Below are 55,393 nucleotides of genomic sequence, written 5' to 3'. Positions count from 1 at the left end.
TCTTGTCGAATTTGTTACAGGCCTCGGAAAATTCGTCCGTCAGCCGACGAACAAGCTGCGCTGTGGGAAGGATGTCATGCACCGCGCCCGCGCCCTGGCCGGCCGACCAGACCGTTTTCCAGGCCTTCGCCTCGTCGCCCATGTCCAGCTTGTGCTCGGGCAGGGATTTCGGATCGATCCCGTTGGCGATCAGGGACGGCGTCAGGAAATTGGCCGGAATGCCCGAGACGGCGGGGGTGTAGGTGATGTCCGACGCGCCGGCGTCGACGATCATCTGCTTGTACTCGGGCTGCGCACCGGATTCGTTCGTCGAGATGAAGCGGGTGCCCATATAGGCGAAGTCGGCGCCCATCATGAGGGCCGCGGCGACATCCGATCCCGTGGACAGGCAACCGGACAGGATGATGGTCCCGTCGAAGAACGACCGGACCTCGTCCACGAGGGCGAACGGATTGACGATCCCGGCGTGGCCGCCGGCGCCGTTCGCGACCAGGATCAGACCGTCGACCCCGGCCTGCGCCGCCTTGCGGGCGTGGCGGACGTTGGCGATGTCGTGGAAGACCACGCCGCCGTAGCCGTGCACGGCCTCGACCACGTCGCGCACGGCGCCGAGCGAGGTTATGACCAGCGGGACCTTCTCCTCGACCGAAACCATCATGTCGGCCATCAGCCGGGGATTGGTCGGGTGGACGATGTGGTTCACGCCGAACGCAGCGGCGTCGGGCGCCAGCCGGCTCTTGATCTCGTGGATCCAGTCCCGATAGCCCTCGGTGGTGCGCTGGTTCAGGGAGGGGAAGGTCCCGATGACGCCGGCGTTGCAGGCCTCGACCACCAGATCCGGTCCGGAGACCAGGAACATCGGCGCGGCGATGACCGGCAGCTTCAGGCCTTTTTGCAGCGACGCCGGAATGGCCATGCGGAGCTCCCCGAGTTGTCTTTCGCTACGGATAGCGGGGTGTCGCGGGGGAAGGCAAATGGTGAGAGTGGCTAGTGGCTAGTGATTGTCGCACGACCGTCGGCGGAAGGGCGACGCCGATCGCGCCTCCGCACAAGCGGTGGCCAGCCACTAGCCACCAGCCACGCATCGCCGCCACCAGATGACGCCGCGAACCGAACCGGCTACATCCCCGCAATGACCACCGACACATCCGGCCTGCACCAGCTGGGCCAGCAAACCGTTCAGCCGACCAGTCCGGAAACCGCCGAGCTGGAGCGCGTGCCCAATCCCCACGCCGGGACCCTGTATCTGACGCGGTTCACGGCGCCGGAGTTCACCAGCCTGTGTCCGGTGACGGGCCAGCCGGACTTCGCCCACATCGTCATCGACTATGCGCCGGGCGACTGGCTGGTCGAGTCGAAGTCGCTGAAGCTGTACCTGACCAGTTTCCGCAACCACGGCGCCTTCCACGAGGACTGCACCGTGGCCATCGGCAAGAAGATCGCCGACCTGCTGCAGCCGACATGGCTGAGGATCGGCGGCTACTGGTATCCGCGCGGCGGCATCCCGATCGACGTCTTCTGGCAGACGGGCGCGGCGCCCGAAGGGCTGTGGCTGCCGGACCAGGGCGTGCCGACGTATCGCGGCCGGGGTTGATTTCACGCGCCGCGTGAAATGCTCACATTCCGCTCATGCCCCGGCGAACGGATGCGGTCAGGGTGACGCCCATGACCGAACCGCGCCGCCTTCCGCTCGAAACCTGGGGCCGTCACTGGCTGGGCCGTCTCCAGCACTGGGCCGACCGGCGGGCGTGGAGCCGGTACGGTTTCGAATTCCTCATGTTCGGGATCAAGCAGGGCTGGGCCTGTCTGTTCGGCGGGGCGATGCTGGCCCTGCTGCTGGCGACGCATCTGTGGTGGCCTGATGCGGCGCCGGTCAGCCGCTACGACTTCCTCGTCGTCGGCGCCCTGTTCATCCAGGCGGCCATGCTGGCGCTGAAGCTGGAGAGCTGGGAGGAGGCGAGGGTGATCTTCGTCTTCCACGTGGTCGGCACGATCATGGAGCTGTTCAAGACCCAGGCCGGCTCGTGGATCTATCCGGAGGACAGCGTCCTGCGCATCGGCATGGTGCCGCTGTTCTCGGGTTTCATGTATGCGGCGGTCGGCAGCTACATCGCGCGCATCCAGCGCATCTTCGACATCCGTTTCCGCCACTATCCGCCGCTGTGGACGACCTGGGCCCTGGCGGCGGCGATCTACGTCAACTTCTTCGCCCATCACTGGCTGCCGGACATCCGGCTGGGCCTGTTCGCGGCGACGGCGGTTCTGTTCGGGCGCGGCTGGTTCTATTTCACCCCGGACCGGACGCGGCGGAGGATGCCCTTCCTGCTCGGCTTCTTCCTGGTCGCGGTCTTCATCTGGCTGGCCGAGAACCTCGGCACATACGCCAACGCCTGGATCTATCCGTCACAGAGCGGCGGCTGGCATCCGGTGTCGCTGGCCAAGCTGGGCAGCTGGTTCCTGCTGATGATGATCAGCGTGGTTCTGGTGTCGCTGGTGCGCCGGCCGGAGGAGGAGTCCCGGCCGGCGACGGCGGACTGACGGGCCTCAGCCCCAGTTGGTCGTGTTGACCGGTTCGGGGGCGAAGGCGAAATCGCCGTCGGTCGAGACGGACAGGTCGCGCCAGGCGTCGAGCTCGGCCTGCATGCCGGCGAGCTTGCCGGACACCATGGCGACCGCGTCCGAGCCGGCGGCCCAGCGCACGGGCGGCTCGGGGGTTTCGGCGAGGGTCACCAGCGCCCGGGCCAGTTTGGCGGGGTCGCCGGCCTGGTTCTGGTTGCGACCGTCGTAGAAGGTCTTCAGCGCGGCGGTGACCTCGGCGTAGTCGGCGACAGGGTGCGAGCCGTGGCGCACCGAGGTGGAGTCCAGGAAGTCGGTCCGGAAGAAGCCCGGTTCGACGACGGTCACATGGACGCCGAAGCGGCGGACCTCGGCGGCCAGCGACTCCGAGAAGCCCTCGACCGCGAATTTCGAGGTGCAGTACAGGGTTCCGCTCTCGCCGCCGACGACGCCGCCCACCGAGGAGATGTTGAAGATGCGGCCCGAGCGCCGGGCGCGCATGGCCGGCAGGACGGCGCGTGTGACATGCATCAGGCCGAAGACATTGGTGTCGAACTGGGCCTGGACGTCGGCCGCGGTCGATTCCTCGAACACGGACAGATGGCCGTAGCCGGCGTTGTTCACCAGCACGTCGATCCGGCCGAAGCGGGCGAGGGCGGCGTCGACGGCGGCGCGGACAGCGTCGGGGCGAGTGACGTCGAGGGCGACGGACAACAGGCTGTCGGTGTCGGGACCGAAGGTCCCGACCAGGGCTTCGCGGCGGCGCGCGGTGGCGACGACGCGGTCCCCGGCGTCGAGGGCGGCGCGCACGATGGCCGCGCCGAGGCCGCGCGAGGCGCCGGTGACGAACCAGATTTTCGGGGCGGGAGAGGTCATGGGAAGGCTCCTTTGATCGGAGCCCCGATATGGCCCCGGGGCGGTTCAGGGCCGTAGATCGATCACGCCAGATTCTTGCACGATCCTGCCATCTGGACGAAACAGCTGCCTGGTCGCTTGTATTCCCGGACCGTGAGAGCTTGAGTGCCGCCATGAGCCGATTGCACGAACTTGCCGCGCTGGTGCGCCGGCATCTCGGAGAGACCTGGCCCGGCGGCGCGGGGCCGTTGCTCTCGCCGGGTCTGCAGCTGATCGCCAGCACAGCCGTCACCGAAGCGCAGAAACTGGTCTATGAGCCGATGCTGTGCGTGATCCTGGAGGGCGCGAAGAACACGACGCTGGGGGCCGAGACCCATCCCTATCGCGCCGGGCAGTATCTGGTGGTGTCCGCCGATCTGCCGGTCAGCGGGCAGGTGATCGAGGCGCCCTATGTGGCCATCGGCGTGCCGCTGGATCCGGCGACGATCGCCGAACTGCTGATCGAGACCGAAGGCGCCATCCCGGAAGCGGCGCCGGTGCGTGCGCTGGCGGTCAGCGACATGGACGACGACCTGATCGATACGGTCACACGGCTGGTGCGGCTGCTGGACCGGCCGCGCGAGGCGGCGGTGCTGGCGCCGATGATCCGGCGCGAGCTGATGTGGCGGCTGCTGGCCGGCGAGCGCGCCGACATGATGCGCCAGATCGGATCGGCGGGCGGCCGGCTGGACCAGGTGCGCAAGGCGATCCGCTGGCTGCGCGAACACTATGCCGAGCCGATGCGGATCGAGCGGCTGGCCGAGGTGGCGGGGATGAGCGAGACCTCGCTGCACCGCCATTTCAAGGCGGTCACGGCGATGAGCCCGCTGCAGTACCAGAAGCAGATCCGGTTGCAGGAGGCGCGCAACCTGCTGCTCAGCCAGGGCCGCGACGTGGCCGGGATCGGTTTCGCAGTGGGCTACGACAGCCCTTCGCAGTTCAGCCGGGAGTACAGCCGCCTGTTCGGCCAGCCGCCGGGGCGTGATCTTGAACGCCTGCGGGCCGATCCGTCCCTGGCCGTGGCGGTCTAGCCCTCCGGTTTGCGGGAGGGCGGGTCCAGCCGGTAGAGGTGGGGCCGGGAGATTCCATGACCGCCACCATCACCGACGTCGTCATCCTCGGCGGGGGCCACAACGGCCTCGTCTGCGCCTTCTATCTGGCGAAGGCCGGGCTCAAGGTCACGGTGCTGGAGCGGCGGCATGTCGTCGGCGGGGCGGCGGTGACGGAGGAATTCCATCCCGGTTTCCGCAACTCGACCGCCAGCTACACCGTCAGCCTGCTGAACCCGAAGATCATCGCCGATCTGGAGCTGGCGCGGCACGGCCTGCGGGTGGTCGAGCGCAAGGTGTCCAACTTCCTGCCCTTCGACGACGGCCGGTATTTCCTCGCGGGCGAGGGGCGGACGCAGGGCGAGCTGGCCAAATTCTCGGCGCGGGATGCGGAGCGGCTGCCGGAATACGAGCGGCGGCTGGAGGTCGTGGCCTCGGTGCTGCGCGACTGGATCCTGAAGGCCCCGCCCAACATGGTCGAGGGCGGCTGGATGGCCATGCTGCCCGAGCTGCTGAAGGGCGCCTCGCTGGGGAAGCAGGCGGCGGGTCTGGACGTCACGGGCCGGCGCGACCTGCTGGACCTGTTCGCCAAGTCGGCGGGCGACTGGCTGGACGGCTGGTTCGAAAGCGACCCGATCAAGGCCCTGTTCGGCTTCGACAGCGTCGTGGGCAACTACGCCAGCCCCTATACGCCCGGCTCGGCCTATGTGCTGCTGCACCACGTCTTCGGGGAGGTGAACGGACGCAAGGGGATCTGGGGCCACGCCATCGGCGGCATGGGCGCGATCACCCAGGCGATGGCCGCGGCCTGCGCCGAGGCCGGGGTCGACGTGCGGCTGGAGACGCCGATCGCCGCCGTCCTGACCGAAAAAGGGCGGGCGGTCGGGGCGGTGACCGAGGCGGGAGACGTGGTGCGGGCGCGGGCCGTGGTCTCGAACCTGCATCCGCGCCTGTTGTTCGAACGGTTCGTCGACGACGCGATCGTGCCGGCGGATTTCCGCGAACGGATCGGGAATTACCAGTCGGGCTCGGGCACCTTCCGGATGAATGTGGCGCTGTCGGAACTGCCGAACTTCACCAGCCTGCCGGGTCAGGGCGATCACCTGACGGCCGGCGTCATCATCGCCCCGTCGCTGGCCTATATGGACCGGGCGCACGCCGAGGCGCGGCTGAACGGCTGGTCTTCAAAACCGATCGTCGAAATGCTGATCCCCTCGACGCTGGACGACACCCTCGCCCCGCCGGGACAGCATGTGGCCAGCCTGTTCTGTCAGCACGTCTCGCCCGATCTGGCCGACGAGCACCGCGATACGGTGGCCGATCTGATGATCGACACGGTCGACGCCCATGCGCCGGGCTTCAAGGCCTCGGTGGTCGGGCGGCTGGCGCTGGGGCCGCGCGACCTGGAACGGCGCTTCGGCCTGGTCGGCGGCGACATCTTCCACGGCCGGCTGTCGCTGGACCAGCTGTTCAGCGCCCGTCCGGTGCTGGGGAACGCCGACCACCGGATGCCGGTGCCCGGCCTCTATCTGTGCGGATCAGGCGCCCATCCGGGCGGCGGCGTCACGGGCGCGCCGGGCCACAATGCGGCGCGGGCCGTGCTGAAGGACCTGGGGCGGTAGCGTCAGACGTTCTCGACGCCCATCGCCTTCATCAGCGCGTCGCGGACGGCGGCCTCGGTGAAGGGCTTCTGGATCGTGGCCTGACCGCGCCATTCGTCGGGCAGGCCTCCCTCGCCATAGCCGGTGGAGAAGACGAACGGCACGCCGCGCGCCTTCAGCGCCTCGGCGATCGGGAAGACCTGTTTTCCGGCGACGTTGACGTCCAGCAGGGCGGCGTCGAGCTGTTCGTCGGTCGCCATCGTCAGGCCGGCGTCGACGGTGGACGCGGGTCCCACCGGGGTGCAGCCCATGTCTTCCAGAATGGTCTCGAGCAGCATGGCGACGAGGGATTCGTCCTCGACCACGAGGACCCGTCGGCCAGTCAAAGGTGCGCTCATGAATCTGTCCCGCGATCGAGCGGAATCGAAAAATCCGCACTGAAACCGTCGTTTGCGTAGTCCAGTTTGACCTCTCCCGCCAGATCATGCCGCACGTTTCGCTCGATCAGCCGGCTGCCGAAGCCGCGGCGTTCCGGGGGCGTGACACGGGGACCGTCCAGCTCCCGCCAGCTCAGATGAAGAATGGGGCGGGTCTGGTTCGAGACGGACCAGTCGACCAGCACCCGGCCCTCCGGGGCTGACAGAGCTCCATATTTGGCGGCGTTGGTGGCCAGTTCGTGGAAAATCATCCCCAGCGACAGGGCCGCGGCGGGTCCCAGCGCCACCGGCAGGCCGTTCCGCGTGACGCGATGGGGGCCATGGGCCTGGGTCTCATGTTCCAGCACGGCGGCGAGGTCCGCGCCCTCCCAGTGGCTGCGGGTCAGCAGGTCGTGTGTGTGCGACAGCGCCAGCAGCCGGGCCTGAAAGCCTTCGGCGAACGTTTTGGGGTCTGCGTGGGACCGGGCGGTCTGCACGGCGATCGACTGGACAGTCGCGAGGGTGTTCTTCACCCGGTGGTTCAACTCGTCGATCATCAATTTCTGGCGCTCGGCCGCCCGAACGCCCTCGGTGACGTCGTGGCCCTGCACGAAGACGCCGATGATGGCCCCGTCGGCGTCGCGGATCGGTTGGTAGTAGAAGTCGACGTAGGCGTCTTCCGGTTCCTCACCGGGGGCCCGCCGCAGCTGGACCAGACTGGCCTGCCCCTGCACCGGTTCGCCGGTTTCGAACACGCCGTCCAGCATGTCGACGTAGCCTTGGCCGACGACCTCGGGCAGGGCCTCGGCGATGGGCAGTCCATCGACCTCGCGGTAGCCGATCAGGCGGCGATAGGCGTCATTGCAGAAATCGACGATGTGGTCCGGCCCCGCCAGAACGGCGACGAAGCCCGGCGACTGCATGAACATGTCCTGCAGACGATTGCGTTCCTCCGCAAGACGCCGGTTGTCTTCCTGCACCTGCCGCGCCCGGGCCAGCACGCCCCCGCCCACGACAGCGTCCAGGGTCCGGGCGCTCCCCTTCCGGGCGCGCGTGGTCTGGCGCAGCTGCGCCAGCTCCGTGATGTCGGTGGTGTGCTGCAGCAGCCAGACGACCTCGCCCCGGTCGTTCAGGATCGGCGTGTGGGTGGCGCTCCAGAAGCGCTCCTCGAAGACCGGGCCCGGGCCGTCCGATTCTGCGGGCACGGAGAAGCGCACCATGGCCAGGTGATCACGCTGACGGGTGTCCCGCGCCTTTTCCAACGACGCCTTTACCTGACGCACGTTCTCGGGCGCTTCCTCCCCCGGACCCGAATCGAAGGCGGCGAACAGGGGGCGGCCGATGATCATCTCACGAACGCTGCGGGTGACATCCAGATAGGCCTGGTTGGCGCCGGCGATACGCAGGTCGGGAGTGAGCAGGACGTACGGGTTTGGCGACGCGTCGAACGCGTCGGCCAGATCGACCGCAAGGTCGCCCGATTTCGCCAGATGCTTCAATACACCCCCACCCCAATCCGGCCCATAACGCCTTGACCTGCAATCGGTTCACGCGGTCGCGGCGCCGTCACAGATGGTTATTTGAGACATCGCGCCCCGGCGCGCTAGTGTCCGTCCATGTCCCTGGTGTTTTTCCTCGCGGCGGCGCTGATGATGACCTCTGGCGGGACCACGCCGACCCATCCCCGAGCCGTGGTCGAACAGGGCGTGCTGGTCGGTCGGGCCGATGAAGGCGTGAGCAGTTTCAAGGGCGTGCCCTACGCCTCGCCGCCCGCGGGGTCCTTGCGCTGGCGGGCTCCGCAACGGGCGGCGGCGTGGAATGGCGAGCGAGACGCCGGACACGTCGGGGCCATCTGCATCCAGCCTCCGTCGGGCGGCGATCCGGGTGTGGGTCCGCTGCCGATGAGCGAGGACTGTCTGACGCTGAACGTCTGGGCTCCGGCGGAGCGGGGAGAAGCGCTCCCGGTGATGGTGTGGATTCACGGCGGCGGCTTCAACAACGGGTCCGGCACGGCGGCGCTGTACGACGGGACGAATCTGGCGAGGCGCGGCGCGGTCGTGGTGACGGTGAACTACCGGCTCGGGCGGCTGGGCTTCTTTGATCATCCGGCGCTGGCGGCGGAGCGTGCTCCGGGCGAGCCGGGCGGCAACTACGGCATGATGGACATCGTCGCGGCGCTGGAGTGGGTGCGCGACAACGCGGCGGCGTTTGGCGGGGACGCCGGCAACGTCACCGTCTTCGGCGAGTCGGCCGGCGGGGCGGCGGTGACCCGGCTGATGATCTCCCCGGGCGCGCGCGGGCTGTTCCACAAGGCGGTCGTGCAGTCGGGTCTGGGACGGGATTCCGGCGTTCCATTGGCCGCGCCCTCGGCGATCGGCGGGCCGTCGCTGCAGGACCGGGGTCTCGCCTATGCGCGGACCGTCGGGGCGACGACGGCGGCGGATCTGCGCGCCATCCCCGCAGAGGCGCTGCTGAGGCCCGCGCCGAACTTCTACGGCGGCGACAATCTGGTCATCGACGGCCGGCTGGTGACCGAGGAGGTCGAGGCCGCCTTCGCCGCGGGGCGCGAGGCACCCGTGCCGCTTGTCATCGGCACGAACAGCGCCGAATTCTGGTGGATACGGCCTTCGGAGATCAGCCCCTATGGTGCGATCGACGACGCCCTGACGTCGCGGGAACGGGTCGATCTGTACGCGGCCTATGGCGGGGAGGACGGCTATCGCGCCCATGTGGTCAGCGACCTGGCCTTCAATGAACCGGCCCGGCATCTGGCGCGGCTGCACGCCCGCAACCGACATCCGACCTGGCTGTACCGTTTCGACGTGGTTCCGGACTCCAATCCGGAGCCGAGCGGCGGGGCCACCCACGCGTCCGAGCGGCCCTATGTATTCGACAATCTCCACACGGTCGGACGCCCCTTGGGCGAAAGGGACGACAGGGCGGCGAAGGCCATGGCGGACTACTGGGTGGGGTTCGCGGCGGCGGGCGACCCGAACGGGGAGGGGCGACCCGCCTGGCCCGAGTTCGGCGGGGAACGCGACCACCTGCTGGAGTTCACCAACGACGGACCGGTGGCGAAGCCGATCCCGTTCGCGGAGCGGCTGGACCTGATCGAGGCCTATTACGACCGGGTGCGCTGAGGCTCAGTCCGTGTGTTCGACGTCGTCGCCCAGCACCACGGTCCACGGATGTCTGCGCTTTTCCCAGACCGAGAACTCCGGGGGCGGAAAGGCGGGATCGGCGAAGGCGCCCAGCGGGATGGCGATTACGTCGGGAAAGTTGCCGCCCGTGTAGTGGACGGTCGAGCCGCAGGCCGGACAGAAGCTGTAGTCGATGGCATGGCCGCTGTCGGCGATGCGGGTCCAGACCCGGGCCTCCCCGGTGACGGTCACCCGGTCTGCCGGGAACCGGGCCTGGGCGGCGAAGGCGCTGCCGGTGCGCTGCTGACAGGCCAGGCAGTGGCAGACCGACACGCGGACCGGCTCGCCCTCGCAGACGGCCCGCAGGCGGCCGCAACGGCAGCTGGCCTCGCGCCGGATGGTCACAGGGCGGCGAGCACCGCGCCGTGGCTCTTGATGACCTCGGCGTAGAGCAGGCCGGAATCCTTGATGGTCCGCTCCTGCGTCAGGAAGTTCACGTGGGTGATGCCGAACCGCTTCGAATAGCCAAGCGACCATTCCAGATTGTCGAGCAGGGACCACGCCATATAGCCGCGGACGTCGACACCCTTGCCGATGGCGTCGTGCAGGGCCTTGAGGTGGTTCTTCAGATATTCGACGCGCATCGGATCGTGGATGCGGCCGTCGATGGCGTGGGGCGGATCGTACCAGGCCGAGCCGTTCTCGGTGACCATCAGGGGCAGTTTCCCCCCGGTCTGTTCGTGCAGCCAGACAAGGGTGTCGGTCAGGGCGGGAGGATAGACTTCCCAGCCGGTCTCGGTGTGGGCGTGCTGGATCTGCTTCACCGGGCGGGCGCGGACCGGCCAGACGTCCGGCGCGTTCTCTGGCACCGAACGGGTGTACCAGTTGAGGCCCATCCAGTCGGTCGGCTGGGCGATCAGGTCGAAGTCTTCCTGCGGGAATTCGCGCCAGGCCTCGCCGTAGACATCCTTCAGTTCTTCCGGGTAGCCGCGGCCCATCAGCGGGTCCAGGAACCAGCGGTTCATCTGGGCCTCGGCGCGTCTGCGCGCGGCCTCGTCCTCAGGCTTGTCCGACGCGCTGTATTTGGGCTCGATGTTGAGGACGATGCCGATCCGGCCCTCGCCGGCCTGGCGGAACCGCTTCACCGCCGCGCCGTGGGCGCGCAGGACGTTGTGACCGGCGATCATGGCCTCGAAGGCCGACCTGTGGCCGGGGGCCAGGGCGCCGTGCAGATAGCCGCCGTCGACGATCACCCACGGCTCGTTGATCGTGCCCCAGGTCTTCACCCGGCCCTTGAATTTCTCGAACAGGACCTGGCCGTAATCGGCGAACCAGTCCGCGATGTCCGGATTCAGCCAGCCGCCGCGGTCGTCCAGCGCCGCCGGCAGGTCCCAGTGATACAGGGTGCACAGCGGCTCGATGCCCTTCTCGAGCAGGCCGTCGACCAGCCGGTCGTAGAAGTCCAGACCCTTCTGGTTGATGGCCCCGCGGCCCTCCGGAATCACCCGGCTCCAGCTCACCGAGAACCGGTAGGCCTGGAGGTTCAGCCGGGTCATCAGATCGATGTCCTCACGCCAGCGGTTGTAGTGGTCGCAGGCCACGTCGCCGGTGTCGCCGTTCAGCATCATGCCCGGAGTGTGGCTGAAGCGATCCCAGATGGACTCCCCCGCGCCGTCGGCCATGGACGAGCCTTCAATCTGATAGGCGGCCGTCGCGGCGCCCCACAGAAAACCTTCGGGAAACCGATAGTTGCCTGTGTTTTTTGATGTCATTTGAAGGGGCCTCGAAAAGCTGGGACGCGAACTGGTGAGGTGGAATGGCCGTGGTCGGTACGCGTGTACCCCCGTCGACACAACCTCGATGTGACCAAACTAGGGCACTTGCGGGCGGCCTGACTAGTGTGTCATGTAATCGGTTACGTAACCGATTACATTCTTGCAATCGGTCAAATGGTTTTTCCGGACGGACCCGCGCCAAGCGGGCCGGGGCTGGAAATGCCGAGGGAGGATGATGTCTTGACGCTGACAGCGACCCGGCAAACCTGCGCGACGGCGGCGGCGTGAAGGCCGCCACGATCCGCGATGTCGCCCAGCGGGCTGATGTGTCCGTGGCCTCGGTTTCGCGCGTCCTGAACGGGGCGGGCCCCGTCACCGAAGCGACCCGCGCCAAGGTGCTCGAGGCCGCCGACGCCCTTCAGTATGTGCCCCACTCGGGGGCCCGCAGCCTGTCGACCAGCAGGACCCAGACGATCGGCGTCATCCTGCCGGACCTGTACGGCGAGTTCTTCTCCGAGCTGATCCGCGGCATGGATATCGCCGCGCGTTCGGTCGGCTATCACCTGATCGTCTCCAGCTCGCACGACGATGCGGAAGAGGCCTCGGCCGCGATCCGGTCGATGCGCGGACGGGTGGACGGCCTCATCGTCCTGTCGCCACATCTGGACGCCGCCAACCTTGCCGCGGGCCTGGCTGGCCGGACGCCCATCCTGCTGATGAACGGCGGAGCCGACGCCAACCGGCCGTCGATCGTCGTCGACAACCACGGCGGAGCGGTCCAGGCGGTCGAGCACCTGATCGCGACGGGCCGCCGGCGCATCGCCCACATCTCCGGACCCACCGGCAACCTCGAGGCCGAGACCCGGCTGGCCGGCTATCTCGAGGCCATGGCCAGGGCGGGCCTGCCGACGACGGTGGTCGAGGGCTCCTTCACCCAGACGTCGGGCCACGACGCCGGCCTCGCCCTCGCCAGCGGCGACGTGAAGCCCGACGCGGTCTTCGCCGGCAACGACATCATGGCCGTCGGCGCCATGCTGGCGCTACAGGACGCCGGCTTCCGCGTGCCCGAGGACGTCGCGATCGTCGGCTTTGACGACGTGCCGATCGCCAGCCTGGTCCGGCCCGCCCTGACGACACTGAGAATCCAGATTGCAGAAACCGGACGCAGCGCCCTCGAGCGCGTCGTCCGCCTGATCAACGCAGCGGGCGAAGCCGTCGCCGACACCGCATGCGAGGTCGTCCGGCCCGAACTGGTCGTACGCCCGTCAAGCCAATCGGCGACATCCCAAACCAAACCATCCGGCGGGCGTCTTCGCGCCGACGCCGACACGGCATCTCTGAAGGGGGAGAATTCCTGATGACCCGCAAGTCCATTCAATACATGGGGGCCGCGTCCGCCCTCGCCCTGGCCGTCTCGCTGGCGTGCGCCGGCGGGGTTTCGGCCCAGGTCACGACGTCGACGATCCGCGGCTCGGTCACCGACGACGGTGTCGCCGAGGCCGGCGCCGCGATCGTGGCGCGCGACACCTCTTCGGGCTTCACCACCCGGACCGCCGCCAACGCCAACGGCGGCTATGTGCTGTCGGGCCTGCGCCCCGGCACCTATGAGGTCACTGTGACCACGGCGGACGGCGAAACCGCTTCGGACGTCGTCACCATCGGCGTCGGCCAGGTCGGCGATCTGGATCTGGCGGTCGGCGCGGTCGCCGCCGCGGACGCCGGCGCTTCCGATCTGGGCGAGGTGATCGTCACCGGCCGCCGTCTGGCCGAGGTGCGCACGCCCGAGAACGCGACCAATGTGACCACGCAGCAGATCAACACCCTGCCGCAGATCAACCGCAACTTCCTGAATTTCGCGGCCCTGGCACCCGGCGTCCGGCTGTCGCTGAACGAGAATGAGCAGACCATCACCGCCGGCGGTCAGCGCGCGGAATCGGTCAACGCCTTCATCGACGGCGCCAGCCTGAAGTCCAACGTCATCGCCGGCGGCATCATCGGCCAGGACGACAGCCGCGGTAACCCCTTCCCCCAGGCCGGCGTCCAGGAGTTCCGCGTCGTCAGTCAGAACTTCAAGGCTGAGTACGAACAGGCCTCGTCGGCGATCATCACCGCCGTCACCCGTTCCGGAACCAACGAGTTCCACGGCGAGATCTTCGGCACCTACCGCGATCAGGAATTCATCGCCCAGGACACCTTCGCGGAGCAACGGGGCGATCCCAAGGCCGACCTCGAGGTGCAGCAGTACGGCTTCGCCCTGGGCGGGCCGATCATCCAGGACACGCTGCATTTCTTCGGCACCTACGAACACAAGCAGGAAAACCGCGCCCGCGTGGTCAACCTGGGCCGTCAGGACCCGCGCTTTGTCAGCCAGTTCGGCCAGTACATCGGCACCTTCGCGGCGCCGTTCGAGGAAGACCTGATGTTCGGCAAGCTCAGCTGGCAGCCGGCTGAGGGCCATCTGATCGACTGGAGCGTAACCTACCGGGACGAGTCAGACCTGCGCGACTTCGGCGGTGCGGATTCCTTCGAACGCGCCAACAATCTTCAGCAGACCACGCTGACCAGCAACCTTCGCTACCAGTGGCAGACGGACTCGTTCCTGAACGAGTTCGCCGTCGACTACCGCGACTACAACTATAACCCGGGCGCCGCGAACTTCTCGGACGCGGGCGCGACCTACCGGCTGTTCGAGAACGACACCAATCCGGGCCTGCCAGGCTTCCAGCCCGACTATTTCGGCGGCGCGGCGATCATCAACCTGGGCGGTCGCGACAGCACCCAGGACATCCACGACAACGCGATCACCTTCCGCGACGACGTGACGTTCAACGATCTGGAACTCAACGGCTTCCACACCATCAAGCTGGGCGCCAAGGTGTCGCTGCAGAACTATGAGGTGAACAAGCAGTTCGGCCGGAATCCGAACTTCTACTACGACGTCGACGGCCGGCCCGAGCTGAGCGGCAGCACCACGGTGCCGTACCGCGTCGAACTTGGCCAAGCCTTCCCCGAGGTCGATCTGGATAACACCGTCATCGGCCTGTATGTCCAGGACGACTGGCGGATCACCGACCAGCTGGAGCTGAACCTCGGCATCCGCTGGGACTATGAGACCAACGCCAACAACAACGACTACGTGACCCCGGCCAGCGTCATCGCGGGTCTGGATCAGTGGATCGCCTCGACCGACGGCGGCAAGCCCGCGGGCTACGCCCCCAGCTGGTTCAACAGGGACGACTACATCTCGACCGGCAACAACCGGGATCCGTTCGCGGGCGCCTTCCAGCCCCGCATCGGCTTCTCGTACGATGTGTTCGGCGACCGCCGCACGGTCATCTTCGGTGGGGCCGGCCGGTACTACGACCGGGTCAACTTCAACTTCGCGTACGACGAACTGGTCAAGCCGTTCGACATCCGCAAGAACGCCTTCTTCAGCACCACGGGCCGGCCGGCCGGACAGGACCGCGATCCCGGTCCGGGCGTGGATTTGCCGGGCGACGCCGGCGACCCCATCCTGTGGCAGGCCTCGTACGGCACGGCGGCTGGTCTTGATCCGGTCCTGGCGGCCATCCCCGGCAAGGGCGAAGCCTTCCTGCTGGCGAACGACTTCGAACCGCCGATGACCGACCAGTTCAACCTGGGTCTTCGTCAGCGGTTCGGCGACTGGCAGAGCGAGTTCACCCTCGCCTACGGCAAGACCGAAAACGAGTTCACCTGGGCCTATCTGAACCGCTGCCGCGAACCCACACGCGGCAACGACGGCGGCGGCTTCGGCGACAATGGCGGCTTCTGCTCGCCGGGCGCCGCGAACCCCTACCGCACCTATCTGGTGTCGGACCACAACAAGGAGCGGACCTTCCGGGCGCTCTACGTCAAGCTGGACAAGAACTACACGGTCGACTCCGGCTGGGGCTTCAATCTCGCCTACACCTGGTCGCAGGCCGAACAGAACGGCGGCAACGACAATTTCTGCTTCGACTGCTTCAGCATCGAAAGTTCGCCCGTCCGTCCGACCTCCACTGACGAACGTCACCGCATCGTGGCGAACGGCATCGTGGACCTGCCCTTCGACTTCCAGCTGTCGGGCATACTGACGCTGGGTTCGGGCACGCCCTTCGACGTGTTCGACGGGCGCGGCCCCAACTTCGTCTACCGTCCGATGCACGGCCGGCCGCAGCAGTTCAACTTCATCATCCCGAACTCGTTCGCCTACCGGAACCTCGATCTCCGGCTGACGAAGGACTTCACGGTGTTCAGCGGTTCGGAACTGTCGGTCTATCTGGACGTCATCAACGTGTTCAACTTCGACAACTTCTCGGGCTTCGACGGCGGCACGGGCTCGCTCGCCAACCCCAACCCGAACTTCGAGAAGCCTTCGACCGTGCTGTTCCCGACCCGCACCTTCCAGCTGGGTATGCGTTACAGCTTCTGACCGTCTCCTGAGCCTGGCGGCCGCCCCCTGATTCCCCGGGGGGCGGCCCATTTTTTGACTGACCCGAGTTTGCGTAAGAGGATGAGATCATGGATCGCCGCCGGTTTCTGATGGGCTCCACGGTCGCGGGCGTAGCGGCCCTTTCGATCGGCGGGTGCGGCGGCGCCGGCCTCGACCATTTCAAACCCCGGGCGCCGCTGGTCGATCCCGAGGTCGACGAGCTTCAGCAACGTACCTTCAACTGGTTCACCCACGTCACCAGGCGCGACAACGGCCTGACGCCCGATCGCTGGCCGACCGAGTCGTTCTCGTCCGTGGCCGCCGTCGGCTTCGCCCTGACCTGCTGGCCCATCGGGGTCGAGCGGGGATGGATGAGCCGCGAGGAGGCGCGCGAGCGCACCCTGACCACCATCCGCTTCTTCCACGACCTGCCCCAGGGGCCGGAGGCGACCGGAGTCGGCGGCTACAAAGGTTTCTTCTACCACTTCCTCGACATGGAGACCGGCCACCGGTTCGGTCGCACCGAACTGTCGACCGTGGACACCACCCTGCTGGTCGCGGGCATGCTGTTCGCCGCGCGCTGGTTCGACGGCGACCATGCCGACGAGGCCGAGATCCGTCGTCTGGCCCAGGCGATCTATGAGCGGATCGAATGGGACTGGGCTGTGGTCCGTCCCAACCGCATCTCCATGGGTTGGCACCCGGAGACCGGCTTCATCCCGGCGGACTGGCACATCTACAACGAGGGCATGCTGGTGCTTCTGCTGGCCATCGGCAGCCCGACCCATCCTGTGCCCGCGGCCGTCTGGGACGAGTGGTGCAGCGTCTACGACCAGAGCTGGACCGACCGGTGGGGCCCGGCGTACCTGCATTTCGGTCCGATGCTGGGGCATCAGTACAGCCATATGTACGCCGACTTCCGCGGCATCCGCGACGCCTGGATGCGGGCCAAATCGGCCGAGATCGGCCCGTTCGACTATTTCCAGAACAGCGTCCGCGCGGTCGAGGTGCATCGCAAATACGCCGTCGACAACCCGATGGGCTGGGCCGGCTATTCGGCGGATGTCTGGGGGCTGATCGCCTGCGACGGGCCGGGCGACTTCAAACAGGTCATCGACGGGCGTGAACGCCAGTTCTTCAGCTATTCGGCGCGCGGCCCCGGCGACCGTGACGACGGCACGATCGCGCCGACGGCCTCCCTGGGCTGCTACCCCTTCGCCCCCGCCGAGGTCACGGCCTGCCTGAAGGCGATGAAGGCCCGCTACGGCGCCGCCATCTACACCGAGTTCGGCTTCCTCGATTCCTTCAATCCGACGCTGACCGAGCGGCAGGGACGGCTGCAGCACGGCCGGATCGTTCCAGGCGTGGGCTGGGTCGACGGCGACTATCTGGGCCTCGACCAGGGGCCGATCGTCATCCAGATCGAGAACGGCCGGTCCGACGCCGTCTGGAAGCGGATGCGCGGCGAGCCCAATCTGGTGCGCGGCCTGAAGCGGGCCGGCTTCACCGGCGGCTGGCTGGCCAACCTTGGCGAGTCCGGCGCATGACGGACCTGCGGCCGGACCGTCGGACGGCGCTCGGCCTTCTGGCCGGGGCCGCGACGGGCCTGGCCGGTTGCAGCCAGCGGAACGACGGGGTCACCCGGCTGCGCTTCTGGGCGATGGGCAATGAGGCGACCAACGTCCCGCAGATCCTGCCCGGGTTCGAACGGCTGAACCCCGGGATCAAGGTCGAGGTTCAGGCCCTGCCGTGGACGGCGGCCCATTCCAAGCTGTTGACGTCCTATGCCGGCAGTTCGCTGCCGGACCTCAGCCAGGTGGGCAACACCTGGGTGTCCGAGATGGCGGCCATCGGGGCGATCAGCGCCCTGCCGGATTTCGCCTCGGACCTGCTGACCGACCAGTTCCCGGCGGTGCTGGAGACCAATCGCATCGGCGGTCGGGTGGTCGGCGTGCCCTGGTACGTCGACACCCGGCTGATCTACTACCGCGCCGATCTGCTGGAGCGGGCCGGCTACTCCGACGGCGTCCCCCAGACCTGGGAGACGTGGAAGACAGCGATGCATGCGGTCAAGCGCGTGGCGGGGCCTGACAACTACGCCGTCCTGCTGCCGGTCAATGAGTTCGAACAACTGCTGACCTTCGGGCTGCAGGGGACCGAGCCGCTGCTGCGGGACCGGGATACGCGGGGCAATTTCTCCAGCGCCTCCTTCATCGCCGCCCTGGAATTCTACAAGAGCCTGTTCGACGAGGGGTTGGCTCCGGTCGCCTCATCGACGCAGATCTCGAACGTCTGGACCGAGTTCGAGCGCGGCTGGTTCAGCTTCTACTTCTCGGGACCGTGGACCATCGGCGACTTCAAGAACCGGCTGAAGCCGACGACCCGCTGGATGACCTCGGGCGTGCCGGGCCCGACCGGGCCGGGGGCCTCGGCGCCGGGCGGCTCCTCGCTGGTCGTCTATCGTCATTCGCCGCATCAGGACGCGGCGTGGAAGCTGGTCCGCTATCTCGCCGATCCGGCGGTGCAGGCGCGCTTCAACACCATCACGGGCGATCTTCCCGCGCGTGAAAGCGCATGGGCGACGCCGGCGGTCGCTGACGATCCCTATATCGCCGCCTTCAAGGGCCAGCTGTCGCGGGCGAAGGCGGTGCCCAAGGTGCCGGAGTGGGAAAGGGTGGTCTCCGAGATGCAGATCGTCGCCGAGCGGATGGTGCGGGGCGAGTTCACGCCGCGAGACGCCGCCGCCGAGATCGACCGCCGCGCCGACCGGCTGCTGGAAAAGCGCCGCTGGATGATCGAGCAGGGGAGGGCGATATGACCGATGTTCCGGCCTCGGCTGAAACCGTCATCGTCAAACCCGCGCCGCGTCCGGCGCGCAACGCCCGTAACCGCGAGCGGGCGGCCTGGGGGTTTGTGGCGCCGGCGCTGATCGCCATCGGCGTCTTCTTCGCCATTCCGGTCTTCTCGGCCCTGCTGCTCAGCCTGACCGATTTCGACATCTACGCCTTGGCCGACATCGGCAATGTGCGGTTCGTGGGCCTGCATAACTATGAGCGGCTGCTGGGCAATCCGCTGTTCTGGGGGGCGATGAAAAACACCGGCCTGTTCGCCCTGATCGGGGTGCCGCTTTCGATCGCGACTTCGCTGGCGGCGGCGGTGATCCTCAATGCGCGGGTGATCAAGTGGCGGCCGATCTGGCGGGTGATGTTCTTCGCTCCCTATGTCACCACCCTCGTCGCGACGGCGGTGCTCTGGAACTATCTGCTGCATACCCGGTACGGCGTCATCAACTGGGCCATCCAGAGCATCGGCTTGCCGCCCGTCGACTGGCTGGGCCAACCCTCGACCTCGATCCCCGCCATCCTGATGTTCGTCGTCTGGAAGATATTCGGCTACAACATGCTGATCTTCCTCGCAGTTCTTCAGACCGTGCCGGACGATCTGTATGAGGCCGCGCGCATCGACGGGGCCGGGCCGTGGAAGCAGTTCGTCCACGTCACCCTGCCGGCCATCGCCCCGACCCTGCTGCTTGTGTCGATCATCTCGGTCGCCGGCTTCTTCCAGCTGTTCGCCGAGCCCTATGTCATGACGCAAGGGGGACCCGCCCAGTCGACCGTGACGGTGCTCTACTTCATGTACGAAGAGGGCTTCAAATGGTGGAATCTGGGTTCCGCCAGCGCCGTGGCCTTCATCCTCTTCCTCTGCATCCTGACCGTGACCCTGGTTCAGCTGGCCGTGGCCAGGCGGATGGGAGCCTACGAATGAAGCCGCGCGCCCTCCTGCTGAATGTCGCCGTCGGCCTGATCGGCCTGATCGTGCTGTTCCCGCTGCTGTGGATGCTGTCCGTCAGCTTCATGACCGCCGGCGAGGCCGCGACCTTCCCGCCGCCGCTGCTGCCGAAGTCATGGACGCTGGATCACTATCGCGATCTGTTCGTCACCCAGGGCATGGGCCGCTATCTGTGGAACAGCTTCGCGCTCGCGTCGCTCGCGACCGGGCTCGCCCTGCTGTTCACCGTGCCGGCCGGCTACGCCTTCGCCAAACTGGCGTTCAAGGGCCGGGACCGGGTGTTCCAGATTCTGGTCGCCGCCCTGGTGGTGCCGGCCCAGATCGGCACCCTGCCGCTGTTCCTGATGCTGAAGGGGATGGGGCTGGTGAACACCTACGCCGGGGCGCTGGTGCCGTGGCTGGCCTCGATCTTCGGCCTGTTCCTGGTGCGCCAGTATGCGCTGAGCATTCCCGACGAGATGCTCGAGGCGGCCCGCATCGACGGCGCGTCCGAAGGGCAGATCTTCCGCCGCGTGGTCCTGCCGACCCTGCAGCCGATCATCGTGACCCTGGCCCTGTTCGTCTTCCTGGGCAGCTGGAACGACTTCCTTTGGCCACTGATCATCCTGACCGATCAGTCCAACTATACGCTGCCGGTGGCGCTGGCCGCCCTGTCGCGCGAGCACGTGCAGGACATCGAGCTGATGATGGCGGGCGCCGTCATTACCGTGGCCCCGGTGCTGATCCTCTTCCTGGCCCTGCAGCGCTACTACATCCGCGGCATGCTGGCGGGGAGCGTGAAGGGATGAGGCTGCTCGCCGCCCTCGCTGGCGCGCTCGCCCTGCTGGCGGGCGGCGCCGCCCACGCCCAGACGCCGCGCGTCCTCGACGGGTTCGAGACCCTGACGCCCTGGTCCGCCGACGCCTCCACCGACGTGTCCTCGGCCATCGCCAGCGTGCCCGGCCACGACGGCGAGGCCATGCGGCTGGAGTATGATTTCAACGGCCGCTCCGGCTACGCCTTCGCCGCCCGCGCCATCGATCTGGACGTCCCCGCCAACTATGAGATCAGCTTCTGGCTGCGCGGCGAGATGGCGCCCAATACGCTGGAGATAAAGTTCGTCGACGCCTCGGGCGACAACGTCCACTGGCGCCAGATCCGGGGGTTCAGGGCCAACGCGGAATGGACCCGCTACACCATCAAGGCGCGCCAGATCATCTGGGCCTGGGGCCCGAACCCCGACCGCACCTTCCGCGGCGCCGAGCGGATCGAGTTCGTTGTGACTGCGGGCGAGGGGGGGCGAGGCTGGATCGAGATCGACCAGCTGGAGCTGCGCGAACTTCCGCCCGAACCCTCCGTGCCGCCGCGCCCGCTGGCCGCCGCCAGCAGCGAGGATGGGCTGAACGTCGCCGCCCGCGCGGTCGACGACGACCTCGGCACCGGCTGGCGTACAGAAGGCGCGGGCGCCCAGAGCCTGACCCTGGACCTCGGCTATGAGCGCGAGTTCGGCGGCGTCACCCTGCGCTGGGCCGAGGGGCTGGCGGCGTCGCGCTACCGGCTGATGGCGTCCTCTGACCGTCAGAACTGGCGCGCGCTGGCGGCGGTGAGCGACGGCAACGGCGGCGTCGACTGGCTGCGCACGCCCGAGGCCTCGGCCCGCTGGCTGCGGCTGGACCTCGAGGCTCCGACCGGCGACGGCCCGGCCAATGCGACCCAGTCGGGCGCCGGCCAGATGCTGAACGCGCGCCGGGTCGAGGCCTACGCGCTGAACGCGCTGGAGATCGAACCCCTGTCGTTCGGCGAGACGGCGACGACCTTCATGCGCGCCGTGGCGGAGGAGAGCCGGCGCGGCCTCTATCCGCGCGGCTTCGTCGGCGAACAGCCCTACTGGACCTTGTTGGGCGTGGACGGCGGCGGCGAGAGCGCGCTGGTCGGCGAGGACGGCGCCATCGAACTGCGCCGCGGCGGGCCGTCGATCGAACCCTTCCTTCTGGACAACGGGCGTCTGGTCAGCTGGGCCGACGCCAAAATCACCCAGTTCTCGCACTCTTCCGGCGTGCCCATCCCGACGGTGAACTGGGACACGGGCACGGTGGAACTCAGCCAGACGGCGGTCGCCGCCGGCACGCCGGAACAGGCGCAGGTCTGGGTCCAGTACACCGTCCGCAACCTGGCCAACCGCCCGCGTCGCCTGACCCTCGCCCTGATGGCGCGGCCGTTCCAGGTCAACGGCCCGGTGCAGTTCCTGACGACGCCCGGCGGGGTGGGACCCATCGAGCAGATCGACTGGACCGGGGGCGAGCTGGTGCTGAACGACGCCATCCGCATCCGGCCCCTGACGACACCCGACACCGTCGCCGTGTCGACCTTCGACGCCGGCGCCGATCCCCAGAGCCTGCTGGCCGTCGCCGGTCGCCGCCGGGGCGCAGGAGACCGGCAGGTGGAGTCCGACCACACGGGCCTCATGGCCGGGAGCCTGCTCTACGACATGGAGCTGCGCAGCTTCGAGACCCGGACCGTCGTCGTCATGATTCCACTGTCGGGCGGCGCGCCGGAAATCGCCGGAACCCCTGAAGGGGCCTTTGAGGCCGTGAACAATCAGGTGGCGCAGGACTGGTACGACAAGCTGCACCGTTTCGACGTCACCCTGCCCGGCGAGGCGCAGGAGATCGGCAATGTGATGCGGTCGTCCCTGGCCCATATGCTGATGTCGCGTCAGGGACCGATACTTCAGCCGGGCACCCGCAGCTACAATCGCAGCTGGATCCGCGACGGGGCCATGATGGCCGAGGGGCTGAACCGGCTGGGGCATCAGGGGCTGTCGGCCGAATATCTGCGCTGGTTTGCGCCGCTGGTGTTCGACAACGGCAAGGTGCCTTGCTGCGCCGACAGTCGCGGGGCCGATCCGGTCCCCGAGAACGACAGCCACGGCGAGTTCGTCTTCCTCGCTGCCGAGACGTACCGCTACACGCGTGATGAGGCGCTGCTGCGCGAGGTCTGGCCGCAGGTGCAGGCGGCCGTCGGCTATATGGACAGTCTGCGCGCCTCGACGCGAACGGTGGAGTTCCAGGGGGCCGACAAGCGCCACCTGTTCGGCCTGCTGCCGCCGACGATCAGCCACGAAGGCTATTCGGACAAGATCGCCTACTCGTACTGGGACGACTTCTGGGGCCTGCGCGGCTATCGCGACGCTGTCTTCATCGCCGAAACCCTGGGTGACGCCGCCGCCGCCGCCCGCTTCCGGGCCTCGGAGGCAGAGTTCAGGGCCGACGTCATGGCCTCCATCGAGGCGACGGCGCGGGTGCATGGCATTGACTGGATCGCCGGGGCTGCGGACCGGGGGGATTTCGACGCCACCTCGACCACCATCGCCCTGTCGCCGGGCGGACTTCAGGGCGAGCTGCCGGCTGAACTCCTGAAGGGCACCTTCGACAAATGGTGGGAAAACTTCACCGCCCGCCAGGAGAACCGGCAGCAATGGAAGGACTACACCCCCTATGAACTGCGCAACGTCGGCGCCCTGGTCAGGCTGGGCCGCCGCGACGACGCGCTGCGGGCGCTCGACTTCTACCTCTCGGACATGAGGCCCCGCGCCTGGGGCGGCTGGGCCGAGGTGGTGGGTCGCGACGCGCGCGAGCCGCGCTTCATCGGCGACATGCCCCACGCCTGGATCAGTTCGGACTACATCCGATCGGCCATGGACCTGCTGGTCTACGAGCGCGACCGCGACCAGTCTCTGGTGCTGGCGGCCGGCATACCGACGGCCTGGCTGGAGGGCTGTGTCATGGGCAACCGCGTGTGCGGCGTCGACGGCGTGGGCGTCCGGGACGTCGGTACGGCCTGGGGCCCCCTGACCTACAGCTTCCTTCGCGAGGTCGACGGGGCGCGCCCGTATGTGCTGACCATTGAACCCGGCGCCAATCCGCCCGGCGGCTTCGTCATCCAGTGGCCGGCCGGCGAGACCCCGCCCGCGCGGATCACCATCGACGGGCGTACCGCGGCATGGGCCGGCAACGAACTGGCTATCCCGGCCGGCGCACGCCGGGTCGAGATGCGCTGATCGCGGACGCGATCAGTCGTAATTGTCGTACCTCTGGCCCTGCGCCAGATTCCCGAACTTGGTCGTATTGGCGTCGAAGCTCAGCTTGATGATGCCGATCGGGCCGTGCCGCTGCTTGCCGACGATGACCTCGGCCTGGTGCTCCAGCCGGTCCATGTCCTCCTGCCACTGCAGGTGTTCGGGCGAGCCCTCGCGCGGTTCGGCGCGACCCAGATAATAGCTCTCGCGGTAAACGAACATGACGCAGTCGGCGTCCTGCTCGATCGAGCCGGATTCGCGCAGATCGGACAGTTGTGGCCGCTTGTCCTCGCGCTGCTCGACCTGACGCGACAGCTGCGACAGGGCGATGATCGGCACCGACAGTTCCTTGGCCAGGGCCTTCAGGGCGCCGGTGATCTCCGACACCTCCTGAACCCGGTTCTTCTGGTTGTTGCCGTCGCCGACCGTGATGAGCTGCAGATAGTCGACGATGATCAGATCCAGCCCGTGCTCCATCCGCTTGAGCCGGCGCGCCCGGGCGGCCAGTTTGGAGATGGACAGGCCGCCGGTGGCGTCGATGAACAGCGGGCTCTCGCCGATCTCGACGGCGGCCTCGCGGATCCTGCCGAAGTCGGCGGCGTCGATCTCGCCCTTGCGCAGCTTGTCCGACGACACGCCCGAGGCGTCGGCCAGAATACGCATGGCCAGCTGTTCGGCGCTCATTTCGAGGCTGTAGAAGGCCACGACCCCGCCATTGACCGTTTTGCGGCCCTCGGGCGTCGGCTCCCAGCGGTAATTGCGGGCCACGTTGAAGGCGATGTTGGTCGCCAGCGCCGTCTTGCCCATCGACGGACGGCCGGCGAGGACCAGGAGGTCGGAGGGGTGCAAGCCGCCCAGCTTGGCGTCCAGATCGTCGAGATGGGTCGCCAGACCGGCCAGTTTGCCGTCGCGCTGATAGGCCTCGGCCGCCATCTGCACCGCGCCCGACAGCGCGCTGGAGAAGCTGACGAAACCCGACGACGGCTTGCCCGTCTCGGCAAGGGTGTAAAGCCGCTGTTCCGCCTGTTCGATCTGGTCGATGGCGGCGGTTTCGGGCTGGGGGGCCTCGCGCACGATCTCGCCGCCGATGCGGATCAGGTCGCGCCGCAGGGCCAGGTCGTAGACGACGCGGGCGTAGTCGGGGGCGTTGGCCGCCGGCGGGGCGCGGTCGACCAGGTCGGCGAGGTAGCGCAGGCCGCCGAACTCCTGGAAGGCGGGGTCCTGCTTGAACCGCTCCATCAGGATCGTCGGCTCGGCCAGCATGCCCTGGCGGATGTGGTCCTCGATCGCCTCGTAGAGCCGCTGGTGGAAGGGCTCGTAGAAATGACTGCCGCGCAGCCGGTCGCTGAGCCGTTCGAACACCGCATTGTCGAACATCAGCGAGCCGAGCAGGGCCTGCTCAGCCTCGAGGTTGTGGGGCATCGAGGGGATGGACCCCGAGTCTGCGGGACCCGGGAAGGCGAGCGGTGCGAAGGCGTTCATGGGGCTCATGTCTTACCCATGCGCGCGGGCTACGACACGTTTGGACGTAGCCTTCGACGGGGACAGATTCCAGCCGCTGTGGACGACGGCGAATTCCGTAACCGGATCAGTTAACGGCTCAGGCTCCGCACGGATATCGCGAGGCCATCCAGCTTCGGATGCCGTCGGTGACGGTCATGCGCTGGCGGCGCGCCTCCGGAATGCCGTTCAGAAACGTCAGCATCTGGCGGACGTTCAGATTGATCTGCGTGGGCGGACAGGCGGGCGGCGTCCGGCCCGCCGTGCGCGCGGCCTCGATCTCATTGCCGACCGTACGGAATGCGCGTTCGGCCTCGCCCTTCAGGCGGTGGGCGTCGGGGCGCAGCATGGCCGTCGGATTGAGCGGAATCCGGTTGGCGCGGGTGACGAAGGTGTCGAGCGTCATGGCCGGCTGGGCCAGGGCGGATCCGGCGGCCATGGTCAGCGCGAGGCCGGCGATCAGGATGATACGTGTCATGATAACCCCTCCGGGACCGCCAGATTGCGGCAATTCATGGCGAAACAACGACGTTCTGCGCCCGTGAAAAAGGGCGCGCCCCGCAGGACGCGCCCTCATTCAGATCAGCGATCCGCCCGGCTCAAGCAGCGCCGGCGCGGTAGCCACGGCAGGAAAGCTTCAGGCTTCCGAACCCAGGCCTTCCTGCTGGCCGGCGCCGCCGGCGACCATGTCCTTGGCCTGTTCGAGGGCCGCTTCGCGGTCCTCGTCATAGGCGGCCTTGATCACGTCCTCGCCCTTGGCCTGACGCTCGGCTTCATCGGCCGAACGCGCGACGTTGATCTTGACGGTGGCCGAGACCTCGGCGTGCAGGCGGACCAGCACTTCGTGGACGCCCAGCGTCTTGATCGGGATGTTGAGCACGACCTGCGAGCGCTCGACCTTGCCGCCTTCGGCCTGGACGGCCTCGGCGACGTCGCGGCCGGCGACCGATCCGTACAGCTGACCCGTTTCACCGGCCTGCCGGATCATGACGTAGGTCTGACCGTCGATCTTGTCGGCGATCGTCTGCGCGTCGGCCTTGTTCTTCTCGTTGCGGGCCTCGATGGCGGCGCGGTCGAGTTCGAAGGCCTTCAGGTTCGCCGACGTGGCCCGACGGGCCTTGTCGCGCGGCAGAAGGAAGTTACGGGCGAAGCCGTCCTTGACGGACACGACGTCGCCGATGGCGCCGAGATTCTCGACGCGTTCAAGCAGAACGACCTTCATCTTACTTCACCACATAGGGCAGGAGGGCCAGATAGCGGGCGCGCTTGATGGCCTTGGCCAGTTCGCGTTGCTTGATCTGGGAAACGGCCGTGATGCGCGAAGGGACGATCTTGCCGCGTTCGCTGATGTAGCGTTGCAGCAGCTTGACGTCCTTGTAGTCGATCTTCGGCGCTTGCGGGCCCGTGAACGGGCACACCTTGCGGCGGCGATAGAAGGGGCGGCGGGCCGGGCCGGAGCCGGCCGGCGCGCCCGGCGACGGGGCGGTGGTGTCGGTCATGTTCCGGTTCCCTTAGAAGGTTGCTTCGGCGGCGGCGTCGTCACGCGGCGTACGCTCGCGTTCACGTTCGCGCTCGCGCTCGCGGCGGGCCAGCAGCGGCGACAGTTCCAGGTCGAGTTCCTCGACGCGGACGGTCAGCCAGCGAAGGACGTCCTCGTTGATCGACAGCTGACGTTCCACCTCGGCCATGGCGGCGGGCGGGCAGTCGACGGCGAGCAGCGAATAGTGCGCCTTGCGGTTCTTTTTGACCCGGTAGGTCAGGTTGCGCAGACCCCAGTACTCGATCTTGGCGACGGTGCCGCCGCCGGCTTCGATCAAGCCCTTGATGGTGTCGTTCAGCGCTTCGGCCTGTTGCGCGCTGATATCCTGGCGCGACATGACCGTGTGCTCATAAAGAGCCATGCGGTATTCTCCCTTGTAGGACGTCGGCGCGAGGGGACCGGGTAAGTCCTCTCCCACGATGGATCCCGATGCGGCGGCCGGGATGACTTCCCGAACCCTTTGGAGTTCCGCGACCGGGACCGAAGTCCTGGAAAGGCGGCGCGTATAGGGGAAAAGGGCCCGGCGGGCAAGGCGGTTGCGGGCGGCGGGCGGTCAGGCCGCATGCGCCCCCCGCTTCGGCGGCAGCAGGGTCACCGTCTCGACCCGGTTGCGGCCCTTGTGCTTGGACCGGTACAGGGCGCCGTCCGCGCCGATCAGGAGCCCCGCGGGCATGGCGATGGTCAGGCCAACCGAGCCGGTCGCCGTGGCGGCGCCCAGGCTGGCTGTCAGGACGCCGCAGGCGCTGTCGGCGTGGGCGAGGCCCAGATCCAGAATGGCCAGACGCAGCGCGTCCGCGACCTTCGCGGCGCCCGAGGCCGGGGTGCCCGGCAGGATGACGGCGATCTCCTCGCCGCCGTAGCGCGCCGCCAGATCGCCAGGGCGGCGCACCACCTCCTGGACCGCGAGGGCCACGTCGCGAAGACAGGCGTCGCCCGCATGATGTCCATAGCGATCGTTGAACGCCTTGAAGTGATCGACATCCAGCAGGATCAGCGACAACTCCGTGTCGTTGCGCACGGCGCGGGCCCACTCCCGCTCGAGGGCCTCGTCGAACGCCCGGCGGTTGGCCAGACCGGTCAGACCGTCCGTCGTGGCCTCGAACTCCAGCCGGCGCTGTAGCGCCTGCCGCTCGGATACGTCGCGCATTACCAGAATGACCTCGACCAGGGCCCCCGTCTGCGGATCCCGCAGGGCCCGCGAGCTCGTCTCGACCCACGCCATGTCCCCGTCCGGCTTGAGCGTCCGCAGGACCAGGGGTTTGACGTCCTCGCCCTGGACCATGCGCTCGGCCGCAGCGGCGATGACGGGCCGGTCTTCCTCAAGGACGATGGACGAGGGCCGCTGGCCGATCATCTCGTCCGGCGGACGGCCCAGCACCGCCGTCGACGACGGCGAGCAGTAGCGGATCACAAAATCGGGGCCCAGCCGGCACAGGACGTCGCGGCTGTTCTCGACCAGGAGCTTCAGATCGGCGTCGGACGCCTTGTCGGCGCCTGCGGCGCCGCCGAACAGGCGGGCGAAAAGTCGACGGACGTACGACGGAGCCATTGCCGTCTCCACACCATCCCCCGGACCCGGAAGGGTGCGCCCGCCTGCTTAAGGGACGGCTTACGGCTATGGTGAATGGACGTCAGCCAGGATGGCGCGACAGCCGGTCGACAGTCCCCCCCATACGGGGGTCCGCCCCGGCCTAACCCTGGGGACGGACGACCATGCAGGTGACGCGGCGCTCGGCCAGGGCGGCGCAGGCGGCCTGGGCAGCCTGTTCGCTCATTCCGGTGAAGCGCGAGCGGTACCAGCCTTCGGCGTTCTGGACCGAGCGTTCGGCGGCGGTGAACTGGGTGCGGAAGCGGCGGTTGACCTCGGTCAGCCAGTTGCTGGCCACCGTTTCATCGCGGAATGCGCCGACCTGGACCGACCAGGCGCCGGCGGGCGTCCGGGCGGGCGGCCGGGCGGCGGGCCGGGCAGGGGGCGGCGCGGCGCGTGCGGGGGCGGAACCGCCGTTGAGCGCGGCGGTCAGGTCGCCCGTGGTGCGGACCTCGGCGCGCTGGATCGCAGCGGGCGGGCGGGCCTCCGACGGTGCGGGCGTGACCTGCAGAGGCTGGGGCTGGGCTGCGACCACGGCGGTATAGGCCACGCCCTCGCCGCCGACGTCGGGCCCGTCCTCATTGGCGGCCGACGCGTATTCGACGCCGCCCGGAAGCTCCTGGCCGATGCCGAAGCCGCGCTGTTCGAAGAAGGTCTGGGCGATCTGGATGGTCTCGCCTCGCGCGCGGGCGCGTTCGACGTCGAAGCCCGTGTCCATCAGGGCGGCGACATGGGCGTTGCGGCTGGCCGTCGAACGGCCGCCCAGCACGATGGTGATCAGGCGCTTGCCGTCCCGCACCGACGAGGCGGCCAGATTGTAGCCCGAGGCGTTGGTGTAGCCCGTCTTCATCCCGTCATAGCCGGCGCCGCCGCGCAGCAGGCCGTTGGTGTTGCGGTATTCACGGCCGTTGTAGGCCCAGTCGTGCAAGCCGAAATAGCGGTAGTACTGCGGATAATCGCGCATCACGGCGCGGGCCAGGACGGCCAGGTCGCGGGCCGTGGTAATCTGGCGGCTGTCGGGCAGGCCGTTGGCGTTGACGTACTGTGTCTGGGTCATGCCCAGCTCGCGCGCCTTCGCCGTCATGCGGGCGGCGAAGCGGGATTCCGAGCCGCCGACATGTTCCGCGATGGCCACGGCCATGTCGTTGGCGCTGCGCACCGCGGTCGCGCGCATGGCGTTGTCGAGACTGATCGTCTCACCAGCGCCGAGGCCCAGTTTGGATGGCGGCTGGCTGGCGGCGTGGGACGAAACGGTCAGGACGTCGTCCAGCTTCACCTTGCCCTCGCTGAGCGCCTCGAAGGTCAGATACAGCGTCATCACCTTGGTGATGGAGGCCGGGTAACGGCGATTGTCGGCATAGCGCGAGAACAGCACCTCGCCCGACTCGGCGTCGACGACGATGGCGGCGTAGCGCGCATTGTCCGAGGACTGGGCGACCAGGGGGGCGGTCGTCGGCGTCATGGCCAGGGCGGCCACCAGCAGCAACGACAACCATCCGCGGCGGATCAGGACGGAGAGCGACAAAGGCAGGCCTCACAAGACATTAGCGCGACGGCGGCCCCACCACGCGACGCTGACGAAAGGCTAACATGCGTCATCGGGGTTTCGTGAGGGTAAACAAGCCGTCAACGGATTTGTGAAGCGGCTTCGCCTGTCAGGCGCTGCAACGCTGATATGAAGTTATTGTGCAGCGCACAAAATCTCCTTGACCTTTCTTCGCACTTGCACCATATAGCCGACTGTCGCGATGGACGGGTTCCGTCGCGCAAACAATCAGGCGGTCCCCCGGCCGCGAAAAACGTTTCAGGAGATCATCATGGCTGACGCCACCGTCGAAACCGTCAAGAAGACCGTTGAAACCGCCGCCAACACCGTCAAGGCTTCGGCCGAGAAGGCCCAGGCCACGTTCCAGGCCAACGCCGAACAGGCCCAGGCCGCCGGCGCCAAGGCCTTCCGCGAAGTCGCCGACAAGTCGGCCGCGGGCATCAGCGAGCTGAACGCCCAGGGCAAGCAGAACCTCGAAGCGCTGGTGGCCTCGGCCGCCGCCGCCCAGAAGGGCGTCGAGACCCTGTCGGCGCAAGGCGTCGCCTTCACGAAGAAGTCCTGGGAAGACGGCGTCGCCGCCGCCCAGTCGATGTCGCAGGCCCGCTCGATCCAGGAGCTGCTCGAGCTGCAGACGACCTGGGCCAAGTCGGCGAGCGAAGCCTGGCTGGCTGAAGTCACCAAGGCGACGGACGTCGTGACCGCCTCGGTCAAGGACAGTTTCAAGCCGATCAACGAGCGCGTCACCGCCTCGGTCGAAAAGTTCCAGGCCGCCCGCTAAGCCTGAGAGTTCAGTAGGCGTACCGAAGAGCCCCCGGCGGAAACGCCGGGGGCTTTTTGCTGTGCGCTATTCGGCGGCCGGGCCGTGGTCGTAGCTGAACACCCGCGCCAGCTTCCAGCGGCCGTCTTCCAGCTTCCACATCTGGCTGAACCGGGCGCGTCCGGCGAGCGCCTCCGGGCCGTCGGCATGGCTCTCGTAGAACAGGTGCTCGCCCGTCTCGACGGCCCCGTAGTTGTTGATCGGATATATGCCCACGGTTTCCTGCACCAGTTCGCGGCGCGTCCGCCAGCCGCCGGGCGCGCGGCGCGCCTCGCACCGTGTCGCGTACTGGGCGACGAAGCCAGCGCCGTCCGTGGCGACGCGTCCGCCGCGGTCGTCGAAGAATTCGAAGTCGTCCGTCACCATCGTGGCCAGGTTCGCCGGATCGCAGCCCTCGAAAAACAGCTCGAAAAAGGCGGCGTCGGCGGCGGACACGGCCTCGGTCAGCGCCGCGCCCTGCGGAATCTGCACCGGCGGCGTCTGGAGCAGGGCGGCGAGGGCGAACGCGAGGGGCAGGGTCATGGGAAACTCCGCCGGAAAGCGCCCGGCCAAGGGCCATTATCACCGTCGCGCGGGCTCAGGTCCCGTGAATTCCCGGTCATCCTTGAGCCCTCCCGTCTCCTCCCGGTCGCCGAAGGCGATGGGAGGGGGGCGGGATATCGTGGCGTGGCTGCTGTCGCCCGCGCCGCGCCCGCCTGCCTGTCGTCATACCGGGGGCGCGCGAGAGCGCGGAGCTGTCGGGAGCGCGGCTGCGTCCGGCATCGCCTTCGGCGCCGCCGGGTCCCGGCCTTCGCCGGGATGACGACAGGCAGGGTGCGGATATAGTCGCATTGGCGGAAAAACATCCCGCCTTTCCAGCCACTTCTGCTTTTGAGACCTCCGTCTCCTGCGCACCCCCTCCCGGCGCCCGCATAATGGCTGCATCCCGTCGCGGGGGAGGGCGTCTGGCGCCAGGGCCAATCACGTGCGGCGGGGTGCGATCGAGCGGGAAACGTCGTCCCGGAATCGTCGCCCGGACCCTTGCGCGGCTCATACCTGCGGCTTGTGGAATAACGGGGGCGTGGGGGCGGCGGACTGCCCGGGGTGTCGAAACCCCGGGGCCCGGGAGGCCTGGAAGCCTTCCGCCCGTCGCGAGCGTACGACGGACAGGGATGAATGCGGCGAAAAGGCCGGGGTGGGAAAGTCCCGAAAGCCCCGCAGGCCGCCTTGATGAAGCCCGCCCCCGTCGGCTTGCGTGAACCGGTCGCGCGGAGCGAAGGCGGCGACGCCGAAAACATATCCCGGTCCCCGCAACGCGAAAGCAGGGGGCCATCATTCGGTTCCGGGCGAAGCCGCCCGCGCTCCGCCTCCTCCCCGCACTTTCCGGCGGCAACACTGAAAAGCGCTTCAGCCTGCGCCAGAACATAAAGCTGTGACTGGACGCATCTTCAATTCAGGCCATCATTCCCTATCTGATCCGTCTTCTCCCCAAACTGGACCACGAATGCCGCCGTCACGCAGGCCAGGTGAACAGAACGATGGAGGCCTCGGCGCCGCCACGGTCACCGAGACCAAGCCGAAACTTCAGAAGCCCTCGCTGTACCGGGTGCTGATCCTGAACGACGACTACACGCCGATGGAATTCGTCGTCTATGTGCTGGAGCGGTTCTTCCAGAAGGACCGCGAGGCCGCGACTCGCATCATGCTGCATGTGCATCAGCATGGGGTCGGGGTCTGCGGCGTCTTCACCTACGAGGTGGCCGAAACAAAGGTCGCACAGGTGATCGAGACCGCCCGCCGCCACCAGCACCCCCTGCAATGCACGATGGAAAAAGACTGAGAGGATCTGTCCATGCCCTCGTTTTCTCGTCCTCTCGAAGAGACCCTGCACCGCGCGGTGCACTACGCCAACGAGCGCCGGCATGAGTACGCCACGCTCGAGCACCTGCTGCTGGCCCTGATCGACGACCCCGACGCGGCCAATGTCATGACCGCCTGCAACGTCGACCTGACCAATCTGAAGGCGGCGCTGACCCTGTATGTCGACACCGACCTGGCGGCGCTCGCCACCAGCGACGGTGAGGACGCCAAACCCACCGCGGGCTTCCAGCGCGTGATCCAGCGCGCGGTGATTCACGTCCAGAGCTCGGGCCGCGAGGAGGTCACCGGCGCGAACGTGCTGGTCGCCATCTTCAGCGAGCGCGAAAGCCACGCCGCCTACTTCCTGCAGGAGCAGGACATGACGCGCTATGACGCGGTCAACTACATCGCCCACGGCATCGCCAAGAAGGCGGGCGGTTCCGGCGAGACGCGTCCGGCCAAGACCGGCTCTTCCCCCGAGGACGCCGACGACGCGGCCGCCGCCAAGACGGGCGGAGAAGCGCTGGAAGCCTATTGCGTCGACCTCAATGAGAAGTCGCGCAACGGCAGGATCGATCCCCTGATCGGTCGTCTCGGGGAGGTCGAGCGGGCGATCCAGATCCTGTGCCGCCGCACCAAGAACAACCCCCTGCTGGTCGGCGACCCCGGCGTCGGCAAGACCGCCATCGCCGAGGGCCTGGCCCGCAAGATCGTCAACCACGAGGTCCCGGAGGTGCTGGAAGGTGCCACCATCTACAGCCTCGACATGGGGGCGTTGCTGGCTGGCACCCGCTACCGCGGCGACTTCGAGGAGCGGCTGAAACAGGTCGTCAAGGAGCTGGAGACGCACGACAACGCCATCCTGTTCATCGACGAGATCCACACGGTGATCGGCGCCGGCGCGACGAGCGGCGGGGCCATGGACGCCTCCAACCTGCTCAAGCCGGCGCTGGCCTCGGGCAGCCTGCGCTGCATGGGCTCGACCACCTACAAGGAATATCGCCAGCATTTCGAGAAGGACCGGGCCCTGGCCCGCCGCTTCCAGAAGATCGACGTCAACGAGCCGACGGTCGAGGACACGATCAAGATCCTGAAGGGGCTGAAGACCTCCTACGAGGGCCACCACAAGGTCCGCTACACCGACGCGGCGCTGCGCACGGCGGTCGAGCTGTCGGCTCGCTACATGACCGACCGCAAACTGCCCGACAAGGCCATCGACGTCATCGACGAGGCGGGCGCCAGCCAGATGCTGCTGCCTGAGTCGAAGCGAAAGAAGGTCATCGGCCAGAAGGAGGTCGAGGTCGTCATCGCCCGCATGGCCCGCATTCCGGCCAAGTCGGTGTCCAAGTCCGACACCGAGGGCCTGCGCCAGCTCGAGACCGACCTGAACCGGGTGGTGTTCGGCCAGTCTTCGGCGATCGAACAGGTTTCGGCGGCGATGAAGCTGGCCCGCGCCGGCCTGCGCGATCCTCAGAAGCCCATCGGCGCCTTCCTGTTCAGCGGCCCGACGGGCGTGGGCAAGACCGAGGTGGCCAAACAGCTGGCCTCGACTCTCGGCATCGAGATGCTGCGCTTCGACATGTCGGAATATATGGAGCGGCACACCGTCAGCCGTCTGATCGGCGCGCCTCCGGGCTATGTCGGCCATGACCAGGGGGGCTTGCTCACCGACGCCGTCGACCAGCATCCGCACGCCGTGGTCCTGCTGGACGAGATCGAGAAGGCCCACCCGGACGTCTACAACATCCTGCTGCAGGTGATGGACAACGGCATGCTGACCGACGCGGTCGGCAAGAAGGTCGACTTCAGGAACACCATCCTGATCATGACCACCAACGCCGGGGCCGCCGACAACGCCCGCGCCTCCATCGGCTTCGGCCGGGGCAAGGTCGAGGGCGAGGACGAGAAGGCTATCCAGCGCCTGTTCGCGCCGGAGTTCCGCAACCGCCTCGACGCCATCGTCGCCTTCAAGGCGCTGGACGCCGAGACCATCAAGTCGGTGGTGACCAAATTCATCATCCAGCTGGAAGCCCAGCTGGCGGACCGGAACATCACCATCGAACTGACCGACGAGGCGGCCGACTGGCTGGCCAAGAACGGCTTCGACGAACTGTACGGCGCGCGGCCTCTGGCCCGGGTCATCCAGGAGCACATCAAGAAGCCGCTGGCCGACGACATCCTGTTCGGACGCCTGACCCGCGGCGGCCATGTGAAGGTGACCCTGACCGACGGCAAGATCGCCTTCGACATCGCCGGCCCCAACGCCGCCCAGGTCAAGGCGGTCGAGGCCCAGGCCGCCGACTGACACGAAGAAGGCCCGGACGTCGCCGCCCGGGCCTTTTTTGTTTGTCTGCCAGCGGAGTTAGCGGCGGCGGCCGACGCCGCCCAGCAGGATGGCCAGGCCGGCGACGATACCGGTGGTCAGCAGCGGCTTGCGGCGGGCGAAGTCCAGACCCTTGCGGGCGCTCTCGTGATACTGGGCCGGGGCCTTCTCGACCAGGCCGTCCAGCCCGTCGATGACGCGGCCATAGGCGTCCCGGGCCTTGCCCTTGTACTCGTTGAACTTGCCCTCGAACTGAAGCTTGCTGTCGCCGGTCATCCGGCCGAGGCCGGACTGGGCCTCGCCGGTCAGGGTGTCTGCGGCGCCTTCGATGCGTTGGTCGGTCATGGGGTAATCCTTGCTGCAAATGGGCGGGGAGGCCTGCACCGGTAGTGCATGTCGGGGGCGGCGGTTCCTGCGGCAAGGCGTCCCGCGGCCAATCTTTTGCGGGCTTGACGCGTCGGGCGGACGGGAGACGATGCGAAGACTGTCCGGAGGCCTGCCCATGACGAAGATCCTGCTCCAGACCACCATCCCGCCCGTCGAGGACGATTGGCACATCGGCCGCTTCAGCCGGCTGGCCGCCCACCTCGCTTCCCTGCCGGGCGTCGAGGTCACGGCCCGCGACCGCGCCGTCCCGGGCGGTGAGACCGATCCTGTGCTGGGCGGCCTGGCCGACAGCGACTTCGACCAGCTCTGGCTGTTCGCGGTCGACGTCGGCGACGGGCTCAACGGCGACGAATGCGCCGCCATCGGGGCCTTTCGGGCGCGTGGCGGCGGGCTGATGATCACCCGCGACCACATGGACCTCGGCTCGTCGGTCTGCACCCTGGGCGGGGTGGGGGACGCCCACTTCTTTCACAGCCGGAACCCCGATCCGGATCCTGGGCGCAACACCCGCGACGACACCGGCACGCCCGACATCGACTTCCCCAACTATCATTCCGGCGCCAACGGCGACTGGCAGGCGATCCGGCCCGTGGGCGAGGTCCACCCCCTGCTGAGGGACGCGGACGGCGGCGTTCTGAACCGGCTGCCGGCCCATCCGCACGAGGGCGGGATCGGCGTCCCGGCGTCCGAGCCCGACGCCCGGGTCGTGGCCAGCGGGACCAGCAGGGCGACGGGCCGGCCCTTCAACATCGCCGTGGCCTTCGCGGGCCAGCCGGACAAACCGGGCCGGGGCGTGGCCCAGAGCACCTTCCACCATTTCGCCGACTACAACTGGGACCCGCGCGACGGCTGCCCCAGCTTCGTCACCGAGGCCCCGGGCGACGCCATCATCCGCGATCCCGAGGCGATGCGGCAGACGAAACAGTATGTCGCCAACCTCGCGGCCTGGCTGAGTGGAGAAACGGCATGAAGAGCGGCGCGGTGCTGACCGAACGGCAGCAGAAATGGTTCGCCACGGTGCAGGCCAATTTCGAGAAGGCCACGGGCAGGCCCGTTGCGGCCTGGGTCGAGATCATGAAGGCCTGCCCCGAGACGGCGCCCCGGGCCCAGGCGGCCTGGCTGAAAGCGAACCATGGCGTCGGTCAGAACCATGCCGCGCAGATACTGGACGCCTGCCGGCCCTCCGACGGCCCGGGCTGGGACGAGCCCGAGGCTCTGCGGCAGGCGCTGTGGAAGGACCCCGGCTCGCTGGCCATCCTGGAGGCGATCGAGCGCCTGGCCGGTGGAGCCGACGGGGTCATCTCGGGCCAGCGCAAGGGCTACACCTCCTTCTCGCGGGCGGTGCAGTTCGCGGCGACGCGGCCGCTGAAGGGCGGGCGCGCCCTGCTGGGGCTGAAGCTGGATCCAGCGGTATCGGTACGGCTGACCCCGGCGTTGCGCAGGGAAAGCTGGTCGGAGCGGCTGAACGCGGTGGTCGAACTGGACGGACCGGAGCAGGTGGACGCGGAGATCGCGCGGCTGTTCGCAATGGCGGCGGAGAACGGCTGAGGCCTCAGGCGGCCATACGATCGCTTTGATCCACGATCCCAGTCCGTTCGGCGGGCACTTCCAGGATGAAGGTCGAGCCGAGGCCGGGCGTACTCATGGCGCGGACGGTCCCGCCCATGGCCTCGACGAGACCCCGCGCCAGGGTCAGGCCGACGCCGGCGCCCTGCCCGGTCCGGGTCGAGGAATCGTCGAGCTGGACGAATTTGCCGAACAGATCGGGCAGACGTTCCGGGGCGATGCCGATCCCCGTGTCGACGACGCGGAACTCAAGGCCTTGGGCGATGACATGCGCCTCGAGACGGATCGAACCCTCGGGGGTGTGACGGATTGCATTCTCCAGCAAATGGCCGAGGGCCTGCCGGACATAGACGCCGTCCAGCCGCCACAGCCCGTCCACGGCGCTGTCGACAAGGGTCTCCACCGTCAGCCCGATCCGTTTGGCCGAGCCCCGGTACTCGGTCCCGAGCGCCTCGATCAGGGAGGCGACATCCACCGCGGACGGTTCGGGCATCAGTTCGCCCTTCTCCAGCCGGGCCACGGTCAGGATCCGTTCGATCAAGGCCAGCAGGCTTTCCCCGGACTGTTTCAGCACGCCGAGCTGACTGCGCTGTTTCGCATCGAGGTTCCCGAAACCGAGCACATGGGCCATGCCGAGAACCCCGTTCAGCGGCGTGCGCAGCTCGTGGCTCATGACGGACAGGAACCGGCTCTTGGCGATATTGGCCGCCTCGGCGCGGTCGCGCGCCTCGGTCAGGTCGGCTTCGTTCTCTTCCAGGCGGCGGACGATGCGGCTGATGCGGAGGAAGAGGGCGACGACGGCGGCGGCCAGCAGAAGAATGACGGCCCCGATGACCGGCGCGGCGCCAAGGAGCACCGCCCGGCCGGGATCGGCGGGCGTCCACAGGACCTGACCCAGGGGCGCACCCTCCGGCCCGTTCAGGACGATCCCGCCGCGGTCGCCCCGGGCGGCGTCCGCATCCGCCAGCGCGGGGGCCTGAAGGGCCAGATCCTTCTCAAGCGAGGCCAGCAGCACGGAAACCGGCTTGGCGGACACGATGATCGGGTCGGTGGACAGGCGGGGCGTGGACATGTCTTCCGGCACGACCGTACCGAGGCCGACCAGATAGATGTCGGCGCCGGCGCGGACGATGGCCGTGCGGTTGACCGAGGCCTCGAAGGCCGCCCTGGGCCGGTCGCGTTTGGCGTCGGACTCGCGCCGCACCTGGGCCACCAGCGGCGTAACCGCGTCGATAAAGGCCTGTTCGCGGGCCAGCGCCACCGGTTCGCTGTCCCGCGAGGCGAGGATCAGGTCGCCGTGCCGGTCGTACACCAGGGTCACGGCGTGACCCATGAAGTCGGCGTAGTAGTCGCCGAAATTGATCTGCAGCCATTCGAGGTCCGGTTCGCCGGACAGGGTGATGACCGAGTCGTTCCAGATGGCCGAGGAATTGATGTTCTCGGTCAGGTCCTCGAGCATGCGCGCGACGCGGACCTCGGCCAACTGCTGCTCGCGGGCGGTCTGGACCCGGTCGACGCTGGCGGCGGCATAGGCCATCAGGCCGACCGCGCCGGCGATCACGATGGCGAGCGCCGCCAGGGTGATGGTGACGATCCGTTGGAGATCCTTGCGCTCTGAGGTTGCAACCTTCCCTGACATGAAGCGAGGCTGCGCCGCCGTCTGATAAAGTCCGGTGACGGAAGAAGGTTATTCTCTCGTTCACCACCTTCGCATTCGGGCGGTTAAGCCGCCGGTCCCAGGATGGACTCCGAAATGGGGAGTTCTTCCAATGCGATACGTCGTTCGAGCGGCCCTCGCTGTGGGTCTGAGCCTGTTCGGCGCGCCCGCCCTGGCGCAGTCGGCGGAGAATGCATGGACCCTCGAGGCGACGGCGGGCGTCGTGTCCGACTATCGCTGGCGTGGAACGTCCCTGTCGGGCGGCGATCCCGCCGTGCAGGCGGGGGCGACCGTGAGTCACGCGAGCGGATTCTACGTCGACGCGTATGCGTCCTCGATCGAGGAATACGGCCTGGGCGCGGATGGCGACGGGGCGGAGGTCGAGATCACCCTGACCGGAGGCTGGGCCGGGACGCTGGCGGGGTTCGACGTCGACGCCGCGGTGGCGGCCTACCAGTACCCGGACGGCTCGGACGTGGCCTATGTCGAGATCCCGGTTCAGGCCGGACGCACGGTCGGGCCCTGGACCTGGACGCTGGGCGCGGCCTTCGCCCCGGCGCAGTCGGCCCTCGGCGATGAGGACAACCGTTATGTCTGGGCCGGGGCGGCGCTGGCGCCGGAGGCCTGGCCGGTGGCGTTCGAGGCCACGGTGGGCCGGGAGGAGGGCGCCTGGGCGCCCGACGGCAAGACCGACTGGTCGCTGGGCGCGCGGGCGCCGCTCGGACCCGTGGAGATCGGCCTCGCCTGGGTCGACAGCGACGTGGACGAGGGCGCGGCCGTCGCGAGTCTGTTCGCCAGCTTCTGATATTTTACCCGGGTCATATTGACTGTTGGAGTTTGATCCGGGTAAAACCCGGTTCGATGCAGAACGGCGGTGAAAAACACCGTCCGGATGGTCCGGATAGTCCGGATCGCATCGACCCATCGCCTCCTCCTGCGCCTCCCCAGGCGACAGGATAGGGCGCCCCCACGTCAGAAGCGGTCGCAGGCGCGGCCGGTCCGGAGCCCGCCATGTCCGCGTCCATCGATCTGCCCGTCGTCGTCTTTTCGGCCCATCGCCTGATCGCCCGCGGACCGTTGGGAGATGTGCTGGCCGACGTCCGGTCGGCGGCCGCGGCGGACCCGGGCCTGCTGGTGTTCGACGCCGCGACGGGGCGGGTGGTCGATCTGGACCTGCGCGGGACCCTGGACGAGGCGAAGGCCCGACTGACGCCCGCGCCCGAGGCGGAGAAGCGCGGGCCGGGCCGGCCGAAACTGGGCGTGACGGCGCGCGAGGTGACCCTGCTGCCCCGCCACTGGGACTGGCTGTCCGCACAGCCCGGCGGCGCCTCCGTGGCCCTGCGCAAACTGGTCGAGGGCGCGCTACGCGAGGCCGAAGGGCCGGACCGGGCGCGCAAGGCGAAGGAGGCGACCTACCGCTTCATGACTGCCATCGCCGGGGACCTGCCGAACTATGAGGAGGCGACCCGCATGCTGTTCGCCGGCGACTGGACGGCGTTCGATGCGGCGGTGGAGGGGTGGCCGGAAGGGGTGCGGGAGACGGCGCGAGCGATGGCGGCGGGGGCTTGGCGGAATGGGGCGAGAACATGACGGCGGTAAACGACCGTTTTTGACGTATGCTTGATGCGAGGTGACGTGAGCGATCACGGATTCGGAGCAGCGCGTTGGAACAGACGACCCTGAAGCTGGTTCGGCTTTTGGCCCCGGGCTTCCTCTTGATGCTCTTGATCGAACCCTTAGTCGGGCGCTTGCCAACCGCCCTTACGGCCGACAACTTTCCGATCGAATTTGTGAAATTTCCGACCTATGTCGTTGTGTTTGTTTTTGTATATGCGGCGTTTGGTCTGAGGCGATTAAGCAATGGGTTGTTTGCTCGGCAGATCGACCAAAACATAAAAGATCGATTGTGGGAGATCGGGCGTCCATCGCAGAATCCATCACCCGATTGGACGTCAGGCAAGGCGATGCAGGTGTTTTACGGCTTCGTCGACTCTGACGAGTCCCTAAAACTGAAGGCTAGCAATATTCGGTTCAACGGCGCATTGTGGACCACAGCGGCAGATGGAAGGGCTGTAGCCCTCATTGTTCTATTAATTAGTTTAGCATATGGCGTTCTTATTGGATTTTACGAAGACATACTGGTCGCGATCGCGATAAACGGTATAGTTTTTGTATCATCGTTTTTTGTCTCTCTGCATCTGACAAATTACCATAAGAAATTGGGTGGAGAGCAAATCACGTACATACAGATGAATCTTAGAGATAAACTCTCTGAGAAGCTCACAGTAGCTGGTTTCTAGTGCAAGCCGTACTGGAGGCGTCTGGCCGGATCCAGAAAGAAGTTGTGGCCGGACGACGTTGGGTAGTTGCTTACAGCGGTGGAAAGGATTCTTCTCTCGTACTGAAAATGTTCTGGAGCTTGTCGCTGCGGGGGAAGCTCAGTGGCGCACAGTGGGAGGTCATCTACTGTGACACAGGTTCGGAAAATCCGATCGCCAATCGAACTGCGCGCCGTACGCTTGAGCGGCTTAAGCTTGAGGCCGCTCAATTTGGGTTGCCGGTCACGGTTTCAATACTTGAACCAGATCCGAGCAGGAAACTGTTGGTCAGGATCGCGGGGCGCGGTTACCCACCGCCGAACAATTTCTTCAGATGGTGTACGAAGGACATTCGCATTCGTCCTGTCGAGGAACACCTTCGGGAGCGCGCGCAGCCTACCGATGTAGTGGTCCTAGGTGTGCGCCGGGGCGAAAGTGCTCAGCGTGACCGAGTCTTTAGCGCTGGCGAAGACCGCTTCTGGAGCAAGCAGACCGAAGGCACTTCCGACCTAACTCTCTTTCTGCCGATTCTTGACCTTTCGGTCGAAGATGTTTGGGACGGGCTGTTCTGGATTGCTGAACCATCCGCCGTAGATGGACCCGAGCTATGGTCCCTCTACGAGAAGGCTAGCGGGGAGTGCCCGGTAATAAAATCACCGATTGATCCGCCTTGCGGCGGAGGGCGCTTCGGCTGTTGGCTCTGTACGGTGGTTCGGAAGGACAAATCGGCCGAGAATCTGATCAGCAATGGTCATGCCGAACTCCAGCCCTTGATGGATTTTCGGGCGTGGCTGTTGGACATCCGCAATGAGACCAGTCACCGATGCACTGTGCGGCGGAACGGTCGCGCGGCTCTTGGGCCATTCCGCCTCAGTGCCCGGAAAGAGATTCTTGAGCGCCTATTGGATGCCGAGCGCCTTTCAGGATTCGAGTTGGTAACCGGTCGCGACCATCTAGAAATCTCCCGGGAGTGGGATGCAGATCTCTGCTCCTCCACCTACCGGGAGGACTAACCCACCTTCACCCGCGTCGCCGCCTCGGGCAGGTCCTCCCCGAACGCCCGCTGGTAGAACTCCGCGATCGTCGGCCGTTCCAGCTCGTCGCATTTGTTCAGGAACGTCAGCCGGAAGGCCAGGCCCACGTCCCCCGCGAAGATGATCGCGTTCTGGGCCCAGGTGATGACCGTCCGCGGGCTCATGACCGTCGAGATGTCGCCGTTCATGAAGGCGTTTCTCGTCATGTCGGCGACGCGGACCATGGCCGCGATGCGGCGCTGGCCCTCGGCGTTGTTCCACTCAGGCACCTTGGCCGCCACGATCCCGGCCTCGACGTCGTGGTCGAGGTAGTTGAGCGTGGTGACGATGTTCCAGCGGTCCATCTGACCCTGATTGATCTGCTGGGTGCCGTGGTACAGGCCCGAGGTGTCGCCCAGGCCGATGGTGTTGGTGGTCGAGAACAGCCGGAACCACTTGTTCGGGCGGATGACGCGGTTCTGGTCCAGCAGGGTCAGGCGCCCCTGCGCCTCCAGCACGCGCTGGATGACGAACATCACATCGGGGCGGCCGGCGTCGTATTCGTCGAAGACGAGGGCGATCGGGCGCTGGATGGCCCAGGGCAGCATGCCCTCGCGGAATTCGGTGATCTGTTTCCCGTCCTTGAGGACGATGGCGTCCTTGCCGACCAGATCGATGCGGCTGACGTGGCTGTCCAGGTTCACCCGCACCATCGGCCAGTTCAGGCGGGCGGCGACCTGTTCGATATGGGTCGACTTTCCGGTGCCGTGATAGCCCTGGACCATGACGCGGCGGTCGAAGGCGAAGCCGGCGCAGATGGCGAGCGTCGTTTGCGGGTCGAAGCGGTAGGCGTCGTCGATCTCGGGCACGTGGCTGTCGCGCTCGGTGAAGACCGGCACGGTCATGTCCGAGTCGACGCCGAAGATCTCGCGCACCGTGGCGCGGCGGTGCGGTTCCAGCGTCAGCAGGGGATCGGGAGTGGCTTCGAGCGGGGAGGTCATGCGCTTCCATAGAAAAGCGCGGGGGCGGGGTCCAGCGCCGGGTGAGCGCAGGGTGAAAGAACGCCGCTTTACAGGCGCGCTCGCCCAGCGTAATAACTGACCGGTCAGTTAGCAGGGTGCGCCATGCTGCCTCCGGGCGAACCGAAATTCCGCCGCCGACCCGCCGACCGTCCGGCCGAAATTCTCGCGGCCGCGCTGGAAGTGTTCGCAGAGCGCGGCTTCCAGGCAGCGCGCCTCGAGGAGGTGGCGAAACGGGCGGGCGTGTCGAAGGGCGCGCTGTATCTGTATTTCGAAACCAAGGCCGACCTGTTCCGCGCGGTCGTCACCGACGCCATCTCGCCCAATCTGGAGCGGGTGAAGATGATGGCCGCCGCCGCCGTGCCGTTCGAGCAGGCGGTGCGGATGGGCGTGGGCATGCTGGCCCGCACGGTGGTCACGGACCGCCGCATCACCGGCGTGGTCAAACTGGTCATCGCCGAGAGCCGCAACCATCCCGAATTGGCGACCATCTGGCACGAGACAGTGGTCCAGCCCGGCATCACGCTGATGAGCGGCCTGATCGCGGCGGCGCAGGCGAGGGGAGAGGTGCGTCCGGGTGATCCGCGTCTGTTCGCCTTCGGGATCATGGGGCCGATGGTCCTGTCGATGGTCTGGCGCGAGACGTTCGAGCCGGTCGGGGCCGAACCGGTCGATGTGGCGAAGCTGGCCGACCAGCATCTGGATACGGTCCTGAGGGGGATGAGGCTATGACGCGTCCGAAGCTGAGCCTGCGGCCCGTACTGGCGCTGGGCGCGATTGTGGTCGTCGGCGCGCTGGTCTGGCTGTTGTTCCTGCGCGGGAGCGAGGCCCGGACCCTGACCGGTTATATCGAGGGCGAGAGGGTCTATCTGGCGGCGCCGGTCTCGGGGTCTGTCGCGGCCCTCTATGTGCGCGAGGGCCAGCGGGTGGCCGCGGGCGGGCGCACCTTCCTGATCGATCCCGGCATCCAGCGGGCCCAGGCCGAGGGCGCGGCCGCCGCCGTCGGCGCCGCCGAGGCGCGGGCCGAGGACCTGAGAAAGGGTCAGCGCGCCGAGGAGCTGTCGGTGTTCGACGCCGAACTTCAGGCGGCGCTGGCGGCCGAACGCGTCGCGGAGGCCGATTATTCCCGCATCGAGCCGCTGGTGCGGCGGGGAATCTACGCCCCGGCCCGGCTGGATCAGGTGCGGGCGGCGCGCGACGCGGCGCGGGCCCAGACGGCGGCGGTGCGCCGGCGCCGCGAGGTGGCGACGCTGGGCGCGCGTCAGGACGCCATCGCCGCCGCGGAACAGCAGGCGGCCCAGGCCGAGGGCGGGCTGAACGAGGCCAACGTGCGGCTGGGGCAACTGGCCCCGACGGCGCCGGGCGCGGCCCGGGTGGAGGAAATCTTCTATCGCCCCGGCGAATGGGCGGCGGCCAACGCTCCGATCCTGGCCCTGTTGCCGGACCGGGAGGTCAAGCTGGTCTTCTTCGTGCCCGAGGCCGAGATGGCGCGGTACCGGCCGGGCCGCACCGTGAGCTTCGCCTGCGACGGCTGCGCGGCGCGCGGCACGGCGAGGATCACCTGGGTCAGCGCCCGGCCCGAGTTCACCCCGCCGGTGCTGTACAACAAGGGCAGCCGCGACCGGCTGGTCTATCGCGTCGAGGCCCTGCCGGCGAACGCGGCGACGCTGAACCCGGGCCTGCCGGTGGATGTGACGCCGCTGGAGACGGAGGAATGAGCGACGCCACGCCGCGTCGGGCCGAGAAGGCGGACCCTTCTGACCGCGGCGCAGACGAAAAAGTCATCGACGTGCGGGGCCTGAACAAGTCGTTCGGGTCGCTGCATGCGGTGAAGGATTTCGGCATCACGGTGAACCGGGGACGCATCTGCGGTTTCCTGGGCCCCAACGGCGCGGGCAAGACCACGACGCTGCGGATGCTGTGCGGCCTGCTGACGCCTGACAGCGGCGAGGGGACGGTGCTCGGCTACGACGTGATGAAACAGTCGCGGCTGATCAAGCGGCGCGTCGGCTATATGACGCAGAAATTCTCGCTCTACGAAGACCTGTCGATCGAGCAGAACCTGACCTTCACGGCGCGGGTGCACGAGCTGGACCGGCGTCGGGAACGGGTCGAGGCGGCGCTGGAGCGGCTGGGCCTGATCGCGCGGCGTGCGCAGCTGGCCGGCAATCTGTCGGGCGGATGGAAGCAGCGGCTCGCCCTGGCGGCGGCGACCCTGCATTCGCCGGACCTGCTGCTGCTGGACGAGCCGACCGCGGGGGTGGATCCCGAGGCGCGCCGCACCTTCTGGGACGAGATCCATGCGCTGGCCGGCGAGGGCATGACGGTGCTGGTCTCGACCCACTACATGGACGAGGCCGAGCGCTGTCACGAGATCGCCTATATCGCCGGCGGCCGGACGCTGGCGCGCGGCACGGCGGACGAGGTGATCGCCGCGTCGGGTCTGATCACCTTCCACGCCGAGGGGCCGGGCGCCGATCGGCTGGCGGCCGAGCTGCGCGGCAAGCCGGGCGTGGAGATGGCGGCGCCGTTCGGGACGACGCTGCACGTGTCCGGCCGCGACCGCGCGGCGCTGGAGGCGGCGATCAACCCCTGGCGCAAGCCGCCGCTGGACTGGTCCGAAACGCGGCCGACGCTGGAGGACGTCTTCATCCAGTTGATCCATGACATCGAGGCGGAAAAGGCGAGGGCGGCCTGAGATGATCTCCCTGACCCGCACCTGGGCCGTGATGGCCAAGGAGTTCGTGCAGCTGACGCGCGACCGGCTGACCTATGCGATGATCCTGCTGCTGCCGATCGTGCAGCTGCTGCTGTTCGGCTATGCGATCAACGACGATCCGCGCAACCTGCCGACGGCGGTGCTGGTTCAGGACCATGGCGCCTTCTCGCGCTCGATCCTGACCGCGATGGACAACAGCGGCTATTTCGAGATCACGCTGCAGGCCAGAAGCCAGGCCGAGCTGGACCGGGCCATGGAGCGGGGCGACATCCAGTTCGCGGTGATCATCCCGGCCGACTTCACGCGGCGGATCGTGCGCGGGGACCGGGCCCAGCTGCTGGTCGAAGCGGACGCGTCGGACCCCTCGGCGACCAGCGGGGCGGTGGCGGCCCTGGCCAGCCTGCCGACCCAGGCCTTGAGCCGCGAGTTGACCGGCCCGCTGGCGAACCGGGCGCCGGGGAGCCAGCCGTTCGAAGTGGTCGTGCACCGGCGCTACAATCCCGAGGCCATCACGGCCTACAACATCGTGCCGGGGCTGCTGGGCGTGATCCTGTCGATGACGCTGGTGATGATGACCTCCCTGGGCATGGCCCGCGAGCGCGAGCGGGGCACGATGGAGAGCCTGCTGGCCACGCCGGTGCGGCCGCTGGAGGTCATGATCGGCAAGCTGACGCCCTATGTGGTGGTGGGCCTGCTGCAGGCGACGGTCATCCTGGTGATGGCGCGGCTGCTGTTCGACGTGCCGATGAGCGGCGGCTGGATCGCGCTGGGAGCGGGGCTGATGCTGTTCATCATCGGCTCGTTGTCGCTGGGCTTCCTGATCTCGACGGCGGCGAAGACGCAGCTGCAGGCCATGCAGATGAGCTTCTTCTACATGCTGCCGTCGATCCTGCTGTCGGGCTTCATGTTCCCGTTCCGGGGCATGCCGGAGTGGGCTCAGGCCATCGGAACGGCGATCCCCGTCACCCATTTCCTGCGGGTGGTGCGGGGATCGCTGCTCAAGGGGGTGGGGCTGGAGAACGCCGGCCCCAGCCTGTTCGCCCTGGCCCTGTTCGTGCTGGTGGTCGGAACGCTGGCGATGCTGCGCTACCGGACGACGCTGGACTAGGGTCTGCCGGGCACGTCGTTCCGGATACCGAGCAGGACCTCGACGGCCTTCTTGAATTCGACGATGCCTTCCGCGACGCCCAGCATCTTCGTCAGCGATTCCAGCGGACCGTCGATCGCTTCCAGCGTCGCCTTCACGGCCCAACGGTAAACCCACCATCTGCGCCGACTCCGCCCGTCCGCCACTCTCTCAAGCGCGCGGTTTCGAGCCGGACCGACAGCGTTGTTGGCGGCCTCGACCACCTGAAGCTTGAAATAGAGGGGTTCGCCCCGCAGCCCGAAGTCGTCCAGGCGGTCGGGCGACACCTCCATATTCTCGACGATGCCCATCAGGTCACGGAGGCGCGCCAGGGCTATTTCCAGAGCCTCAGGCGGCGGGCCTTGAAACGATCGGGGGAAAAGCAGCTCGCGGTCCTGCCAGATTTCCTTGAACAGGTCGTGGAGCAGGCGGAGCATCGCCGACAGGGCGCGGCGATGCTCGAACCCGTCCCGAGGACCAACTGAGTATTCCGCCATCCGATCCTCCCCCTTGAAGCGGTTGACGCAACCTTAGGAGGAGGCTGCGGGAGAATCTAGGCCGCGCTCAAGGCCACGTCGACGTTGCCACGGGTGGCGTTCGAATAGGGGCAGACCTGATGGGCCTTCTGGATCAGGTCGTCGATGACCGCCTGATCGAGGCCGTGGTCCGTGACCTTGATGGCGATGTCCAGGTTGAAGCCCTCGCCCCGGGTGTTCGGGCCGATGCCGACAGAGGTGTGGATCTTCGTGTCCGGGCCGACCGGCGTACCGGCCTTGCCGCTGACCAGCCGCAGCGCGCCCATGTAGCAGGCGGCGTAGCCGGTCGCGAACAGCTGTTCGGGATTGGTCCCCGCGCCGCCCTTGCCGCCCATTTCGGCCGGGAGGGACAGCAGGACGTCGATCTTGCCGTCGTCGGTGGCGGAGCGACCTTCGTCGCGGCCGCCTCCGGTCGAGACAGCGTGGGCGGTGTAGAGGACTTGCATCGAACGGCTCCTGTGCGGGGGAGCCCTATAGCTAGGCGCCCGGACACGGGACGCTAGGCCAGACCCGCCTTCTTCAGGGTCTTGTAGGCCTTGATGACGCTCTGCAGCTTGGCCTCCGCGCCACGGTCGCCCTGGTTCAGGTCCGGGTGGAAGCGCTTCAGCATCTCATGATAGCGCGCCTTGACCCCGGCCTTGTCGGTGCGGGCGTCGAGGTCGAGCGTCGCCAGGGCCGCCCGCTCCAGCTTGCCGAGACGCAGCGTGTCCTCTCCGGCGGGTCCGGTCTGTTCGCGGGTACGCCGGCCGAACAGGCCGAAGCTGTCCTGCCAGCTGCCGGCGCCTTTTGTGTTGGCCGTGCCCATCTTGGCGGCGAAGGCGGCGGCCTCGCGGCTGAATTTGCCCGCCTTCATCTCCCACGTCGGACGGCCGCCGGTCATGGCCTCGTTTTCCTTGGCCGCGCGAACCTCGCCGTCGCTCATGCCGGCGTAGAAATTCCAGCCCTTGTTGTACTCGCCCGCGTGGCGCTGGCAGAAATCATAGAAGTCGTTCAGCCGTTCGCGCGACTTGGGCGCGCGGGCCGTGGCGGCGGCGCGGCAGTCGGGCCACTGGCACGGCTTCTCGCCGGGCTTCAGATGCAGGACGTCGGCCTCCGCCGCCTCCTCTTCGGGGCGCGGCGGTTTGATCCGCATGTCCTTGAAGCGGGGCTTGTATTCAAACTCGGATGACATCGGTGCAAGTGTAAGGTCGAATTGGTCACCAACAAGGACACACCCATGCCGGAAGGCCCGATTGCGACGATTATCCGGGAAAAACTGACAGCGGGCCTGTCTCCCGAGCGGCTGGTGATCGAGGACGACAGCGCCCGGCACGCCGGCCATCACCATGAAGGCGGCATGGACGGCCAGCCGGGCGGCGAGAGCCACTTCAATCTGACCGTCGTCGCCGCAGCCTTCGAAGGGCAGGGACGGGTGCAGCGGCAGCGGGCGGTCAATGACCTTCTGCGCGCGGAACTGGCGGGGCCCGTTCACGCCCTGTCCATACGGGCGCTGACTCCTGCAGAGGCTGACGCGACCCTCCGGGATTCGTAAAAACGGCGATTTCGGAATCGATCAGCGTTCATCTCGTCTTAGAGACTTCCCCATAGCGTTCGGCCCGGACGTTAACGGGGGTGGGGCGCGCGCATGGTGGAATCCGACGGCATCGGCAAGTCGATCAGCGGCGAACCGGGCGCCGGCGAAGCCGCGCAGGCGCTTCGCGCGATTCTGCAGACGCAATATCTTCGCTATATGATCATCGGCACGTGGGCCCTCGGCCTGCTGGCCACCGTCGGCCTGAGCACCGCCGCCTTGTGGTTCGTGGGCACGGTCGCGGCCGGCGCCATCCGCGGCGCGGTCGAGAAACGCATCAGCGACCGGGTGGGCGCAGGCTGGGGTCTGGTGTTCCCCGCCGTGGCGACCGCAACCACAGCGGCCTGGGCCACAGCGCCCCTGCTGGCGTGGTTCTCCGGAGCGGAGTTCGGACATGCGCTGGCCATGGCCCTGCTGGTGTCGGGCTATGTGCTGGTGTTCGCGCAGCTGCGCAGTTCGCCGCGTCAGGCCATCGTCATTTCATCGCCCTACGGCATCGCCGGCCTGATCATCGCGATCAGCCTGTGGGGTACGCCGATCTTCTGGCCGTTCCTGGCCGTGGTGCCGTTCACCGGCGCCGGCCTTGTGGTGCTGGTCATGATGACCATGCTGCGGGAAGAGCGCATCCGCGCCTTCCAGGAGCATCAGGCGCATCTGATCGAGGAACTTGAAACCGCCCGTGACCGGGCAAACGCCGCCAACGACGCCAAGTCCAGCTTCCTGGGGGTCATCTCGCACGAGCTGCGCACGCCCATGAACGGCGTCCTCGGCGCCGCCCAACTCCTGGGCGCGACCTCCCTGGAGCCGACGCAGCGGGAATATCTGTCGATCATCCGCAACTCGGGCGACAATCTGCTGAGCCTGCTGAACGACATCCTGGACATGACCAAGATCGAAGCGGGCAAGATGACCTTCGAGGTCGTCGACGTGTCCGTCGACGACCTGCACAAACGGGTGACGGGACCGTTCCAGGCCCAGGCCGAGGCCAAGGGCCTGACCTTCTCGACCCGTTTCGAGGGCGAGATTCCCTCCGTGGTCCGCGGCGACCCGCTGCGGGTCTGCCAGGTCATTCACAACCTGCTGTCCAATGCGGTGAAATTCACCGATCGCGGCGACGTCAACTATGTCGTTCGCGGCGAACGCCTGGCCGACGACAGGGTCCGCTTCGATTTCGCCGTGACCGATTCCGGCGCCGGCATCTCGCCCGAGGATCTGGCGCGGCTGTTCCAGCCCTTCACCCAGGTCGACGGATCATCGACGCGCCGCTTCGGCGGCACGGGTCTGGGCCTGACCATCGCCCGCCGCATGGCCAACATCATGGGCGGCGACATCAGCGTGACCTCGAACGTGGGCGAAGGCTCGACCTTCACCTTCTCGGTCGAGTCCGAGGTGGTCGAATGGGGACGTCAGGAGGCCGTGGAACCCATCCATGCCGAAGTCGTCGACGGTCAGGCGCTGAACGTGCTGGTGGTCGAGGACCACCCGGTCAACCGCATGATCCTCGAAGCCTGGCTGGGTTCGGCCGGTCACGCCTCGGTCAGCGCCGAGAACGGCCAGATCGCCGTCGAAATGGCCCAGGACCAGACCTTCGACCTGATCATCATGGATGTGAACATGCCGGTGATGGACGGCCTGACAGCCACCCGCGCGATCCGGGCCGGCGAAGGCGCCAATCGCGAGACGCCGATCGTGGTGCTGTCCGCCTCTGCGCGCAGCGAGGATCACGCCGCGGGCCTGGACGCCGGCGCCGACGCCTATCTGAACAAGCCGATCGACTTCGCGGCGCTGGCCCACCTGATGACCCGTGTCGGCGGTGGGCGAGCGGGCGTCCGCAGCTTCATCGACAACACCCAGGCCGCCGCGGCCTGATCTCCGGTTCGTCGAAGAGACGACGCCCTGGAGGGAAACCTCCGGGGCGTTTTTCGTTTGAGGTTGGGCTGGTTACATGAGGTCCGATGCGCGCCTTCGCCGAACTGCTGGACCGACTGTCGCTGACGGCGTCGCGTAATGCGAAGCTGGTGCTGCTGCGGGACTATCTGAAGGCGACGCCCGATCCGGATCGGGGCTGGGCGCTGGCCGCCCTGACCGGGGACCTGACCTTCGACGCGGCCAAGCCGGCGATGATCCGCAAGGCGGTCGAGGCGCGGGCCGACGCCGTGCTGTTCGGCTGGTCCTACGACTATGTCGGCGATCTGGCCGAGACGGTGGCGCTGATCTGGCCACGGGACCCGGACTACAAGCCCAACCGCGAGCCTGAACTGGGCGAGGTGGTCGAGGCCCTGCGCACCGCCTCGCGAGGCGAGGTGAAGAATTTGCTGGAGGGGTGGCTGGACGCCCTCGAGCCCAAGGGACGCTGGGCGCTGCTTAAGCTGATGACCGGCGGGTTGCGCGTCGGCCTGTCCGCGCGGCTGGCGAGGACGGCGGCGGCGATGATGCGCCCGGCCGCGGTCAGCGAGCCGCCCGATCCCGACGGCGGGGAGGCGTTTACCGAGCTGGAACCTGTCGACGTCTCGGATATCGAGGAAATCTGGCACGCGCTGGAGCCGCCCTATCCCGATCTGTTCGCCTGGCTGGAAGGCCGGTCTGATCGCCCGAGCAGCGACGCTCCCGGCCGGTTCCGGCCGGTCATGCTGGCGGTGGCCATCGACGAGGCGGTCGACTTCCCCCGCCTGTCTCCCGCCGACTTCGCTGCCGAGTGGAAATGGGACGGAATCCGCGTTCAGGCGGTGCGCGAGGGCGGAGTGCAGAAGCTGTATTCCCGCACGGGTGACGAGATTTCGGGCGCCTTCCCCGATGTCATGGAGGGGCTGGCGTTCGAAGGCGCGCTGGATGGAGAACTGGTGGTCTGGCGGGACGGGGGCGTGGCCCCGTTCGGCGACCTGCAGCAGCGGCTGAACCGCAAGGCGGTCGACGCGAAGACCATGGCGGCCTTTCCGGCGGCGATCGTCGCCTACGACATTCTGGCGGACGACGGAGAAGATTTGCGGGCCCTGCCGCTGCGGGACCGGCGGGCGCGGCTGGAGTCAGTGGCCGGAAGCGGCGGGGAGCGGCTGCATCTGTCGCCGGTGGTGCCCTATTCGACGTGGGACGATCTGGCCGTGCTGCGCGCCGACCCGCCGGTGGGGGCCGCCGCCGAGGGACTGATGCTGAAGCGCTGGGACAGTCCCTACGTCGCCGGGCGGCCCAAGGGGCCGTGGTTCAAATGGAAACGCGATCCCCACGTCATCGACGCGGTGCTGATGTACGCCCAGCGCGGTCACGGGAAACGATCCAGCTTCTATTCCGACTACACCTTCGGAGTCTGGACCGGGGAAGGGCCGTTGACCCCCGTCGGCAAGGCCTATTTCGGCTTTACCGACGAGGAGCTGAAGCAGCTGGACAAGTTCGTGCGCGACCACACGGTCGAGCGGTTCGGGCCGGTGCGCTCGGTCCGGGCCGAGCGGGATTTCGGCCTGGTGCTGGAAATCGCCTTCGAGGGGTTGAACCGATCGACGCGGCACAGGTCGGGCGTGGCGATGCGTTTCCCGCGCGTCAGCCGCATCCGTTGGGACAAGCCGGCGCGGGAGGCGAACACCATCGCCGACGTCATGGACCTGCTGGACGCCATCGAGGGTGGGGGCGGACGGATCGCTCAGCCCGCGAGAGGATGACTCCGGCTTCGCCATGACGGATCGCGGTCGTCGGTCAGGCCGCATAGCTGGAGGAAGCCGACGACCGGCATTTCGCGACGGGGCTCGGCTTTGGCCAGAAACAGCTGCGGCGGGGCTTCGGCCCGCACGATCAGCGGCAGCACGACCCACGACCGGGGAAAGCGGCGCACGTCGATGTTCGGGTCAGCCTTCAGATGGGGGCAGTATCGCAGCGACCGCTCGGAACAGGCCTTGTGCAACGGCGCGATGGCGCCCGCGTCAATCAGAATCCGGTCGTCCTCGATATCGGCTGGCAGGGCGCCGCCCCGCCCGGCGGCGCGCAGGGCCCCGGCGGCGAACGGATGCGCCACCTGGGTGTAGCGGTCGTCAGGCGTCGTGGGCCGACCGCACATCGGGCACAGCATGTCGCGGACCGTCAGGCGCTGACGCACCGCATGGTTTTGCGAATACAACGGCTTGCCGTGGCCGGCGTTGTCGGCCTGGACGATGGCCGGGGCGCCGTTCACCGAGGGGCAGGGCCGCACGCCCAGCACCGGCTCGCCGGTCCAGCTGGTCACCCAGGGCACATCGACGCCGACCTTGAGCGCTGAGAGTTTCGTGGAGTCGCCCATACGCCAGGTTAGAACGGCGGCGCCGGTCCGGGAAACCGGAAATGCGGGGCTTCGGGCTTCCAAATCGGGACCGAGGCGTTAGACCCGGCGGATGTCCTCCCTCGTCGCTCCCCTGAACGAGGCGGTCGCCGCGGGCCAGACGGCCGCTGCGGTGGACGCCGCCATGATCGCCAAGCTGACCGACATGGCCGGCGATTTCGCGATCAACCTGACGCTCGCGGTCGTCATCCTGATCGTCACCGTCTTCGCCTCGCGCTGGGCGACCGGCCTGACGCGCAGGGGACTGTCGCGCGTGAGAGGCTTCCGCCACGATCCGACGGTGCTCAGCTTCGCCGTTCAGGTGGTGCGGGTCCTGGTCTACATCATCGGCTTCATCGCCGTGCTGCAGCGGCTGGGCGTGCAGACGACCTCGATCATCGCGGTCCTTGGCGCTGCCTCGCTGGCGGTGGGTCTGGCGCTGCAGGGAACGTTGTCGAACGTCGCGGCGGGCGTGCTTCTTCTTGTCCTGCGGCCCTACAAGGTCGGCGATGTGATCGATATCGGCGGCGCCGCCGGGTCGGTCCAGCGCCTCGACCTGTTCACGACCCAGATGTCGAACGCCAACAATCACAAGATCGTGGTGCCGAACGCCAAGGTGCTGGGGGATGTCATCCTGAACCTGTCGGGTCAGAAAACCCGGCGGATCGAGATCAATTTCACAGTCGGCTACGGTGAGGACCTCAGCGCAGCCCGCGCCGTTCTGGCCGAGGTCGCCGAACAGCATGAGAAGGTTCTGCCCGATCCCCCGCCCTGGACAGGTGTGACCGGCCTGCTGGACAGCGCCGTACAGATCACGCTGCAAGCCTGGGTGAAGTCCGAGGACTGGTGGCAGGTTCAGGCTGACCTGATGCAGGGCGGCAAGGAGGCGATCGACGCCGCCGGCATCGAAATCCCGTTCCCGCATCAGGTCGCGGTCCCCTACGGGGATGAGGATGTCATGCCGGTGGTCCCCGTCCGCACGGTCCCGCAGAAGCAGAGACGCGGGGCGGCCGGCGCGGACGCGGCTGAAGGGAACAGCTAGGCCATGCGATACGATTTCGGATCCGACAATACCGCCGGCATGGCCCCGGCCGCCCTGCAGGCGCTGGTCGAGGCCAACGACGGTTTCGCCCGGGCATACGGCTCGGACGACGTCACGGCGCGCGCGGCTGACCTGATCCGGCGCCGGCTGGACGCGGATGCGGACATCCGCTTCGTCTTCTCGGGCACGGCGGCCAACGCCATCGCCCTGTCGATGCTGGCCTGGCCGCATGAGGCGGTGCTGGCGCACCACGCCGCGCACGTCTGCACGGACGAGACCGGGGCGCCCGGCTTCTTCGGCTCGGGCGTGGGCCTGATCGGCCTGCCGGGCTTCTCGGGCAAGATCGAGCCCGCAGCCCTGAACGCCGCGCTGGAGGAGCCCGAGGTCGGTCATCGTCAGCCGCCGGCGGCGCTCAGTCTGACCCAGTCGACCGAATACGGCACGGTCTACACGGAGGAAGAGCTGCGCCACCTGATCGAGCCGGTGAAGCTGAAGGGCTACGGCGTGCATATGGACGGCGCCCGGCTGGCCAATGCGGCGGCCGCGGGGTTCGACCTGACCCGGATCGCGCGGCTGGGGGTGGATGTGCTGGTGTTCGGCGGGGCCAAGGCGGGCGCCAACTGCGCCGAGGCCATCGTCATGTTCGACAAGAGCCTGTCGCGGCGCATCGACAACCGCCTGAAACAGGCGGGGCAGACGGCTTCCAAGGCGCGCTTCCTGGCGGCGCCCTTCCTGGGCCTGCTGGAAACCAATGCCTGGGAGGACGGCGCCGCCCACGCCAATCTGATGGCCCAGCGGCTGGCCGAAGGCGTCGCCGCGCGGTCGGCCTTCACCCTGGCGCATCCGGTGGAGGCCAATGCGGTCTTCGTGCGCATGCCGCCGGCGGCGCACCAGCGGCTGAACGACATGGGCTGGGCCTGCTACCGCTTCGACGACGGTTCGGTGCGGTTCGTCTGTTCCTGGGCCACGCGGGAATCGGCTGTGGATGAGATCATAGAGGCGATCTCCACGCTTTAAGGGGCGCAGCGTCCTTGAAGCTTCACAGAACCTCCCTAACTTGGAACAAACCGGGACCGTGGCCGTTCGAAGCCCGAGCGCCGGTCCGGCGTAAACTGCCAGGGGCGGACCAGATGAACGCGCCATCGCGCATACCGGACGCAGTCTCCGGCGACCTGAGCCACTATCGCGAGGTGCGGTCAGCCATGCCCGCGCTGGCGGCGGGACTGGGCGCCGAGGACCTGTCCGCCCAATCGATGCCGGACTGCAGTCCCGGCAAATGGCACCTGGCGCACACCAGCT

The 55,393-nt window shown here is 67.7% G+C and carries 52 protein-coding genes (2 of these 52 running past the window's edge); 31 read left to right on the top strand and 21 right to left on the bottom strand.

Annotated elements, in window-relative coordinates; all coding sequences use genetic code 11:
• Positions 1 to 916: the 5' portion of an NAD(P)H-dependent flavin oxidoreductase gene (locus tag BrevBR_RS03030; protein ID WP_339999887.1), read on the bottom strand. 11 nt of this gene lie to the left of the window's left edge; the window shows 916 of its 927 coding nt (coding positions 1–916); the start codon lies at positions 914 to 916; its stop codon lies off the left edge, out of view.
• A gap of 216 nt (positions 917 to 1,132) precedes the next feature.
• On the opposite strand from BrevBR_RS03030, the gene queF reads away from it, so the two are divergent.
• Both queF and BrevBR_RS03020 read left to right on the top strand, forming a co-directional pair.
• Positions 1,133 to 1,594: a preQ(1) synthase gene (queF, locus tag BrevBR_RS03025; RefSeq protein WP_332639068.1), complete on the top strand. Its 462-nt coding sequence runs from the start codon at positions 1,133 to 1,135 to the stop codon at positions 1,592 to 1,594.
• 71 nt (positions 1,595 to 1,665) lie between these two features.
• Positions 1,666 to 2,538 carry a DUF817 domain-containing protein gene (locus BrevBR_RS03020; protein WP_339999886.1) on the top strand — a complete coding sequence of 291 codons (873 nt, stop codon included), beginning with the start codon at positions 1,666 to 1,668 and terminating at the stop codon, positions 2,536 to 2,538.
• 6 nt (positions 2,539 to 2,544) lie between these two features.
• On the opposite strand, the gene BrevBR_RS03015 is transcribed toward BrevBR_RS03020, so the two are convergent.
• A complete protein-coding gene (locus BrevBR_RS03015) occupies positions 2,545 to 3,432 on the bottom strand; it encodes an oxidoreductase (RefSeq protein ID WP_339999885.1) in 888 nt (295 codons plus the stop codon).
• A gap of 152 nt (positions 3,433 to 3,584) precedes the next feature.
• On the opposite strand from BrevBR_RS03015, the gene BrevBR_RS03010 reads away from it, so the two are divergent.
• Entirely contained in the window at positions 3,585 to 4,481 is an 897-nt protein-coding gene (locus tag BrevBR_RS03010) for an AraC family transcriptional regulator (RefSeq protein ID WP_332639064.1), read from the top strand.
• Positions 4,482 to 4,537: 56 nt separating this feature from the next.
• Complete coding sequence (locus BrevBR_RS03005) at positions 4,538 to 6,121, top strand: phytoene desaturase family protein (RefSeq protein WP_339999884.1); 1,584 nt, start codon at positions 4,538 to 4,540, stop codon at positions 6,119 to 6,121.
• Positions 6,122 to 6,123: 2 nt separating this feature from the next.
• Here BrevBR_RS03005 and BrevBR_RS03000 read toward each other — a convergent pair whose 3' ends face one another.
• Entirely contained in the window at positions 6,124 to 6,498 is a 375-nt protein-coding gene (locus tag BrevBR_RS03000; protein WP_332639062.1) for a response regulator, read from the bottom strand.
• Positions 6,495 to 8,015 (bottom strand): PAS domain-containing sensor histidine kinase, encoded by a 1,521-nt coding sequence (locus BrevBR_RS02995; protein WP_339999883.1) that lies wholly within the window; start codon positions 8,013 to 8,015, stop codon positions 6,495 to 6,497. Before BrevBR_RS02995 ends, BrevBR_RS03000 begins: the two co-directional genes overlap by 4 nt.
• A 117-nt stretch (positions 8,016 to 8,132) precedes the next feature.
• Between BrevBR_RS02995 and BrevBR_RS02990 the strand changes: the two genes are divergently transcribed.
• Complete coding sequence (locus tag BrevBR_RS02990; RefSeq protein ID WP_332639059.1) at positions 8,133 to 9,656, top strand: carboxylesterase/lipase family protein; 1,524 nt, start codon at positions 8,133 to 8,135, stop codon at positions 9,654 to 9,656.
• A gap of 3 nt (positions 9,657 to 9,659) precedes the next feature.
• Here BrevBR_RS02990 and BrevBR_RS02985 read toward each other — a convergent pair whose 3' ends face one another.
• Both BrevBR_RS02985 and BrevBR_RS02980 read right to left on the bottom strand, forming a co-directional pair.
• Positions 9,660 to 10,061: a GFA family protein gene (locus BrevBR_RS02985; RefSeq protein WP_332639058.1), complete on the bottom strand. Its 402-nt coding sequence runs from the start codon at positions 10,059 to 10,061 to the stop codon at positions 9,660 to 9,662.
• Positions 10,058 to 11,428, bottom strand: a complete 1,371-nt coding sequence (locus BrevBR_RS02980; protein WP_339999882.1) for a GH1 family beta-glucosidase — start codon at positions 11,426 to 11,428, stop codon at positions 10,058 to 10,060. The genes BrevBR_RS02985 and BrevBR_RS02980 overlap by 4 nt, the downstream gene beginning before the upstream one ends.
• Before the next feature lie 287 nt (positions 11,429 to 11,715).
• On the opposite strand from BrevBR_RS02980, the gene BrevBR_RS02975 reads away from it, so the two are divergent.
• The 7 genes from BrevBR_RS02975 to BrevBR_RS02945 all read left to right on the top strand — a co-directional run bounded on the left by BrevBR_RS02975 (position 11,716) and on the right by BrevBR_RS02945 (position 23,691).
• The gene (locus tag BrevBR_RS02975) at positions 11,716 to 12,789 is read left to right on the top strand and encodes a LacI family DNA-binding transcriptional regulator (protein ID WP_339999881.1); all 1,074 of its coding nucleotides are present in this window, start codon (positions 11,716 to 11,718) and stop codon (positions 12,787 to 12,789) included.
• Complete coding sequence (locus BrevBR_RS02970; protein ID WP_339999880.1) at positions 12,789 to 15,863, top strand: TonB-dependent receptor; 3,075 nt, start codon at positions 12,789 to 12,791, stop codon at positions 15,861 to 15,863. Before BrevBR_RS02975 ends, BrevBR_RS02970 begins: the two co-directional genes overlap by 1 nt.
• An 89-nt stretch (positions 15,864 to 15,952) precedes the next feature.
• Positions 15,953 to 17,410 carry a glucoamylase family protein gene (locus BrevBR_RS02965; RefSeq protein ID WP_339999879.1) on the top strand — a complete coding sequence of 486 codons (1,458 nt, stop codon included), beginning with the start codon at positions 15,953 to 15,955 and terminating at the stop codon, positions 17,408 to 17,410.
• Positions 17,407 to 18,681, top strand: coding sequence for an extracellular solute-binding protein (locus tag BrevBR_RS02960; protein ID WP_339999878.1), 1,275 nt, complete (start codon positions 17,407 to 17,409; stop codon positions 18,679 to 18,681). The genes BrevBR_RS02965 and BrevBR_RS02960 overlap by 4 nt, the downstream gene beginning before the upstream one ends.
• Positions 18,678 to 19,628 carry a carbohydrate ABC transporter permease gene (locus BrevBR_RS02955; protein WP_339999877.1) on the top strand — a complete coding sequence of 317 codons (951 nt, stop codon included), beginning with the start codon at positions 18,678 to 18,680 and terminating at the stop codon, positions 19,626 to 19,628. The genes BrevBR_RS02960 and BrevBR_RS02955 overlap by 4 nt, the downstream gene beginning before the upstream one ends.
• A complete protein-coding gene (locus tag BrevBR_RS02950) occupies positions 19,625 to 20,440 on the top strand; it encodes a carbohydrate ABC transporter permease (RefSeq protein ID WP_339999876.1) in 816 nt (271 codons plus the stop codon). The genes BrevBR_RS02955 and BrevBR_RS02950 overlap by 4 nt, the downstream gene beginning before the upstream one ends.
• Positions 20,437 to 23,691 carry a discoidin domain-containing protein gene (locus BrevBR_RS02945; protein WP_339999875.1) on the top strand — a complete coding sequence of 1,085 codons (3,255 nt, stop codon included), beginning with the start codon at positions 20,437 to 20,439 and terminating at the stop codon, positions 23,689 to 23,691. Before BrevBR_RS02950 ends, BrevBR_RS02945 begins: the two co-directional genes overlap by 4 nt.
• A gap of 12 nt (positions 23,692 to 23,703) precedes the next feature.
• Here BrevBR_RS02945 and BrevBR_RS02940 read toward each other — a convergent pair whose 3' ends face one another.
• The 7 genes from BrevBR_RS02940 to BrevBR_RS02910 all read right to left on the bottom strand — a co-directional run bounded on the left by BrevBR_RS02940 (position 23,704) and on the right by BrevBR_RS02910 (position 29,862).
• On the bottom strand, positions 23,704 to 25,191 hold the full coding sequence (locus BrevBR_RS02940; protein WP_332639090.1) for a replicative DNA helicase: 1,488 nt from the start codon (positions 25,189 to 25,191) through the stop codon (positions 23,704 to 23,706).
• Between the two features lie 118 nt (positions 25,192 to 25,309).
• Complete coding sequence (locus BrevBR_RS02935; RefSeq protein ID WP_332639049.1) at positions 25,310 to 25,687, bottom strand: hypothetical protein; 378 nt, start codon at positions 25,685 to 25,687, stop codon at positions 25,310 to 25,312.
• 159 nt (positions 25,688 to 25,846) lie between these two features.
• The gene (rplI, locus tag BrevBR_RS02930) at positions 25,847 to 26,431 is read right to left on the bottom strand and encodes a 50S ribosomal protein L9 (RefSeq protein WP_332639047.1); all 585 of its coding nucleotides are present in this window, start codon (positions 26,429 to 26,431) and stop codon (positions 25,847 to 25,849) included.
• Position 26,432: 1 nt separating this feature from the next.
• Positions 26,433 to 26,708, bottom strand: coding sequence for a 30S ribosomal protein S18 (rpsR, locus tag BrevBR_RS02925; RefSeq protein WP_055828934.1), 276 nt, complete (start codon positions 26,706 to 26,708; stop codon positions 26,433 to 26,435).
• A gap of 12 nt (positions 26,709 to 26,720) precedes the next feature.
• Positions 26,721 to 27,110, bottom strand: a complete 390-nt coding sequence (gene rpsF, locus BrevBR_RS02920) for a 30S ribosomal protein S6 (RefSeq protein WP_056615127.1) — start codon at positions 27,108 to 27,110, stop codon at positions 26,721 to 26,723.
• 192 nt (positions 27,111 to 27,302) lie between these two features.
• Positions 27,303 to 28,298, bottom strand: coding sequence for a sensor domain-containing diguanylate cyclase (locus BrevBR_RS02915; protein WP_339999874.1), 996 nt, complete (start codon positions 28,296 to 28,298; stop codon positions 27,303 to 27,305).
• Positions 28,299 to 28,440: 142 nt separating this feature from the next.
• Entirely contained in the window at positions 28,441 to 29,862 is a 1,422-nt protein-coding gene (locus BrevBR_RS02910) for a D-alanyl-D-alanine carboxypeptidase family protein (RefSeq protein ID WP_332639042.1), read from the bottom strand.
• Positions 29,863 to 30,154: 292 nt separating this feature from the next.
• On the opposite strand from BrevBR_RS02910, the gene BrevBR_RS02905 reads away from it, so the two are divergent.
• A complete protein-coding gene (locus BrevBR_RS02905) occupies positions 30,155 to 30,661 on the top strand; it encodes a phasin family protein (RefSeq protein WP_332639040.1) in 507 nt (168 codons plus the stop codon).
• Between the two features lie 66 nt (positions 30,662 to 30,727).
• On the opposite strand, the gene BrevBR_RS02900 is transcribed toward BrevBR_RS02905, so the two are convergent.
• Positions 30,728 to 31,222 carry a nuclear transport factor 2 family protein gene (locus tag BrevBR_RS02900; protein ID WP_339999873.1) on the bottom strand — a complete coding sequence of 165 codons (495 nt, stop codon included), beginning with the start codon at positions 31,220 to 31,222 and terminating at the stop codon, positions 30,728 to 30,730.
• 961 nt (positions 31,223 to 32,183) lie between these two features.
• On the opposite strand from BrevBR_RS02900, the gene clpS reads away from it, so the two are divergent.
• Complete coding sequence (gene clpS / locus BrevBR_RS02895) at positions 32,184 to 32,519, top strand: ATP-dependent Clp protease adapter ClpS (protein WP_055832546.1); 336 nt, start codon at positions 32,184 to 32,186, stop codon at positions 32,517 to 32,519.
• Positions 32,520 to 32,531: 12 nt separating this feature from the next.
• A complete protein-coding gene (clpA, locus tag BrevBR_RS02890; RefSeq protein WP_332640959.1) occupies positions 32,532 to 34,844 on the top strand; it encodes an ATP-dependent Clp protease ATP-binding subunit ClpA in 2,313 nt (770 codons plus the stop codon).
• Between the two features lie 57 nt (positions 34,845 to 34,901).
• Here clpA and BrevBR_RS02885 read toward each other — a convergent pair whose 3' ends face one another.
• Positions 34,902 to 35,207 (bottom strand): CsbD family protein, encoded by a 306-nt coding sequence (locus tag BrevBR_RS02885; RefSeq protein ID WP_339999872.1) that lies wholly within the window; start codon positions 35,205 to 35,207, stop codon positions 34,902 to 34,904.
• Positions 35,208 to 35,364: 157 nt separating this feature from the next.
• Between BrevBR_RS02885 and BrevBR_RS02880 the strand changes: the two genes are divergently transcribed.
• Together BrevBR_RS02880 and BrevBR_RS02875 are read left to right on the top strand one after the other, a co-directional pair.
• Entirely contained in the window at positions 35,365 to 36,219 is an 855-nt protein-coding gene (locus BrevBR_RS02880) for a hypothetical protein (RefSeq protein ID WP_339999871.1), read from the top strand.
• Positions 36,216 to 36,797, top strand: a complete 582-nt coding sequence (locus BrevBR_RS02875) for a DUF4287 domain-containing protein (protein WP_339999870.1) — start codon at positions 36,216 to 36,218, stop codon at positions 36,795 to 36,797. Before BrevBR_RS02880 ends, BrevBR_RS02875 begins: the two co-directional genes overlap by 4 nt.
• Positions 36,798 to 36,801: 4 nt before the next feature.
• Here BrevBR_RS02875 and BrevBR_RS02870 read toward each other — a convergent pair whose 3' ends face one another.
• Positions 36,802 to 38,454, bottom strand: a complete 1,653-nt coding sequence (locus BrevBR_RS02870; RefSeq protein ID WP_339999869.1) for a sensor histidine kinase — start codon at positions 38,452 to 38,454, stop codon at positions 36,802 to 36,804.
• A gap of 130 nt (positions 38,455 to 38,584) precedes the next feature.
• On the opposite strand from BrevBR_RS02870, the gene BrevBR_RS02865 reads away from it, so the two are divergent.
• From BrevBR_RS02865 to BrevBR_RS02850, 4 genes are all read left to right on the top strand, one after another.
• Positions 38,585 to 39,277 (top strand): TorF family putative porin, encoded by a 693-nt coding sequence (locus tag BrevBR_RS02865; protein ID WP_339999868.1) that lies wholly within the window; start codon positions 38,585 to 38,587, stop codon positions 39,275 to 39,277.
• 206 nt (positions 39,278 to 39,483) lie between these two features.
• Positions 39,484 to 40,062, top strand: coding sequence for a DUF2239 family protein (locus BrevBR_RS02860; RefSeq protein WP_339999867.1), 579 nt, complete (start codon positions 39,484 to 39,486; stop codon positions 40,060 to 40,062).
• 74 nt (positions 40,063 to 40,136) lie between these two features.
• The gene (locus BrevBR_RS02855) at positions 40,137 to 40,772 is read left to right on the top strand and encodes a hypothetical protein (protein WP_339999866.1); all 636 of its coding nucleotides are present in this window, start codon (positions 40,137 to 40,139) and stop codon (positions 40,770 to 40,772) included.
• Complete coding sequence (locus BrevBR_RS02850) at positions 40,772 to 41,803, top strand: phosphoadenosine phosphosulfate reductase domain-containing protein (RefSeq protein WP_339999865.1); 1,032 nt, start codon at positions 40,772 to 40,774, stop codon at positions 41,801 to 41,803. The genes BrevBR_RS02855 and BrevBR_RS02850 overlap by 1 nt, the downstream gene beginning before the upstream one ends.
• On the opposite strand, the gene cobS is transcribed toward BrevBR_RS02850, so the two are convergent.
• Positions 41,800 to 42,804 (bottom strand): cobaltochelatase subunit CobS, encoded by a 1,005-nt coding sequence (gene cobS, locus BrevBR_RS02845; RefSeq protein ID WP_339999864.1) that lies wholly within the window; start codon positions 42,802 to 42,804, stop codon positions 41,800 to 41,802. The genes BrevBR_RS02850 and cobS overlap by 4 nt on opposite strands.
• A 123-nt stretch (positions 42,805 to 42,927) precedes the next feature.
• Here cobS and BrevBR_RS02840 point away from each other — a divergent pair, with 123 nt between their 5' ends.
• From BrevBR_RS02840 to BrevBR_RS02825, 4 genes are read left to right on the top strand one after another with little or no spacing between them, the layout of a single operon-like run.
• A complete protein-coding gene (locus BrevBR_RS02840) occupies positions 42,928 to 43,554 on the top strand; it encodes a TetR/AcrR family transcriptional regulator (protein WP_339999863.1) in 627 nt (208 codons plus the stop codon).
• The gene (locus BrevBR_RS02835) at positions 43,551 to 44,540 is read left to right on the top strand and encodes an HlyD family secretion protein (RefSeq protein WP_339999862.1); all 990 of its coding nucleotides are present in this window, start codon (positions 43,551 to 43,553) and stop codon (positions 44,538 to 44,540) included. Before BrevBR_RS02840 ends, BrevBR_RS02835 begins: the two co-directional genes overlap by 4 nt.
• Positions 44,537 to 45,520, top strand: coding sequence for an ABC transporter ATP-binding protein (locus tag BrevBR_RS02830; protein ID WP_339999861.1), 984 nt, complete (start codon positions 44,537 to 44,539; stop codon positions 45,518 to 45,520). The genes BrevBR_RS02835 and BrevBR_RS02830 overlap by 4 nt, the downstream gene beginning before the upstream one ends.
• Position 45,521: 1 nt before the next feature.
• A complete protein-coding gene (locus BrevBR_RS02825) occupies positions 45,522 to 46,649 on the top strand; it encodes an ABC transporter permease (RefSeq protein WP_332640947.1) in 1,128 nt (375 codons plus the stop codon).
• Here the strand turns inward: BrevBR_RS02825 and BrevBR_RS02820 are convergent.
• Genes BrevBR_RS02820 through BrevBR_RS02810 form a run of 3 tightly spaced genes read right to left on the bottom strand, consistent with a single transcriptional unit; the run spans position 46,646 to position 48,374 of the window.
• Positions 46,646 to 47,164: a hypothetical protein gene (locus BrevBR_RS02820; RefSeq protein WP_332640946.1), complete on the bottom strand. Its 519-nt coding sequence runs from the start codon at positions 47,162 to 47,164 to the stop codon at positions 46,646 to 46,648. The genes BrevBR_RS02825 and BrevBR_RS02820 overlap by 4 nt on opposite strands.
• Positions 47,165 to 47,220: 56 nt before the next feature.
• Positions 47,221 to 47,649 (bottom strand): organic hydroperoxide resistance protein, encoded by a 429-nt coding sequence (locus tag BrevBR_RS02815; RefSeq protein WP_339999860.1) that lies wholly within the window; start codon positions 47,647 to 47,649, stop codon positions 47,221 to 47,223.
• Positions 47,650 to 47,702: 53 nt separating this feature from the next.
• Positions 47,703 to 48,374, bottom strand: coding sequence for a J domain-containing protein (locus tag BrevBR_RS02810; RefSeq protein ID WP_332640943.1), 672 nt, complete (start codon positions 48,372 to 48,374; stop codon positions 47,703 to 47,705).
• Positions 48,375 to 48,419: 45 nt separating this feature from the next.
• Between BrevBR_RS02810 and BrevBR_RS02805 the strand changes: the two genes are divergently transcribed.
• The 3 genes from BrevBR_RS02805 to BrevBR_RS02795 all read left to right on the top strand — a co-directional run bounded on the left by BrevBR_RS02805 (position 48,420) and on the right by BrevBR_RS02795 (position 52,423).
• A complete protein-coding gene (locus tag BrevBR_RS02805) occupies positions 48,420 to 48,734 on the top strand; it encodes a BolA family protein (protein WP_339999859.1) in 315 nt (104 codons plus the stop codon).
• Positions 48,735 to 48,827: 93 nt separating this feature from the next.
• Positions 48,828 to 50,642, top strand: coding sequence for an ATP-binding protein (locus BrevBR_RS02800; RefSeq protein ID WP_332640941.1), 1,815 nt, complete (start codon positions 48,828 to 48,830; stop codon positions 50,640 to 50,642).
• An 86-nt stretch (positions 50,643 to 50,728) separates the two neighbouring features.
• Entirely contained in the window at positions 50,729 to 52,423 is a 1,695-nt protein-coding gene (locus BrevBR_RS02795) for a cisplatin damage response ATP-dependent DNA ligase (RefSeq protein ID WP_339999858.1), read from the top strand.
• Here the strand turns inward: BrevBR_RS02795 and BrevBR_RS02790 are convergent.
• On the bottom strand, positions 52,405 to 53,034 hold the full coding sequence (locus BrevBR_RS02790) for a hypothetical protein (RefSeq protein WP_339999857.1): 630 nt from the start codon (positions 53,032 to 53,034) through the stop codon (positions 52,405 to 52,407). The genes BrevBR_RS02795 and BrevBR_RS02790 overlap by 19 nt on opposite strands.
• A gap of 91 nt (positions 53,035 to 53,125) precedes the next feature.
• Between BrevBR_RS02790 and BrevBR_RS02785 the strand changes: the two genes are divergently transcribed.
• From BrevBR_RS02785 to egtB, 3 genes are all read left to right on the top strand, one after another.
• Positions 53,126 to 54,094: a mechanosensitive ion channel family protein gene (locus BrevBR_RS02785; protein WP_339999856.1), complete on the top strand. Its 969-nt coding sequence runs from the start codon at positions 53,126 to 53,128 to the stop codon at positions 54,092 to 54,094.
• Positions 54,095 to 54,097: 3 nt separating this feature from the next.
• Positions 54,098 to 55,111, top strand: a complete 1,014-nt coding sequence (locus tag BrevBR_RS02780; RefSeq protein WP_339999855.1) for a threonine aldolase family protein — start codon at positions 54,098 to 54,100, stop codon at positions 55,109 to 55,111.
• 113 nt (positions 55,112 to 55,224) lie between these two features.
• Positions 55,225 to 55,393 carry the beginning of an ergothioneine biosynthesis protein EgtB gene (egtB, locus tag BrevBR_RS02775; RefSeq protein ID WP_339999854.1) on the top strand. The gene runs 1,991 nt beyond the window's last position, so 169 of the gene's 2,160 nt are visible here — the first part of the coding sequence; its start codon is at positions 55,225 to 55,227; its stop codon lies beyond the right edge, outside the window.

The sequence above is a fragment of the Brevundimonas sp. BR2-1 genome (assembly GCF_037626195.1).
GTDB lineage: Bacteria > Pseudomonadota > Alphaproteobacteria > Caulobacterales > Caulobacteraceae > Brevundimonas.
This window is presented reverse-complemented; position numbering and strand designations above follow the sequence as displayed.

Bases quoted from the DNA above. Each gene is read 5' to 3' on its own strand.
- queF (WP_332639068.1), top strand. From the start codon at position 1,133: ATGACCACCGACACATCCGGCCTGCACCAGCTGGGCCAGCAAACCGTT.
- BrevBR_RS03020 (WP_339999886.1), top strand. From the start codon at position 1,666: ATGACCGAACCGCGCCGCCTTCCGCTCGAAACCTGGGGCCGTCACTGG.
- BrevBR_RS03015 (WP_339999885.1), bottom strand. From the start codon at position 3,432: ATGACCTCTCCCGCCCCGAAAATCTGGTTCGTCACCGGCGCCTCGCGC.
- BrevBR_RS03010 (WP_332639064.1), top strand. From the start codon at position 3,585: ATGAGCCGATTGCACGAACTTGCCGCGCTGGTGCGCCGGCATCTCGGA.
- BrevBR_RS03005 (WP_339999884.1), top strand. From the start codon at position 4,538: ATGACCGCCACCATCACCGACGTCGTCATCCTCGGCGGGGGCCACAAC.
- BrevBR_RS03000 (WP_332639062.1), bottom strand. From the start codon at position 6,498: ATGAGCGCACCTTTGACTGGCCGACGGGTCCTCGTGGTCGAGGACGAA.
- BrevBR_RS02990 (WP_332639059.1), top strand. From the start codon at position 8,133: ATGTCCCTGGTGTTTTTCCTCGCGGCGGCGCTGATGATGACCTCTGGC.
- BrevBR_RS02980 (WP_339999882.1), bottom strand. From the start codon at position 11,428: ATGACATCAAAAAACACAGGCAACTATCGGTTTCCCGAAGGTTTTCTG.
- BrevBR_RS02970 (WP_339999880.1), top strand. From the start codon at position 12,789: ATGACCCGCAAGTCCATTCAATACATGGGGGCCGCGTCCGCCCTCGCC.
- BrevBR_RS02965 (WP_339999879.1), top strand. From the start codon at position 15,953: ATGGATCGCCGCCGGTTTCTGATGGGCTCCACGGTCGCGGGCGTAGCG.
- BrevBR_RS02960 (WP_339999878.1), top strand. From the start codon at position 17,407: ATGACGGACCTGCGGCCGGACCGTCGGACGGCGCTCGGCCTTCTGGCC.
- BrevBR_RS02955 (WP_339999877.1), top strand. From the start codon at position 18,678: ATGACCGATGTTCCGGCCTCGGCTGAAACCGTCATCGTCAAACCCGCG.
- BrevBR_RS02950 (WP_339999876.1), top strand. From the start codon at position 19,625: ATGAAGCCGCGCGCCCTCCTGCTGAATGTCGCCGTCGGCCTGATCGGC.
- BrevBR_RS02945 (WP_339999875.1), top strand. From the start codon at position 20,437: ATGAGGCTGCTCGCCGCCCTCGCTGGCGCGCTCGCCCTGCTGGCGGGC.
- BrevBR_RS02940 (WP_332639090.1), bottom strand. From the start codon at position 25,191: ATGAACGCCTTCGCACCGCTCGCCTTCCCGGGTCCCGCAGACTCGGGG.
- BrevBR_RS02935 (WP_332639049.1), bottom strand. From the start codon at position 25,687: ATGACACGTATCATCCTGATCGCCGGCCTCGCGCTGACCATGGCCGCC.
- rplI (WP_332639047.1), bottom strand. From the start codon at position 26,431: ATGAAGGTCGTTCTGCTTGAACGCGTCGAGAATCTCGGCGCCATCGGC.
- rpsR (WP_055828934.1), bottom strand. From the start codon at position 26,708: ATGACCGACACCACCGCCCCGTCGCCGGGCGCGCCGGCCGGCTCCGGC.
- rpsF (WP_056615127.1), bottom strand. From the start codon at position 27,110: ATGGCTCTTTATGAGCACACGGTCATGTCGCGCCAGGATATCAGCGCG.
- BrevBR_RS02915 (WP_339999874.1), bottom strand. From the start codon at position 28,298: ATGGCTCCGTCGTACGTCCGTCGACTTTTCGCCCGCCTGTTCGGCGGC.
- BrevBR_RS02905 (WP_332639040.1), top strand. From the start codon at position 30,155: ATGGCTGACGCCACCGTCGAAACCGTCAAGAAGACCGTTGAAACCGCC.
- BrevBR_RS02900 (WP_339999873.1), bottom strand. From the start codon at position 31,222: ATGACCCTGCCCCTCGCGTTCGCCCTCGCCGCCCTGCTCCAGACGCCG.
- clpS (WP_055832546.1), top strand. From the start codon at position 32,184: ATGCCGCCGTCACGCAGGCCAGGTGAACAGAACGATGGAGGCCTCGGC.
- clpA (WP_332640959.1), top strand. From the start codon at position 32,532: ATGCCCTCGTTTTCTCGTCCTCTCGAAGAGACCCTGCACCGCGCGGTG.
- BrevBR_RS02885 (WP_339999872.1), bottom strand. From the start codon at position 35,207: ATGACCGACCAACGCATCGAAGGCGCCGCAGACACCCTGACCGGCGAG.
- BrevBR_RS02880 (WP_339999871.1), top strand. From the start codon at position 35,365: ATGACGAAGATCCTGCTCCAGACCACCATCCCGCCCGTCGAGGACGAT.
- BrevBR_RS02875 (WP_339999870.1), top strand. From the start codon at position 36,216: ATGAAGAGCGGCGCGGTGCTGACCGAACGGCAGCAGAAATGGTTCGCC.
- BrevBR_RS02870 (WP_339999869.1), bottom strand. From the start codon at position 38,454: ATGTCAGGGAAGGTTGCAACCTCAGAGCGCAAGGATCTCCAACGGATC.
- BrevBR_RS02865 (WP_339999868.1), top strand. From the start codon at position 38,585: ATGCGATACGTCGTTCGAGCGGCCCTCGCTGTGGGTCTGAGCCTGTTC.
- BrevBR_RS02860 (WP_339999867.1), top strand. From the start codon at position 39,484: ATGTCCGCGTCCATCGATCTGCCCGTCGTCGTCTTTTCGGCCCATCGC.
- cobS (WP_339999864.1), bottom strand. From the start codon at position 42,804: ATGACCTCCCCGCTCGAAGCCACTCCCGATCCCCTGCTGACGCTGGAA.
- BrevBR_RS02840 (WP_339999863.1), top strand. From the start codon at position 42,928: ATGCTGCCTCCGGGCGAACCGAAATTCCGCCGCCGACCCGCCGACCGT.
- BrevBR_RS02835 (WP_339999862.1), top strand. From the start codon at position 43,551: ATGACGCGTCCGAAGCTGAGCCTGCGGCCCGTACTGGCGCTGGGCGCG.
- BrevBR_RS02830 (WP_339999861.1), top strand. From the start codon at position 44,537: ATGAGCGACGCCACGCCGCGTCGGGCCGAGAAGGCGGACCCTTCTGAC.
- BrevBR_RS02825 (WP_332640947.1), top strand. From the start codon at position 45,522: ATGATCTCCCTGACCCGCACCTGGGCCGTGATGGCCAAGGAGTTCGTG.
- BrevBR_RS02820 (WP_332640946.1), bottom strand. From the start codon at position 47,164: ATGGCGGAATACTCAGTTGGTCCTCGGGACGGGTTCGAGCATCGCCGC.
- BrevBR_RS02815 (WP_339999860.1), bottom strand. From the start codon at position 47,649: ATGCAAGTCCTCTACACCGCCCACGCTGTCTCGACCGGAGGCGGCCGC.
- BrevBR_RS02810 (WP_332640943.1), bottom strand. From the start codon at position 48,374: ATGTCATCCGAGTTTGAATACAAGCCCCGCTTCAAGGACATGCGGATC.
- BrevBR_RS02805 (WP_339999859.1), top strand. From the start codon at position 48,420: ATGCCGGAAGGCCCGATTGCGACGATTATCCGGGAAAAACTGACAGCG.
- BrevBR_RS02800 (WP_332640941.1), top strand. From the start codon at position 48,828: ATGGTGGAATCCGACGGCATCGGCAAGTCGATCAGCGGCGAACCGGGC.
- BrevBR_RS02795 (WP_339999858.1), top strand. From the start codon at position 50,729: ATGCGCGCCTTCGCCGAACTGCTGGACCGACTGTCGCTGACGGCGTCG.
- BrevBR_RS02790 (WP_339999857.1), bottom strand. From the start codon at position 53,034: ATGGGCGACTCCACGAAACTCTCAGCGCTCAAGGTCGGCGTCGATGTG.
- BrevBR_RS02785 (WP_339999856.1), top strand. From the start codon at position 53,126: ATGTCCTCCCTCGTCGCTCCCCTGAACGAGGCGGTCGCCGCGGGCCAG.
- BrevBR_RS02780 (WP_339999855.1), top strand. From the start codon at position 54,098: ATGCGATACGATTTCGGATCCGACAATACCGCCGGCATGGCCCCGGCC.